This window comes from Hoylesella shahii (assembly GCF_937990675.1).
In the GTDB taxonomy this organism is placed as follows: domain Bacteria; phylum Bacteroidota; class Bacteroidia; order Bacteroidales; family Bacteroidaceae; genus Prevotella; species Prevotella shahii.
This window is the reverse complement of record NZ_CALKQY010000031.1, coordinates 1-57,671: the sequence shown is the minus strand read 5'-3', so window position 1 is coordinate 57,671 and position 57,671 is coordinate 1. Positions and strand designations below refer to the sequence as shown.

The 57,671-nt window shown below is 43.8% G+C and carries 42 protein-coding genes and 2 pseudogenes (1 of these 44 running past the window's edge); 23 read left to right on the top strand and 21 right to left on the bottom strand.

Going from position 1 to position 57,671, the window contains the following annotated elements:
- A protein-coding gene (locus QME03_RS05320) for a thiol protease/hemagglutinin PrtT (RefSeq protein ID WP_281723695.1) crosses the window boundary here: on the top strand, positions 1 to 853 show its 3' end. Its footprint begins 1,346 nt before the window's first position; only the last 853 of its 2,199 coding nucleotides appear in the window; the start codon falls outside the window, past its left edge; it ends in the stop codon at positions 851 to 853.
- Positions 854 to 979: 126 nt separating this feature from the next.
- Positions 980 to 1,417 (top strand): hypothetical protein, encoded by a 438-nt coding sequence (locus QME03_RS05315; protein ID WP_025817222.1) that lies wholly within the window; start codon positions 980 to 982, stop codon positions 1,415 to 1,417.
- A 350-nt stretch (positions 1,418 to 1,767) separates the two neighbouring features.
- Here the strand turns inward: QME03_RS05315 and alaS are convergent, their stop codons facing one another.
- Entirely contained in the window at positions 1,768 to 4,389 is a 2,622-nt protein-coding gene (alaS, locus tag QME03_RS05310) for an alanine--tRNA ligase (RefSeq protein WP_281723694.1), read from the bottom strand.
- Positions 4,390 to 4,800: 411 nt separating this feature from the next.
- On the opposite strand from alaS, the gene QME03_RS05305 reads away from it, so the two are divergent.
- Complete coding sequence (locus tag QME03_RS05305; RefSeq protein ID WP_025817219.1) at positions 4,801 to 5,151, top strand: MerR family transcriptional regulator; 351 nt, start codon at positions 4,801 to 4,803, stop codon at positions 5,149 to 5,151.
- A 198-nt stretch (positions 5,152 to 5,349) separates the two neighbouring features.
- Here the strand turns inward: QME03_RS05305 and trxB are convergent, their stop codons facing one another.
- Entirely contained in the window at positions 5,350 to 6,303 is a 954-nt protein-coding gene (trxB, locus tag QME03_RS05300) for a thioredoxin-disulfide reductase (protein ID WP_110370501.1), read from the bottom strand.
- Positions 6,304 to 6,583: 280 nt separating this feature from the next.
- Positions 6,584 to 7,132, bottom strand: a complete 549-nt coding sequence (locus tag QME03_RS05295) for a glutathione peroxidase (RefSeq protein WP_281723693.1) — start codon at positions 7,130 to 7,132, stop codon at positions 6,584 to 6,586.
- A 287-nt stretch (positions 7,133 to 7,419) separates the two neighbouring features.
- Between QME03_RS05295 and QME03_RS05290 the strand changes: the two genes are divergently transcribed.
- Positions 7,420 to 7,998, top strand: a complete 579-nt coding sequence (locus QME03_RS05290; RefSeq protein ID WP_281723692.1) for a hypothetical protein — start codon at positions 7,420 to 7,422, stop codon at positions 7,996 to 7,998.
- A gap of 1,628 nt (positions 7,999 to 9,626) precedes the next feature.
- On the opposite strand, the gene QME03_RS05285 is transcribed toward QME03_RS05290, so the two are convergent.
- From QME03_RS05285 to QME03_RS05235, 11 genes are all read right to left on the bottom strand, one after another.
- Positions 9,627 to 10,523 (bottom strand): DNA/RNA non-specific endonuclease, encoded by an 897-nt coding sequence (locus QME03_RS05285; protein ID WP_025816843.1) that lies wholly within the window; start codon positions 10,521 to 10,523, stop codon positions 9,627 to 9,629.
- A gap of 206 nt (positions 10,524 to 10,729) precedes the next feature.
- Positions 10,730 to 10,981: a type B 50S ribosomal protein L31 gene (locus QME03_RS05280; RefSeq protein WP_009229215.1), complete on the bottom strand. Its 252-nt coding sequence runs from the start codon at positions 10,979 to 10,981 to the stop codon at positions 10,730 to 10,732.
- Positions 10,982 to 11,274: 293 nt separating this feature from the next.
- Positions 11,275 to 12,654, bottom strand: a complete 1,380-nt coding sequence (locus tag QME03_RS05275) for a hypothetical protein (protein WP_273146921.1) — start codon at positions 12,652 to 12,654, stop codon at positions 11,275 to 11,277.
- A 135-nt stretch (positions 12,655 to 12,789) separates the two neighbouring features.
- Complete coding sequence (locus tag QME03_RS05270; RefSeq protein WP_273146924.1) at positions 12,790 to 13,632, bottom strand: DUF5689 domain-containing protein; 843 nt, start codon at positions 13,630 to 13,632, stop codon at positions 12,790 to 12,792.
- Positions 13,633 to 13,762: 130 nt separating this feature from the next.
- Complete coding sequence (locus QME03_RS05265; RefSeq protein WP_273146926.1) at positions 13,763 to 16,303, bottom strand: TonB-dependent receptor; 2,541 nt, start codon at positions 16,301 to 16,303, stop codon at positions 13,763 to 13,765.
- A 370-nt stretch (positions 16,304 to 16,673) separates the two neighbouring features.
- Positions 16,674 to 17,456: a creatininase family protein gene (locus QME03_RS05260; protein ID WP_273146928.1), complete on the bottom strand. Its 783-nt coding sequence runs from the start codon at positions 17,454 to 17,456 to the stop codon at positions 16,674 to 16,676.
- Positions 17,457 to 17,464: 8 nt separating this feature from the next.
- Positions 17,465 to 18,652, bottom strand: a complete 1,188-nt coding sequence (locus QME03_RS05255; protein WP_025816849.1) for an AGE family epimerase/isomerase — start codon at positions 18,650 to 18,652, stop codon at positions 17,465 to 17,467.
- 26 nt (positions 18,653 to 18,678) lie between these two features.
- Positions 18,679 to 19,599, bottom strand: coding sequence for a dihydrodipicolinate synthase family protein (locus QME03_RS05250; protein ID WP_025816850.1), 921 nt, complete (start codon positions 19,597 to 19,599; stop codon positions 18,679 to 18,681).
- A 201-nt stretch (positions 19,600 to 19,800) separates the two neighbouring features.
- Positions 19,801 to 21,036 (bottom strand): MFS transporter, encoded by a 1,236-nt coding sequence (locus QME03_RS05245; RefSeq protein WP_281723691.1) that lies wholly within the window; start codon positions 21,034 to 21,036, stop codon positions 19,801 to 19,803.
- 222 nt (positions 21,037 to 21,258) lie between these two features.
- On the bottom strand, positions 21,259 to 22,305 hold the full coding sequence (locus tag QME03_RS05240; protein WP_281723690.1) for a cyclically-permuted mutarotase family protein: 1,047 nt from the start codon (positions 22,303 to 22,305) through the stop codon (positions 21,259 to 21,261).
- A 398-nt stretch (positions 22,306 to 22,703) separates the two neighbouring features.
- Positions 22,704 to 23,432, bottom strand: a complete 729-nt coding sequence (locus QME03_RS05235) for an HdeD family acid-resistance protein (protein WP_273113996.1) — start codon at positions 23,430 to 23,432, stop codon at positions 22,704 to 22,706.
- A gap of 366 nt (positions 23,433 to 23,798) precedes the next feature.
- Here QME03_RS05235 and QME03_RS05230 point away from each other — a divergent pair, with 366 nt between their 5' ends.
- Complete coding sequence (locus tag QME03_RS05230) at positions 23,799 to 24,338, top strand: histidine phosphatase family protein (RefSeq protein WP_281723689.1); 540 nt, start codon at positions 23,799 to 23,801, stop codon at positions 24,336 to 24,338.
- 246 nt (positions 24,339 to 24,584) lie between these two features.
- Here QME03_RS05230 and QME03_RS05225 read toward each other — a convergent pair whose 3' ends face one another.
- Positions 24,585 to 26,009, bottom strand: a complete 1,425-nt coding sequence (locus tag QME03_RS05225; RefSeq protein ID WP_273262548.1) for an ATP-dependent DNA helicase — start codon at positions 26,007 to 26,009, stop codon at positions 24,585 to 24,587.
- A 238-nt stretch (positions 26,010 to 26,247) separates the two neighbouring features.
- Between QME03_RS05225 and QME03_RS05220 the strand changes: the two genes are divergently transcribed.
- The 3 genes from QME03_RS05220 (at position 26,248) to QME03_RS05210 (ending at position 29,287) form a co-directional block, all read left to right on the top strand.
- On the top strand, positions 26,248 to 27,081 hold the full coding sequence (locus QME03_RS05220) for a DUF3822 family protein (protein ID WP_281723702.1): 834 nt from the start codon (positions 26,248 to 26,250) through the stop codon (positions 27,079 to 27,081).
- 45 nt (positions 27,082 to 27,126) lie between these two features.
- Positions 27,127 to 27,681 carry a 16S rRNA (guanine(966)-N(2))-methyltransferase RsmD gene (gene rsmD / locus QME03_RS05215; RefSeq protein WP_281723701.1) on the top strand — a complete coding sequence of 185 codons (555 nt, stop codon included), beginning with the start codon at positions 27,127 to 27,129 and terminating at the stop codon, positions 27,679 to 27,681.
- A gap of 202 nt (positions 27,682 to 27,883) precedes the next feature.
- Positions 27,884 to 29,287, top strand: coding sequence for a C1 family peptidase (locus tag QME03_RS05210; RefSeq protein WP_281723688.1), 1,404 nt, complete (start codon positions 27,884 to 27,886; stop codon positions 29,285 to 29,287).
- A 74-nt stretch (positions 29,288 to 29,361) separates the two neighbouring features.
- On the opposite strand, the gene cysK is transcribed toward QME03_RS05210, so the two are convergent.
- Positions 29,362 to 30,309, bottom strand: coding sequence for a cysteine synthase A (gene cysK / locus QME03_RS05205; protein WP_110370448.1), 948 nt, complete (start codon positions 30,307 to 30,309; stop codon positions 29,362 to 29,364).
- Between the two features lie 342 nt (positions 30,310 to 30,651).
- On the opposite strand from cysK, the gene QME03_RS05200 reads away from it, so the two are divergent.
- The gene (locus tag QME03_RS05200) at positions 30,652 to 31,617 is read left to right on the top strand and encodes an ADP-ribosylglycohydrolase family protein (RefSeq protein WP_281723687.1); all 966 of its coding nucleotides are present in this window, start codon (positions 30,652 to 30,654) and stop codon (positions 31,615 to 31,617) included.
- Positions 31,618 to 31,707: 90 nt separating this feature from the next.
- Here the strand turns inward: QME03_RS05200 and QME03_RS05195 are convergent, their stop codons facing one another.
- Positions 31,708 to 32,586, bottom strand: a complete 879-nt coding sequence (locus QME03_RS05195; RefSeq protein ID WP_044075955.1) for a DMT family transporter — start codon at positions 32,584 to 32,586, stop codon at positions 31,708 to 31,710.
- Positions 32,587 to 32,940: 354 nt separating this feature from the next.
- Between QME03_RS05195 and QME03_RS05190 the strand changes: the two genes are divergently transcribed.
- Positions 32,941 to 33,759 carry an AAA family ATPase gene (locus QME03_RS05190; RefSeq protein ID WP_281723686.1) on the top strand — a complete coding sequence of 273 codons (819 nt, stop codon included), beginning with the start codon at positions 32,941 to 32,943 and terminating at the stop codon, positions 33,757 to 33,759.
- Positions 33,760 to 34,055: 296 nt separating this feature from the next.
- Positions 34,056 to 35,111 (top strand): DUF4435 domain-containing protein, encoded by a 1,056-nt coding sequence (locus QME03_RS05185; RefSeq protein ID WP_281723685.1) that lies wholly within the window; start codon positions 34,056 to 34,058, stop codon positions 35,109 to 35,111.
- 966 nt (positions 35,112 to 36,077) lie between these two features.
- On the opposite strand, the pseudogene QME03_RS05180 reads toward QME03_RS05185, so the two are convergent.
- Together QME03_RS05180 and nhaD are read right to left on the bottom strand one after the other, a co-directional pair.
- Positions 36,078 to 36,668, bottom strand: a pseudogene (locus QME03_RS05180) (GNAT family N-acetyltransferase).
- Positions 36,669 to 36,805: 137 nt separating this feature from the next.
- Positions 36,806 to 38,161 (bottom strand): sodium:proton antiporter NhaD, encoded by a 1,356-nt coding sequence (gene nhaD / locus QME03_RS05175; protein WP_281723684.1) that lies wholly within the window; start codon positions 38,159 to 38,161, stop codon positions 36,806 to 36,808.
- Positions 38,162 to 38,579: 418 nt separating this feature from the next.
- Here nhaD and QME03_RS05170 point away from each other — a divergent pair, with 418 nt between their 5' ends.
- The 6 genes and pseudogenes from QME03_RS05170 to QME03_RS05145 all read left to right on the top strand — a co-directional run bounded on the left by QME03_RS05170 (position 38,580) and on the right by QME03_RS05145 (position 47,089).
- Positions 38,580 to 40,211 (top strand): malolactic enzyme, encoded by a 1,632-nt coding sequence (locus tag QME03_RS05170; RefSeq protein WP_025816869.1) that lies wholly within the window; start codon positions 38,580 to 38,582, stop codon positions 40,209 to 40,211.
- A gap of 287 nt (positions 40,212 to 40,498) precedes the next feature.
- A complete protein-coding gene (gene dnaK, locus QME03_RS05165) occupies positions 40,499 to 42,415 on the top strand; it encodes a molecular chaperone DnaK (RefSeq protein ID WP_281723683.1) in 1,917 nt (638 codons plus the stop codon).
- A 210-nt stretch (positions 42,416 to 42,625) separates the two neighbouring features.
- Positions 42,626 to 42,751: pseudogene (locus QME03_RS05160) on the top strand (transcriptional regulator); the annotation flags it as partial.
- A gap of 10 nt (positions 42,752 to 42,761) precedes the next feature.
- Complete coding sequence (locus tag QME03_RS05155; protein WP_281723682.1) at positions 42,762 to 43,721, top strand: Fic family protein; 960 nt, start codon at positions 42,762 to 42,764, stop codon at positions 43,719 to 43,721.
- A 60-nt stretch (positions 43,722 to 43,781) separates the two neighbouring features.
- Entirely contained in the window at positions 43,782 to 46,046 is a 2,265-nt protein-coding gene (locus QME03_RS05150) for a hypothetical protein (RefSeq protein WP_281723681.1), read from the top strand.
- Positions 46,047 to 46,060: 14 nt separating this feature from the next.
- Entirely contained in the window at positions 46,061 to 47,089 is a 1,029-nt protein-coding gene (locus tag QME03_RS05145) for a hypothetical protein (protein ID WP_155949697.1), read from the top strand.
- 414 nt (positions 47,090 to 47,503) lie between these two features.
- Here the strand turns inward: QME03_RS05145 and QME03_RS05140 are convergent, their stop codons facing one another.
- Complete coding sequence (locus QME03_RS05140) at positions 47,504 to 49,354, bottom strand: hypothetical protein (RefSeq protein WP_281723680.1); 1,851 nt, start codon at positions 49,352 to 49,354, stop codon at positions 47,504 to 47,506.
- A 24-nt stretch (positions 49,355 to 49,378) separates the two neighbouring features.
- Positions 49,379 to 49,609 (bottom strand): aminotransferase, encoded by a 231-nt coding sequence (locus QME03_RS05135; RefSeq protein WP_273146620.1) that lies wholly within the window; start codon positions 49,607 to 49,609, stop codon positions 49,379 to 49,381.
- Positions 49,610 to 50,270: 661 nt separating this feature from the next.
- Between QME03_RS05135 and QME03_RS05130 the strand changes: the two genes are divergently transcribed.
- From QME03_RS05130 to recA, 6 genes are all read left to right on the top strand, one after another.
- Entirely contained in the window at positions 50,271 to 51,617 is a 1,347-nt protein-coding gene (locus QME03_RS05130) for an anaerobic C4-dicarboxylate transporter family protein (RefSeq protein WP_273146617.1), read from the top strand.
- Between the two features lie 67 nt (positions 51,618 to 51,684).
- Complete coding sequence (locus QME03_RS05125; RefSeq protein WP_281723679.1) at positions 51,685 to 52,737, top strand: type II asparaginase; 1,053 nt, start codon at positions 51,685 to 51,687, stop codon at positions 52,735 to 52,737.
- Positions 52,738 to 52,828: 91 nt separating this feature from the next.
- Positions 52,829 to 54,043 (top strand): porin, encoded by a 1,215-nt coding sequence (locus QME03_RS05120; RefSeq protein WP_273114512.1) that lies wholly within the window; start codon positions 52,829 to 52,831, stop codon positions 54,041 to 54,043.
- 333 nt (positions 54,044 to 54,376) lie between these two features.
- A complete protein-coding gene (locus QME03_RS05115; protein WP_273146612.1) occupies positions 54,377 to 54,982 on the top strand; it encodes a DUF6621 family protein in 606 nt (201 codons plus the stop codon).
- An 80-nt stretch (positions 54,983 to 55,062) separates the two neighbouring features.
- Complete coding sequence (locus tag QME03_RS05110; protein WP_273146610.1) at positions 55,063 to 56,301, top strand: saccharopine dehydrogenase family protein; 1,239 nt, start codon at positions 55,063 to 55,065, stop codon at positions 56,299 to 56,301.
- 38 nt (positions 56,302 to 56,339) lie between these two features.
- Positions 56,340 to 57,365: a recombinase RecA gene (recA, locus tag QME03_RS05105; RefSeq protein ID WP_110370524.1), complete on the top strand. Its 1,026-nt coding sequence runs from the start codon at positions 56,340 to 56,342 to the stop codon at positions 57,363 to 57,365.
- Positions 57,366 to 57,671: the final 306 nt, after the last annotated feature.

The window sequence follows — 57,671 nt, the reverse complement described above, 5'->3', positions numbered from 1 at the left end:
TGGCGAATATACTAATGGGGTTATGGGGCGCGATTACAGCATTGTGCAAGCACAAAAAATAAAGGTAAACCTTAATAATCTTGCCGATGGCTACTACCAACTGCTACCCATCTGCGCACCACTTAAAGAAGATGGTAGCTGGGATAAATGGATTAACATGCGCCAAGCACCTCGAATGGTGATTGAAATTGGAAAAGGTAAGGTGCGTATATTGGAAGAAGACTCTATCACTGCTGGATTTCAATTAACAGAACAGCCCTCTAAACTATGGCTAAAACCAGGAAAAGAAGAGACCGTATATGTGCCTGTAAGGAATAAAGGCGGACTGGGCTTTGGCTATTTTGCTAAATTGCAACTTCTAGATGATAAGGGCAACGTGGCCTTTGAAGCGCAACGCACCAGCGCAATGGAGCTAGAAGGATTTAGAACTACATGGATGCCCTTTAATATCAATGTACCCAACAACTTAAAAGAAGGCAACTACAAAATGAAGTTGATGCTGATTAAGGAAACGGGAACAGGCATCGACGACCCTGAAGCCGAACGTTTTATTGTGGAAAAGCTTTATAACAAAGACGAAACAGTGTTCTTTGTATCAGCACAACCCACTGGTATTGATACTCAAAACGCAATCAATTACAGCCTAACTCACAACCAACAGCTGGTAACTGTACATGGCAAAGGTTTGCAACGCGTTAGATTATACACCATTAACGGCCTATTAATTAACGAACAAGCTGCAACGCACCTCGATGAAGTAAACCTATCGCTCGCTCATCTTGTGCCAGGCGTATATATTGTGCAGGTAATGGCCAACAATCAAGTGCATACTCACCGCCTCTTTAAACGCTAACGAGCTGCACGCAGCACATATCCCTGTGTCATTAGGCATCAAATAGCCCATTGCTAAAAGCTAAACGCTGACTACACACTCGTACTTGGGAATGTTGTTTACACCTCTTCTAAAACATTAATGCTTATGCTTTCAGAAAAAATAATCGCTTTTTGTAAGGAGAAAGGCTGGTGGTACGACGAGCTTCTGCCTGAATATGCCGAAGCACTAAAGAGTTTGGACATAGATTTGAACAGTGATTTTGCAACATTCTATTTGCATGTTGAAGACAGTCCCACCTTTTATAGCAGGCATCAAGCGTTGTATCAAATATGCTGGTTTGTAATAAACACGCCCTACGACATAAGTCTTTCATTTACTCACGCGGCTTTAGAACTGCCCGAAGAATATATCCCGCTAGACAGCTTTGAAGCAGAAGGGGGATTTTTCTACAATCGAAAAACTGGCGAAGTGCTAGAAATAGAAGTGGGACAAAAGCTCATTGACTTTCGTAATGGTAAACTTAGTCCGCAATGGAGCAACTTCAACGCATTTATTGAATGGTTTTTTGAGTTGGACACTTAAGCCTTAAATGGTCAAACCATCTAAAATATCAGTAGAGTTTGATGAATTTGGACTTACAGAGTAACACTGCATGCAACATCATTAGGACTCAATAAAAGAGCAGTGTTTTCGCTCATACGAGTGAATCATCTAGTAGGAGGTAAATACTTTTCGTAGGTGTTTACCTCCTACATGTGTATTTACCAGTCTCTTACACCACCATACATACCATAAAGTACAGAGCATCACAAATTATCGCCGATTAATAACATAGCAATGATGCACCATGCCCAACAGCAATGGCTGCATATAGCTAGTAAAAGACAAAAAAACAACCCCTCTCATCATGGAGAGGGGTTGAATATAGAGGTTTATTGACACGCTAGTTCCACAGCTTTGTCTACGGCAACCGATAAACCATCGAGGTTTTTACCACCAGCCGACGCATAATGAGGCTGTCCGCCACCGCCACCTTGAATGAATTTGGCAGCTTCGCGAATAATTTGGCCTGCGTTCAACCCGTGTTCGCTCACCACATCGTCGCTGAACATGATGCTAAGCAAAGGTTTGTCGTTGGCTGTTGAGCCGACAACGCACACCAAGTGTTGAGGTATCGCCTCACGAACTTTAAATACCAGGTTCTTAGCTTGCTCGGCATTGATGGGCAAGATTGCCTTAACCACCGTTAATCCGTTCACTTCTTTGGCATTTGCCACAAGCTTATCTTTTAGTCTTTCAACGGCTTGAGCCGAGAATTTCTCAATTTCCTTGCGCATCACATCGTGCTCTTCCATGAACTTAGTGATAACCCCCTGCAGGTCTTTAGCATTGTTAAAGAGATTGCGAATGCCACGAAGCGTATCTTCCAACACGTACATAGCCTCCTCACAACGTTTACCAGTGAAGGCTTCTACACGGCGTATACCTGCTGCAACACTGCTTTCGCTAACAATTTTGAACATACCAATACGCCCTGTGCTACGTGCATGGATGCCACCACAGAACTCACAGCTGGGTCCGAAGCGCACAACGCGCACCGTGTCGCCATATTTCTCACCAAACAAGGCCACAGCTCCCATGGCTTTAGCCTCTTCAAGTGGAGTATTGCGGTGTTCGTCGAGTGGTAAGTCTTGGCGAATAAGGTCGTTTACAAGGCGTTCCACCTCGCGAAGTTCCTCATCCGTAACCTTTTGGAAGTGCGAAAAGTCAAAGCGTAGCGTGTCGGAAGCCACCAACGAGCCTTTTTGTTCAACGTGTTCGCCAAGCACTGCCTTCAAAGCATAGTCAAGAAGGTGGGTTGCAGTGTGGTTAGCAGCACTTGCTTCGCGCTTATCCGTATCCACACAAGCCATAAAGTCGGCCTCAGGAGCTTTGGGCAACTCCTTCACAATATGTATGCTTTGGTTGTTTTCGCGTTTTGTATCAATGATTTCTACTGTCTCTTCGCCATTAACAAGCACGCCACAATCGCCCACTTGTCCGCCCATTTCGCCATAGAAAGGCGTGTAATCGAGCACCAACTCAAAGTATGTATTCTTCTTTTGTGTAACTTGTCGATAACGAAGAATATGGCATTCGTACTCTGTATAGTCGTAACCCACAAAGGTTTGTTCGCCTTCGCGCAACACAACCCAATCAGAATTTTCCACAACAGCCGCATTACGAGCGCGTTCTTTTTGCTTTTGCATCTCCACATCAAACTGGGCAGCGTCTACTTGCAGCCCGTTTTCACGGCAGATAAGCTCGGTAAGGTCGAGAGGGAAACCATAAGTATCGAACAAGCGGAAAGCATGCGACCCATCAAGCGTGTCTTTGCCTTCAGCTTTAAGGCTTTCCATCTCATCGTTAAGCATCGAAATACCCTTTTCAAGCGTACGCAAGAAAGAGTCTTCCTCTTCTTTCATCACGCGTCCGATGAGTTCGCGTTGGGCTTTCAGCTCAGGATAAGCATCGCCCATTTCGTTAATAAATGTGGGCAACAGCTTAAACATAAATGCAGAACGCTGCCCCAAGAAGGTGTAAGCATAACGAACGGCACGGCGAAGAATGCGGCGAATAACATATCCAGCCTTAGCATTACCAGGCAACTGTCCGTCGGCGATGGAGAAAGCCACAGCTCTAAGGTGGTCGGCAATAACGCGCATGGCCACATCCACTTTCTCATCGGCACCATATTGCATGCCCGAGAGACGAGAAATCTCTTGTATTACAGGTTGGAACACATCGGTATCATAGTTCGAGGTCTTACCTTGCAGCGAGCGCACAAGGCGCTCGAAGCCCATACCCGTATCAATTACGTGCATTGGCAGAGGCTGCAACGACCCGTCGGCCTTGCGATTAAACTGCATAAACACGATGTTCCATATTTCAATAACCTGTGGGTTGTCTTGGTTAACAAGACTAGCGCCAGGTACTTTTGCTTTTTCTTCGGCCGAACGCGAATCGAGATGAATTTCCGAACAAGGGCCACAAGGTCCAGTTTCGCCCATCTCCCAGAAGTTGTCGTGTTTGTTTCCGTTGATGATATGGTCGGCAGGCAGGTGTTTAGACCAATATTCTGCGGCTTCGTCGTCGCGTGCAATACCCTCTTCGTCACTACCTTCAAACACCGTAACATATAAGTCTTGCGGGTTAAGGTGCAGCACATCCACGAGGTATTCCCAAGCGTAATCAATGGCTTCGCGTTTAAAATAATCGCCAAAGCTCCAGTTTCCCAGCATTTCGAACATGGTGTGATGATAGGTATCGTGGCCCACTTCTTCCAAATCGTTATGCTTTCCGCTTACGCGAAGACACTTCTGCGAGTCGGCTCTGCGACGAGGTTCGGGGTCGCGTGTACCCAAAATAATGTCTTTCCATTGGTTCATGCCGGCATTAGTGAACATCAATGTTGGGTCGTCTTTAATCACCATAGGGGCCGAAGCCTCTATCTTATGCCCTTTACCCTCAAAAAACTGTTTGAAGGACTCGCGTATTTCGTTCGCTGTCATCATCGTTTATTATCTTGAATTTTTATTTTATTCCTGTTAATCAGCACCAAACAAATGCACTTCTACAAAGCATTAAAATGACGCTTGGTAAAGAGTCCTTTGGTTTAAGTTGCAAATTTACAACATTTTTTTCAAACATGCGTAGCCAAGGGGTTATATTATGCCGTGGTGTTAATCTTGGTTTAAGCAAAGATTTTATTTTTTCCAAAGATTGGAAAAATCAAAGAAATGTAGTAATTTTGCATCACGAGAGTACTTAAATGTAGCTTCGCTCAGGATAACTTAGTTGCCATAATAGGCATAAAATGTGCACAAGAAAGTTTGTGGCACGTTGTTCCGCACTTGGAACGGTGTAAAACGAACGAAGGACCATTCCCAAATTATCCCCTAAAAAGGGCCAAAAGCTAACCCAACATGGTATTGAAGACTGACAGAAACCTAAAGTTGTACTACTCCATTAAGGAAGTAAGCGACATTATAGGTGTAAACGAGAGTACGTTGCGGTATTGGGAAACCGAACTACCGCAGCTTAAACCGCGCACCGCTACTGGGTCGAAGGTGCGCCAGTACACAGACAGAGACATCGACCTGCTAAAAAACATCTACACGCTGGTTAAGGTAAGAGGATTTAAAATTGCTGCCGCACGTAAGATGATTAACGAAAATCGCGAAGGCGCCAACAGAAGTACACATGTGCTTAATACGCTTCTCGCGGTTAGGGACGATTTGCGCGCACTCAAAAAAGAGCTCGATGGACTGGTGTGATACGATTTGGCGAGTTGATTAAAAACTCGACAAACTGTGTAAACAAACATTAGGGCATACATGCGCCAAGCATAGACCAAGCAAAAGAACACGATGAGAGGCGATTGCACTAAAGAATTAAAAAGGCTTCCTGCTTAAAGCAAGAAGCCTTTTTATTTGTTTGCCCATCATGGAGCCATCATTTTCGAGAAAAACGCATTATTTTTTGGCTTCTAATTCGCCCAGATAGCGTTCGGCTTCCAATGCAGCCTTGCATCCAGAACCTGCTGCAACAACAGCCTGACGATATACAGGGTCGGCACAATCGCCTGCAGCGAACACCCCCTCTACATTGGTCTTACATGTTGCACCTTGCGTTTTGATATAACCAATTTCATCCAATTCGAGCCACTCTTTAAACACATCGGTGTTAGGTTTGTGTCCGATAGCAAGGAAAAAGCCATCAAGAGGCAAATCATAACGTTCTTCGTCGGCCTCGCCCATGCGCTTTACAAGGTGCGCGCCTTGCAATCCGCCTTCACCATAAAGGCCAAGCGTATTGTGTTCGTAAAGGATTTCTATTTTAGGATTGCTCTCCACACGCTTTTTCATCACGTCAGAAGCGCGCAAGAAAGGCTTGCGTACAATCATGTAGACCTTAGAACAAAGCCCGGCAAGGTAGCTAGCTTCTTCGCAAGCAGTGTCGCCACCACCCACAACAGCCACCACTTTTTTGCGATAAAAGAAGCCATCACAAGTGGCACAGGCACTGACACCTTGTCCGTTATATTTCTCTTCGTCGGATAATCCAAGGTATTTGGCAGATGCACCTGTAGAAATAATCACCGTTTCGGCCTCAATTTCCACACCTCGGTCTGTGGTAAGCACATAAGGTTTACTACTAAAATCGGCCTTAACAATCACTCCATCGCGAATATCAGCACCAAAACGCGCAGCTTGCTCGCGAAATTCGAGCATCATTTGATTACCGTCCACTCCCTTTGGATAACCTGGGAAGTTTTCTATCTCTGTGGTTTGGGTAAGCTGTCCACCTGTTTGCATTCCGCAATATAGCACTGGGCTAAGGTTAGCTCTTCCCGCATAGATGGCCGCAGTGTATCCGGCCGGACCGCTACCCACGATAAGGCAGCGTGTATATTCTCTTTTGTCCATAACTGATTTGTTTATAATAAGGGGCGAACCCATTCTGAATATTTTCGTACAAACAATGTGCCAAAAGGTGTTTAAGGGCTTGCCAAATGGTTAAAATTGCGAAAAGGAATTAAAGAGGATGCCTGCTGTGTAATCGTTACTACGAAAACAACTTTTTAAAACCAGCTTCGTGTGTTTGTGTAAACATTAAATCACAAATAAACGCTTATTATATATAAGGTGTGACGACAGCTGCTAAGGCGACTCTCTTTAACTCCTCCACTCGCTCGGATATGAAGATTTAGAGCAATTCTTCAATTTTTTTGCTTACGTTTTCAAGGCTTTCCGTGGGTTCGAAACGAGCAACCACCAAGCCAAGCTTGTTAACCAGAAACTTTGTGAAGTTCCATTTGATGTCGGCTTTATCCTTATAGTCGGGGTCTTCTTTAGAAAGCATCTCCTCAAGGATGGATGTTAACTTGTGATTGGGGTCCCAACCAGCAAAACCCTTTTGTTCTTTAAGATACTTATACAGTGGTTCGGCATCATCGCCATTAACCTTTATTTTCTTGAAACGTGGGAATTCGGTGCCATAAGTAAGTTTGCAAAACTCGTGAATACTCTCGTCGGTACCTGGTGCTTGCTGTCCAAACTGGTTGCAAGGGAAGTCTAGAATGGTGAAACCCTTTGCGTGGTATTTTTCGTAGATAGCCTCCAATTCTTCGTACTGCGGTGTAAAGCCACACTTAGTTGCCGTGTTTACGATGAGGATAACCTCATTGGCATACTCCCTCAAAGATACTTCTCCGCCTTTTCTGTCTTTAACAGCGAAATCGTATACTGTTTTCATTTCCAATATTATGTTTAATGTTATTCTAGTTAGCGCATTTTGCGCGTCTACAAAGATAACAAATATTATTGAAAACGCCATTTTAATGCTTGTAGATTAACATTATTGGGTTTGTAGCTTATTCTCTTTGCCATCGAAAACAACGTGCTAGTCAACGATTTCCAACACACCTAGGGGGATTTTCCTCCCAACAATAGGCGAAGCCCTACATTGAAATAGATTATCCTCCCATGCTAAATAGCATACTTATAACTATCTTTGCATCAGAAATAAATAACATCACGATTATGAAGAGTTTAAAGACAATAGGTATGATGGCCTTTATAGCCATTGCCACGATATTCGTTTCGAGTTGCCAAGTGGATACCAACTATTACGAAGACAACTACTACCAACGCTATAGTTGGTGGGACGATAGTTATAACTACCCCTCTTCCGACCTCGTTTTAATGGCTCAAACACTTCGCGGACACTGGGATGGGCAGCTAGTTGCTAGAGGAGTGGACGCCAATGGCTATGCAGGCGTAAAATCATATTATACAGATATTGAATTCGACCAATACAATTCGAATGCCATTTACGGACGTGGTAGACAGAGAGACTTCGAAGGACGTAACGACCGCAACCCGTTTACCCGCAGCTTTTCATGGCATATAGACAACCGCACACGTGCCATCGTTATCACCTACGATAACAATTACACAATGACCATCGCGTATAGCGAGCTTAGCCTCAACGATAACCAATTCATTGGAACAATGCGAGGAACAAACGAAACAGATGAATTTAACTTCAGAAGATATACATTGGCGAAGAAAGGTTTGGTAGACCTGTCGGAGCTTACAGATACCACAACCACAAAATAACCCTCAGCCAGAAACAGTTAGACAATAGGTAACAATCAGGTAAGGGCGTAAAAGCCTGATTGAGCAAATAAGATTAACAAGTTATATGCCATGCAGTTTGTAAATAAGTTGTGAAAAAGAGTGCGGACGAGCCAAATGCTCGTCCGCTTTTTGTTGATTTGCTTGGAAAACGCAGGCTAATAATTCTGTTGAACCACACACTGATGTCGCCTTAAAGCTCAATAAACCACAGCTTGAAGCGTGCATCGGCAATGAAACAACAAGCCAACTACTCTCTGGAAGGCCTAAGAAAGCTAAAGAAAGCTCCTGATACAAATGAGTACTTACATGAACTAAACGGATGTACGCGTAGCCTCTCACAACTAAGGATAGCACAAATATCGTGAACAAATGCACAGGCTATTGGGGTAATACGTAAATCAAATATTAGGCCACAGCATTGTTTTTGCAAAATCCCTTACAACGTTTTGCGTGTTAAATTAAGTAATATTATTTTACAAAACACACCCTTCTAAACAACCCCTTCTAGCGAAAACGCATACTAAAAAACATGTATTTTGGTCTATTTTTTCGGTCTTGCGCACTTTATTTTACACCTAATCTAAGTGCAATAGCGCCATTTTGCACCATTTAGCCTTTCTATTTGTTCGCCAACTCAAGATTTTAATCAGCCCCAAAAGCCGCTTTTTGTACCTAAAAAGCCCATTTTTAGGCTATTTTTCACCAATAAAAGGCAGCATTATTTATCTTTTCTAAGGTGATAACCAGCGCCATAATCTACCATTTTCACCATTCAGTCTTGCGTTTTGCACCATTTAGCCTTGCGTTTTGCATGAGTTAGCACTGCGTTTTGTAGGAGTTAGCACTGCGTTTTGCATGAGTTAGCACTGCGTTTTGTAGGAGATAGCAGTGCGTTTTGCTGCATTTAGCACTTTATTTTGCTACAATTAGCCCAAAATATAGTATAAAACGCGGTTTATTTCATCAAAAACACCTTTGAAAACATCACCAAAGCAGTGCCGCTTTTCATCCGAACAAACCTCAGCGAGAATCGATTATTTGGGAGCGAGTGAACTGTTGGTGAAAAATAAAGCGCTCACAATGTTAAATTTTACACCGAATATTTTACATCATACACAAACAAAATATAAGAACACCTATCATTACCTAATTAAGGAAAGCGCCGAGCACACGCGCTAGTAGTGCAATCGTTGTTAGAAAGTCAAACAACAGAGCAAGAATAATTCAGCCCATCGCTTTTGTATTTCCTCCAAATAATCGCTTGAGGTACACAGAAAACGAATGCCTTTACTCTCCTTCAAACCAAGATAAGCATAAATAAATCCACACTAGCAAACAACACTAAAACCAATATCTGCCACTAAAGGTTAAACGCAACACCATCAAACACACGTTGTTTCTACCCAATTAACGATTCAGCTACTTAGCACCTGCAACAACAACCTAGGCAAAGCAGCACACAAAGAGCAGCAGTCGTCTTTGAAACGCATGCCTAAAGCTTGTTCACTGGGACACTATGCATGCGACATCGATAACTGCGTGAATGAAGAGGCCGTTAGTTGTGGGCGAAAATTATCCCATACATGCACACACTTACGGCTCTAGACTTAGTTCAAGCCCCACAACGTGTTGTTAACAGCAGCTTCTTCCACCACATTCTCTATATCATCAGGCAAATTACAGAAAAAGTCGATACCTGTTTTTCTCTCTAATTCCTTAATAGAGACTGCGTATTTAGCTAAACGTTTGTCATTGCTAGGTTTATGTTCAATCCAAAAGCCCATGGCATTATACACACCATTTTTCACCCTTAACAAAGCCATAAAGAAAAATTTGGGTACAATTAGTCCCTTTCCAATAGTTGCCAACACCTGTTCAGACTTGTCTATCGTGCCTCCTTTGCAAATATAAAGTGTATCGCAGAACGAATAACCATTGCGACTAGCAATCTCGCGCACCTTTGTTTCCATGGTTTCCCATACAGCTCGGTTAAATCCAGGCAACTGGGGCTGCATGTTGGTGAGATAAAAAGTTTGATAATTGGCTTCATCCGAATTAAGTCTGTCTGCCGACGGACATATATGCCCATGATCGTAACCAGTACTCCGGTAGGGATCAGAGGTAAACCATAGCGACTTGGGCAACAAAGGGTCCACAGGGTATTGGTTTGTGTCCGACTTATAACGGTTTGCGTTCTTCACCATGTTACTTCTAAAAAGCTGGTAGCAAGACCACCTTTGCGCTTTTTTCGCCTCATTCCATTCCACAGCGAAGTTCAAAACGCCATCTTTGGTTTTATGCAACAGCACCCTATTGGCCCCTGTTTTAAGTTGCGGAAACTCCAAACGCCTATACTCTTTATACGTACTGGCATTGTTGGCATTGCGATTTTCGCCTGTAGCCACATTGCCATTACCGCCCGTTTTGTCCACTTTACTAAGGTCTTCTCCTTCACAAGCCACTAATACAAAGGCAACGGCGAACATCATTAACTTCTTTATCATTTGGCAAAGAAAATTGTTTTGAGGTCATAAAAAAAAATCTGTGGGCTGCATTACATCCTTCAACACATACCACATATATTTGCGAAATGCGCCCTTAACGTATATGCAACTACGTTGAGGGCGCATTTCTAAAGTGTTCGAAGCGTAATAGTGAACAAATGCTACTTCATACGCTCGTTTAAATATATACTTATAAAAAAGATATATTATTTTTTGATCTTACCATAGCGGTTCATGAAGCGGTCTACGCGACCAGCTGTATCAACAAGCTTGCTCTTACCAGTATAGAAGGGGTGAGAAGTGCTTGAGATTTCAATCTTTACCACAGGGTAAGTTTCGCCTTCAAACTCTACAGTGTCATTGGTTTTGCACGTAGATTGTGAAAGGAACATATCGCCGTTGGACATATCTTTGAATACGACGGGGCGATAGTTTTCGGGATGAATACCTTTTTTCATTTTACTTTTTTATATATATGTTATGTAATACGTATACTATACGGGCTGCAAATTTACGAATAAATTCGCAGCCCGCCAAAGCTTTCTATGCTTTTTTAGTGAAATAGTGGGGTGAAGGAATGAGGACCCCGTTGACAAGTTAACCAGTTAACGTGTCGAAAAACGTGGGAGGGCAGTTGACAAGTTGCCAAGTTAATGAGTTAACAAGAAACTGCGCCAACCGCTGGCTTAGCCGTTATCCAACGCTGCATTGTGTGTTGCCGCCTGAGAGTTGTCTGCAAGCCAAAGAGCCGTTACTTGACGTACACAACAGTGACTTTAAGTATGCGCAATTGCACACCACCGCCCTTGGGCTCCGAGAACACGTTCTTGTAAGTTACCGAGTTGCCATTGAAAGACACGGTAGCAGTGGTGTTGCCAACATAAACGTCTTTCTTGAACTTGTCGCAGTCAAGGACAACCTTGGCAATCTTCTTGTTCCCTGTTATTGTGAAAACGTTATTGGCATAAATACGCAAGTTCTTAAACTTGCCGACATAGGTTGGAGCAGCCTTTCCGTCCGATTGTTCAACCGTCAGCGTTAGTCCATCCCCCAAATTAATTGGGTCAACTTTGGCTATATCGTCATTTCCTAACTTGCTCATTTCATAGGTTATGGTTTCCGTTCCTACCTCTGCGTTGGTATTGGTCAACGTTACCACTTGCCCCTCAATAGAAAGTCCTTTACCCGTTTGGGGCGTTTCAGGTTCTTCGGGAGTAGTTCCGCCAGTCTCTTTCTTGCCGTTAAGCATATAGAGATGTGTTTTCCCACCAGCAGCTCCAGGGGTGTTCCCCTTAAAGTTTACGAATGAGCCGACAACAACAACCTCATCACCTACCTTAATTTGGTCTTTTGTTTTGAACTTTTCATTATTTAGGAATTTGCTACCAAAAATGTACAAGCTGTCCATTTTCTTCGTGTTGTCATCGGAAATATAATAAGTGGCACTACCATATTTCTCCAAGTTTACCTCTTTAATGTATCTGATCTTTCCTTTTACATATAGGTTTTTAAGCGTATCTTTTCCCCCCAAGGTCTTAATCTTAGCTAAAGCAGCCGTTACGTTGTAAGGCTCGGCCTCCGTTCCAGCACCTTTAGGTTCGCCAGGAACTAGCGTTTCGGCCTCAACGGTCTTACCGTTAAGCGAGTGAATCCACGATTTGTTGGGTTCGCTCTCAGGCGTGTTGCCCTTGAAGTTGACGAAAATCCCACGGATAACAACCTCGTCACCCGCTTTAATTTGGTCTTTCGCAGTGAACTTGGCGTTACCTAAATACTTGCTACGGTATATCTGCAAACTATCCATCTTTTTGGTAATGTCGTCGGAAATAAAGTAAGTTGCGTTGCCAAAATTACCTGTATCCACTTCCTTAACACTTCTAATCTTTCCTTTCACAAAGATTTCGCCTGTATTCTCTCCGCCTTTCAGGGTCTTAATCTTCGCCAAGGCGGCAGTAATGTTATAAGGATCGGCTTCCGTTCCTGTGCCAGTAGGTGTGCCGGGGTCAAGCACTTCTTGGTTGCCACCCTTGTTTTCGTTCGGGTTGTTGTATGGTTCGGGCACGTCTTGGCAACCCCCTAGCATGGCGGTAGCAAGAGCCGCTATTAATATTGCATAGATTACTTTTTTCATAATGACTGCTTATTATATGTGTTAATGTTTCTTTTATCAAGTTTCTGCCTTACTCTCCGCCGTTGTATTATCCGCATAATTCTAGCTGTGTAGACAAACAAACGCGCATGGAGAGAGCCGAAAACTCAGCGTGTTTCACTTCTTTACGTCGCTCTCGGTACGTATCAGTATTTGCCACGTGTTGCGAAAGCGAGTGAAGATGCCTGTTATGTCTACCGTTCCTTGTGGAAGTGGCTGGGCGGCAAAGTCGGCGTAGGTGCTGGTGCGCACCACAATTTGTTTGCTTGTAAAGCCTTCCAACTCGCGGTTAACGCTGTTGGCTGCATCTTTTTCGGCTGCCGATGCAAACACCTTTTTACCATCTGCGTCTTTAAACTTAACGCCTTTGATGGTCATCAGTCGGCCACTGTGGGTGCGAAGATATTCTGCATCGGATATTTTCGACACGTCGAACACTTCGGGTTGCACTTTCGATACATCAACAGAGCCCGCATAATTGAAATGCTCGTTCCACAAATAGCGGTTCATCCTGCTAACCGAAGTCTGTCCCTTGCCATTGGTAAAGGGTGTGCCGATGGCCGCTTGCTGTCCGTAACTGCCCACAAAGAGGTCTTTGAGGTTAACGATGATTTCTTGTCCAACGGGCAAATAACCGAAAAGACCGCCTTGCGCGATGTTGATAAGTATGCCGCCTGTTGCATCTTCTAGGCAAATGCTATTATAAATGTTGCCTTGAATGTCGTTGCCTGTTATGCGACCTTTTATCTGTATGTTGTTTTCTACCTGCTTATATGGGTCTGTTTGCGAGGCGATGACATTGGCGTAGTTGTTCTTCAACTCGCTAATGGTAATTACGTTTGTTTCTTTTATGCTCGGATTGCCGTACGCCTCACTGTTGTTGGGGTCGTTCCAATCCTTGTCCATGCAGCCAACAAGGGCCGCACAAGCTATGGCAATGAGCGAATATCTTATTTTCATGTCACTGTTGATATTTTGTTTGCGCTGCCCAGTTCGTGACTTTGGCCAACCGAACTGTGGCTATGCGCATTTGGGTTATGAACTTATCAATTGTTAGATGATATGCCTAGGGGCATGAATGCCTACCGCACTAAAAGCGATAAGTTACATTGAGCATCGCATTAGTGCCCCAAGCATAGAATTTCTTGGGATTACGCGAGAACTTATAAGCACGTGCATTACCCGAAGCGGTATAGTCTGAACGACTTTGTTCGTAGCCACCTGTCACAATACGGCTATTATTGAGCAGATTGGTGAACATCAAGTTCACAGACATCTGTCCGCGTTTCAGATAGATGCTCTTACCAATCGAGCCATCTAGCATAAATCCGCCATTCCCTTTATCTTGCGGAGTGCGCATCACATTGCCTTCGGCATCAACGTTTCCGCGTTTCTCGCCCACGCTCTTATAGCGATGATAAAGCGAATAACCCAGGTAAATGCGGTCGTAGTAGTTGCCACACAAGTCTACAAACCAGCCTCCTTTGTGGTAGCTAAGAATCAAGCTACCAGCCGTAAGGGGCGTTCCAGCCTCGCGCATATCTTTATTAAGCACCACATCATTCTCGTAAGTACCTTGAGTTGAGTTTACATAGGTTACGTAAGCATCGTTAATATTCTTGGCTTCGCTCATTGTGCCCAAGAGTTTTACGTCAAATGCAGAGTTTATTTTATATTTCAACGCTGCTTCCAACCCATAGTGCACCTTCTTTTGGTTCTTAACTGCCACGTAAGAGAACGAGTTGATATCGTCGAAATAGAAGCAATGCCAATCGGCAACATTGCTTAAGTGAGTGAAATATCCGTTAAGGTTAAGGTGAATACGGCCAGATTGATGTTGAAAACCTAATTCAGCGCTATACACACGCTCGTTTTTCAGGCCTAGCACAAAGTCGTTGTTCAATTCAGGAGCTACAAACGACACGTAAGGCGTGGGTGCATTAAACTGATAACCTTGACCCAACTGCAACGTATTGCCGCCGCCCATGCTCCAAATTAGGCTTGCTTTACCGCCACCTTCAAGAAAATGCGCGGTACCGCTTTTGCCAAACGAGCTTTCTGCGAACAATCCGTTGCGCATTTTGCCGTCGCGTTGCATGCTAACGCCTCCCACTTTACCAGCAAACATTAAGTTTACACGACCAAGAAGCACATTATAACTGCTCCAAGCCATGGCCTTATTCACCAGCAGATGATAGTCGTAACCAAACACATCGCCCTTTCCCACCAGTGCATTAGGATTGTTCAAGTCGTATTGCACTTGCGAAGAATTGGGTGCATAGGTACCAATGGCATAAGTGTTAACGTTGTGATAGGAGTTAGCACCCAGCAAATCGTCCATAGTTTGATAGTTACGGGCATTGTTAGTGCTACCGATAAAACCTAAGTTCCATGTAGCGTTCTTTGTAACCTGCATGTTAAGTGTAGAAGCCAACGCCAATGTTAGTGCATCGTTGCGACGAGCTTGCAAGTAATACATAGCATCTACGCCCTGTGCTGCCACACTTTTATTGGCAGCATAGAGTCTATCCCAGTTCACTTGTCGGTTGGCTTTGCTTGCCGTTAGATAATTATAGGCTGTATACCAGTCGGCAAGTGATTGTCTTGTTCTAGCCAATTTGTTGGTTTCATCCCAAACATCATAATAGCTACTGGGCAACATTTTCCAATAATCTGGCTGCGGATTATCGCTATTATTATAGTTTAGCTTCGTGCTTTTGTACATACTGTATCGTCCAAAGAGCGAAGTAGAAAGCTTCAAGCCATCGTCAATCTTCCAATCCCAGGTCATTACGGCCGATGGTGCGAAGTCGTTTACCACGCGCGAGTTTCTCACTTTGCCGTTTTGGTATCCCCAATAGGGGTTGTATTGGTTATCGTTAGCAATCCAATAGCTTTCGTCTGTTGCTGCACCTTGCGAGCCTCGCTCTGTGGGATTGCCCCAAGTGGTGAAGGCCATCGAATGCTGTGTGCGCGAACCAAACACCTTTTGCACGCCCAAGAAATAAGATAAAGAGTTATAGAAGGTGCCTTCCACATATCCGCGGTTAGCCCAACGATAAGTTAAGCTAGCCGAAAAGGCCCATCCTTTCTCGTTTAGTCCGCTATTATATGTGTACATACCACGCAAAGTGTAGTTTCGGTTGGCGCCACCAATTGAGAGGCGGTGACCGGTGGGTTGATTAGCGGGTCGGAAATCGTAGTTATTAGAACCTCCCAATGCAGGCATGGCAAAGAGATTATCCTCGAAAGGCAATGCAAAGTCGGCATTTCGAGTTTGTTGGTTCAGTCCTCCTACATTTGAAAAGCGGAATTGTCCGCTCACGGCATCGTTTAATGGCACACCGTTTACATGCACCTCGTTGTACTTTTGGTTAAGTGCACGATACCTAAACCTCATTGGTGAGAATAAGAATCCCACTTGCGAGGCATATAGATTAGATGCCGAATTAATGATGGTTACGTTCTGCGACATATTTTCGTTATCACCAAGTTGTGCCTCGGTGAATGTAAATGCCGACTCGTCTACCGTTGTTGGCTGTTGCTGTTTGTTGTCCTTGGGTGTTTGTGCAAATGTCACTGGGGCATAACACAAGGCAACCAATGCTAGTTTCAGCTTTGCTTTCGTCATAGTCTTATCTTTATTGCTAATGAGTATAATCGGTTGCAAAGTAACAAAATAAAATTGAAAAAAAGTTGTTTTTACCCAAAAGAATATGTTCGTTTCATCCCTATTGTTGTCCCTTTGCACATTAATATGTTGGTAAACATTTTTTACAGACTATTCTTTAGCGGTAAGCCAATGGTGAAATGCTTGTATTAGCGAAATTAAAAACAGCAATCCCAAACCAGCCAACAGCATAAGGATAACTCATTTAGCATGGGTAGGCCTTGCGCTATTGGCAGGTTCGGGATTGAAAATAAAGCAATGTGCAAGGCGGTGCGCACATTTTGCACATAATATAAAAGCTTGTTAGCAAGCTAGCTGGCAAGTTTGTTGCTCACCAAGCATCTTCCGTATAAAGGTCGTCTTCGTTATTCACCGCTATGAAATCGGCAAAAAAACTGGCGTAGGCATCGCAAACAGCACTAGCAAAACGTTTTCCCTTCTCGGCTGTAGACAGCGAAGGCGAGCCAATACCTGTGTCTTTCGACACCTTTTTCCAATTGCGTGGCATCCACACACGTCCATCTTGCAAGGCTTCTATAGTGAAAGCGTTGCTCTTAGCTTCGCCCGCATCTGCGAGATTCACCAATTCTGAATGGTAATGCATCATCACCGAGGTTTCAATTTCGTCGGCATGGTCGCCTGGATTGTCGAAAAAGTCCTTTGCACGGCACATTTTAAACCACTCGCTAGCAGCGATAAGGAAGTCGGGATATTGTGTAAGCAGGTCGCGAATCATGCTTTTAAACGTGTTGCCGTCATGACCATTAACTATAACCAACTTGCGAAATCCTTGATGATAAAGCGAATCTACGATATCTGTCAGTATGGCCTTTTGTGTTTCATATCGTGTATGCACACAGAAAGGCAATGTTCTTTGCCCCGGATTTTGCGAACCCATCGTAATTGGTGGCATCACCATGGCATGCAAGCCATGCACATCTAGCAAGCGTTGGGCTGCATCTACGCCAATATCATGCGACAAAATGCAGTCTGTGATATAAGGCAAATGGTAGTTGTGTGGCTCGGTTGCTCCCCAAGGCAGCACCACCAGTTGGTAGTTATTGTGCCTTGTGATGCCGTAGTTGCTCACCGAGAGGTCGACCGTTTTATTCATCTACAGTGTTAGAATTTCGTTTTCAGAATTTCGTTGCACAGCAAGAACGAATTGATGAGCATACGTGGGATGTGGAACGGACCTTTAAAGAGGTTGCCTTTGGCAGGTTGTGCCACGGTGCCATCACGATGTAAGTAGCCATACCACTCGCCAAACTCTGGGTCGGGCAAGTGTTTGTAGGTCCAATCGTTAATTAGTTGGTGGCGTTCCAAGTATTTTTCGTCACCTGTAGCCAAGTAAGCATAGAGCATAGCGATAACCGTTTCGGTTTGTGGCCACCAGAATTTCATGTCTTGCGCATAGTCTTGCGAGGGCAATCCCTTGCAATCGCGGAAGTTGATGATGCCTCCGTAGGTTTCATCCCATCCCCAATCCCACGACCAATCAAGGATTTCTAGGCCCATTTGTTTTAAGTCAGCATCCCATTTACGATGGCGCGACTCTTCCAAAACAAACCAAGCCGTCTCTATGCAGTGGCCTGGGTTGATGGTTCGGCCGTTGATGGTGTCGATAAATTCGCCATTAGGTCCAACTGTTTCAAGCAAAGCCTTATATTCGGGATGCATAAAATAGTTTTTAATGGCATGCAACGAAGTGTCTATTTGCTCTGTTAGGATGGGGTCGTCGATGGCCATACGCAAACGCGAAGCCGTGTTGATAAGTATCATCGTGAGCGAATGACCCTGGCATTGCACGCTTGGCAGATACTTGGCAGGCAACAATCCTGGTGTATTGGCATAGCGTTGCACCAGTTTGAAGAGGTCTAATGCGCGCTGAGCATAGCTCTTATCACCCGAAGCGATGGCATATTCGGCCATGGCGATAATGGCAAAGCACTCTGAAAAGAGGTAACGACGCATGCGAAGTGGTGTTCCCTCGGCCGTAACCTCAAAGTACATGCGACCATCAGGCGCGGTGCAATGGTTGATAATAAAGTCGATACAGCTTTTAGAAGCAGCAAGCCATTCGGGGTTTTGTTCGATATTGTTGTACGCGGCAGCAGCAACAAAGCCAAACCTACCTTGAAACCACACACTCTTAGTTGAATCGATGAGCGTTCCGTCGCGGTCAACACAGGTGTACACGCCCCCATTTTGGCGATCCAATCCGTATTTCATCCAGAACGGCATCACATTGTTTACAAAGTCTTCTTTATAACGCTGCGCCCAATGTTGCAAATATTGTTTTGTATCCATTTAGTTATTAGTGCTTAATCGTTTAGTTATTTGCACACGTTGCACCTTTCAAAAAATCCTATCTCTTCTAATTCTCTACGCATTTGCGCCTCTTCTTCGTCGGTCATATTTCGGAAAGGCGTGCGATTAGGTCCGAGGTCGAAGCCCAAGAACTTCATGATACGCTTTCCACCAACGATGTTTCCGCGGAAATGGCATATCACATTGATTACCGCTTGCGAGAAGTTTTGCTTTTCGCGAGCCGTTTCGATGTCGCCATTGTTCCATGCTTCGATGATGCCCACTAGTTCACGACCATTATAATTGGTTGTTCCGCCAATGCCACCTTTTGCTCCTCCTTGTGCCAAAGAAGGCAGAATGGTTTCGTCTTGTCCGTGCAGCATATCGTATTTGCCATCCTTATATAGTCGGCATTGGTTGTATTCGTACAAACTTTCATAGGTGTACTTAATGCCTGCGAAGTTAGGGATACGTCCATCAACAGCCTTAAGCAAATCTATCATCGGCAAGAAGGCACCATTGAAGGCGGGAATGTGATAATAATAGAAAGGCAGTGATGGTGCAGCCTCGGCAATAGCAGCGCAATAGTCTACCAATTCTTCGACGCGACCAATCTTTGGGAATGGTGGAGCCATAGCGCCAACGCCCCAAGCACCAATCTTTTCGGCATGACGAGCCAAGGCAACACTTTCTTTTAGGCAGCAACTACCAACGTGTACAATAACTTTGAAGCCTTCAGGAGCAACGCTAACCCAGCGTTCGGCCAACAACATTCGCTCCTCGGTGGTAAGCATATAGCCCTCGCCCGACGAGCCATTGATAAACACTCCCTTCAATCCGTTGTGCTGCAACATTTGCGCATAGCGTTCGATGGGTTCGAGATTTACTTCGCCGTTAGCGTGAAACGGTGTAAACGGCGCATCAATCAGTCCGATAATCTTTTCCATTATATGTATGTTATTTATTTAAGTTCGTGAGTTATTGAGCTTGTAAGTTGGTGAGTTTGTGAGTTCGTAAGTTTGTGAGATGGGTGTTCCTAGTTATAACTTCGTAAACATCTAGTGGGTAAATGTAGCCGAAAAGACTAAGAAAGTAAAACATAATAGAACCCGAAAACTCAAAAACTTATGAACTCAAGAACTAACACCTTAGGGTACGTTATCTGTTTGTGGGCGCAAGAACGCGAGTTGCATAATAAGCGCCAAGGCCACAATGCCACCTAGAAGGGCGAAACCTAAGCCTAGATTACCGCCATCGGTCCACGAACCCAGCACTTGTGTAACTGCAGCGCCTGCAAAAACACCCGTCATATTCATAATGCCATAGGCTGTTGCACGATATCTGGCCGACACAAACTGGCAAAGTATGGGCATATTGTTGGCATCGAAAATACCAAAGCCTACACCAAAGAGCAAGCCTGCACCAACAACCCCCACAACACTATGACCAAATCCTAGCAACAAAAGCGCAGGAATGGTTAGACTAAGCCCAATGGCACTAGTGTAGATACGACCACGAACGTTGCGTTGTGCCCAACGGTCGGAAAGAATACCACCACAGATAACACCAATGAACGACGAAACAGAAATGGTAATGGTAGACATCGGACCAGCTGCTGTCATATCTAACGACAGATTTTCAGAGAAAAGTGTGGGTAACCAGTTCTTTGTTGCCCAACCAGGAAGACTGGGAACGGCGAAATAAAACAGGATAATCCAAAATGCCCAGTTACCTAATACCACGCCAAGTCCTCGCCAAATGCTCTCGCTTTTTTGACCAGGTGCCACCGTATTGCGACTCTTAACGCTGCATTTGGGGTTCTCATAGAGCAAAAACATCAACACAAACGAATAAACAACGCCTATCAAACCTAGAGCAAAGAAGGTGTAATGCCACGAGAAATAATGAGCAAGATTGGCACCAAAGCCTCCCAAACCTTGACCAACATACAAACCTGTCATGTGCACACCGATAGCCAACGAGCGCGATTTACCCGAATGCCAGTCGGTTATTAGTGCTAAGGCCGATGGTATATAGAGCGCTTCACTAACACCCATCAGGGCACGAAGCACGTAAAGCGTTTCGAATTTGGTGGCAAAGCCCATAGAAAGCGTAACGGCCGACCACACGAAGAGACTGCCCACCACGAGCCACTTTCGGCTAAGTTTATCGGCTATAACGCCCGCAAAGGGACTGAAACAACCATAAACCCACATAAACACTGCCATTAATGCACCGAATACTTCAGCTTTGTTCAATTCTACAATATCGGCCTTGATGGCTCCTTGCATTGTGGAAAGCATCTGGCGGTCCATATAATTAAGTAAGGCCACCACCCATAACAATCCAACCACAATCCAGGGGTAGTTTTTATTCGCTATCATTTATCTGTATTTTGTGTTTAATATGTCGTGCGCATGACTCAAAATGTACGCCAATCTCGCACGCAAAAATTGTCTTTACTTATTACTTACTTGTTTCGTGCGTCTATCATCTATCGCACATGCCTTCGCCATTTGCCAGTAATCTAGCACCTTCAAACCAGTAAACTGAAAATGTTTAAACAGGCATACTACTAGCCATAGACTCAACCCGTGCACAAAAACTTAGTCCACACGAAACCTAACTATCTCGCTTGTGCGTATGCCTGGCTTCAATTCGCCACCCACAACATACACCCAACCATCCCAATAGGCCAAGGCACAACCAGCACGAGCCACCGAAGAGTGTTGAAGCAGTTGCGTCCACGCACCTTGGCGATAGCACAACACCTTGTTGTTAAAACGATACCATTCGGGTTCGTGCAACAAATAGCCCTCAGGCAACTTATTGATGGCTGCCAAAAACACATCTTTATTAACACCACCCACCACAACAACACCTTTCTGGGGCACAGCAATAGCCGCGGCTCCACCTGTAAACACCTCTTCGCCAACAGCATCTGTTGGCACTGGTAAGGAAGTCCAAGTGCCACAACCAGCATTATAACTTGCGCCATTCATAGCCAACTGGGCGGGCTTTGTCTCTGTTTTGGGTGCAAAACCACCCCAAACGCCCAGCAAACCACCCTCAAGGGGAGCAGCAATGGGCTGAACTCTAGCAATACCAGGTATAGCAGCATGCTCTTTCCAACCCTCTTTTTCAGCGTTCTTTAGATTTAACGACCACACTTTTTGCGTGGCCACGCCCTCGCAATTGCCACCAGCCACATATAGAATGTGGCCAACCACTGCGCCAGACATATTGTCTAAGGCATGAGGCAAACTGGGTAACGCTTCTTGTTTCACGCCCTCGGCCGTGGGATACAATCTAATGGCCGTGGTAAGTGCGCCCACTTCGTTATTTCCACCAACAAAAATCAAGGAGTTTTCGTAACTAACACTCACGCCATAAGCAGCCTCTTGAGGCATCTGCCCAACGGTTTTCCAAACCAGTTGGTCGCTGTTGGCTTGCAGTTCGGCAGCATAAATAGTTTTATAAAACCGTTTTTTGCCACCCTCGGCCACTGGTTTCTCGGGGAAGTTGCACCCTCCTGCTATATATAAGCGACCGTTAATAACGCCATAGAAACAAGCTGACACGCCTTTATCGAAACCAGGTTCTTCGGTGGGAAACCCCATCATGCGTTGAATAGAGTTAGAATTTTGCGCCATAACATTTGTTATAAACAAAGCCATCAACACAAATATTATCTTAAGTCTTTTTATGTTGATAAACTCTTTATTGGAAAATATTTTATTATCTAAAAGCAATATTATAGTAATTTTTAGTTGTATTGACCGCAAAGTTAATTTAAAAACAGCAAAACACAAAAAATATTGATGCCTTTTTGCCATTAGAAACAAGTTAATTATTGATTATAAGTAATACAACACCAAAGTTATAATCTTCAATCTAGGTGTTATATGTTAAACTTCTTCCCAAAGCTGTCACAATAAAGGCCGACCCAAGACGCGGATTATGCACCACTTCTTGGGTCGGCCTCTGTTATATCTAAGTTCCTAATAGCCCTTTTGTCTAGGTTTTATCGCTTAGCAAATGGGCTACCTGTTTATATTCCTGCCCCAACGTTAGGATTTTCGGGTTCTTCGGGTGCGCTGTTGGCGGGTGTTGCATCCACAGCAGGGAGTCCAGAAGCAACGTCTTGCGCACCAACTTCCTCAGCTTCGGCATCCACAACTTCTGCTTCGGTCTGCTGTTGTCTCTCAAGTCGGGCCACTTGCCTTCGTATATTCATCACCTTAAAGGCATTAATGCATTCCACAATCCCATAATACAGCATGGCCCAACCTAAGAAAAGCAAGGGAGCAGAGGCTATCCATTGGGGACGGAAAATAGCTATTAGCCCCACAACAAACACAATGGAGGGCATGAGCCAAAAGAAAAGTCCCAGACGAGAGAGTTTAACTACACTGGCCAAGGTGATATATTGTCCCACAGCACCTAAAATAAGGATGGCACCAAAGATGTAAACCATCCAGTTAACCACTATTGTGGGGAATGCAGCCAAGGCCACTCCTAGCACTAAACTACCAATACCCACCACTGGAAACGTAGGCTTGTCTATCGAAATGGGGTTGCCATTTACATCCAAAGTGGCCGTGGTCTTGGCGTTTCGATTAACTAAATAAACGATACACGATATCAAACCAGAGATAAAGAACAACACACCGATGATGATGGTTATCCACGTCACCGTTTGTTCACGGTATTTTATCAACAAAAAACCCACCACAACGGCGATGATAGCACGGAGAAATGCTGCTTGAACTGTTTTCATACTCATTATTATATATACATCAGATTTTTTTAGGCGTGTTTTGTAATTTCCTCGTTCCGTTTATGGAGACTCCTCATGAGGCCTTTCCTCTTTCGCAAGATACGGACTGGATGTGCCTTAATCTACCTACAAAAATACAAACTATCTTTTGTCGGTGCAATTTTTTTGGTTACTTTTGTGAAATGTTTATAACTAAAGGTATCCTAAATTCAACATCTAAAGAATTTTCTCGTCTCTAACATTCAACATAAAGATGAATGTTATGCTCAAACTGATAAGCAATGCGTTGGTATAAAATTATAACCTCGCGTTCGAAACCTCAGCAACTCATAAACTCAAGAACTCATAAACTCATCACCCCCATATATGACAACGCTTTTATTGGTGCGCCATGGCGAAACCGTGGACAATATAAACCAAATACTGCAAGGCCAAACTCAAGGCGAACTAAACGAAACAGGCGTGGAACAGGCAGAGAAATTGGCGCGCAAACTTAGCAATACGCATATCGACGCCTTTATTAGCAGCGACCTACAGCGAGCCGAACACACCTGCAAAATTATCGCTGAAGCTCACAACAAGTCGTTTGTTACAACACCTTTATTGCGCGAACGCGACTGGGGTGGCTTCACCGGCGAATTTATTCCTAGTCTTAAAGACAAAGTTTGGCCCGATGATGTGGAGACTTTGCCACAAATTAAGCAACGTGCTAACCTATTTCTCAACTTGATTGCTCAACAATATCCCAACCAAACGGTGCTAGCCGTGGGCCATGGCATTATTAATAAAGCTATTCAAAGTGTGCTTTACGATAAGGAAATGCACGAAGTGGAAAAGATGGGAAATGCGGAAGTGAGAGTATTAATGGTGAAAGGGGATTGGAAAGGGGAAAAAGTGAAAGACTGAAAAGAGGAAAAGGGGATAAAAAGGTGAGAATGTGGCTAAGCCTTCTACTTCACAACTCTTTAAATCCCTACTTCATAACCCCTTAACTCCGACTTAATACCCCCTTGTCAACAACATACCCTCGCTACAAGAGCCTTGTAGTGGGCTACAAGCAACTTGTAGTCGCAGTACAAGATAGCTTGTACTGCAAAGAATACTACAAACCGAGCGATGTAGAGAGGCTACTCTTCATAACGTAGAAACAAATTATTCCATTTGTTGCTTAGGCCAATTCACCAAGAAAAGTTTACTCTTAGCACGTGTAAAGGCCGTGTAAAGCCAATGCAGATAATCAGAACGCGACGCGTCTTCTGGCACATAACCCTGGTCAAGATACACATGTTCCCACTGTCCACCCTGCGCTTTATGACAAGTTACGGCGTAAGCAAACTTCACTTGCAAAGCATTAAAAAACACATCACCCTTCACCATCTTCATTCTATCGGCCTTCAAAGGCACGTCGGCATAATCGTTTAACACATTATTATATAGTTCCTCGTTTTGTTGAGCCGTGAGCGCAGGTGCTTCAGAGAGCAAACTATCCAGCACAATGGTTACTTTTAGTTCCTCATTCTCGTAGTCGCTTAGCTGCAACCACACATCGGCGAAGCGCAATCCGTGGGCTGTTTGTTCGTTTCTTACTCGCATCACACGCGCTCGGTCACCATTAGCCAAGAAGCCTATAGAACTTTTTTCCTTCTCCGTCCAATAATAATTGTTCTTCACCACCATGAGCAAGTCGCCCGTGGTGAGCAATTCTTCTCGTCCTAATACTGTGTTTCTGATGCCTTGATTAAAAACATTTGCCCGCTTATTGCTACGTGTCACCACGATGGTTTCGTCCATCCCCACCTCTGTATAACTAGTGTTGAGTGTCTCGATAAGTTCATCGCCAGGCACAACCAGCACATCAGCAAACCCCTGAAACCTAACTTTGGGCAACAGCGTATCATCGTCGCGACCCATTAACTGGCGCAAGCAAGTGGCATTAAACAGGATACCACTTTGCGATTGCTGCCTCACCACCTCGTTGAGGTTACAGGCAAATACTTCCATGCCATAGCCTTCCATAAACTGCGTGTCGAGAGCAGGGCTCAACTCTTCGCCAACAGGCGGAAGCTGCGCTTGGTCGCCTATGAGCACAAGACGGCAATTGCGCCCCGAATAAACATAACGCACAAGGTCGTCAAGCAGTCTACCACTACCAAAGCCTGCCTCTACCCCACCCCCATTAGCCACCATTGAGGCCTCGTCCACCATAAAAAGCGTGTCGGCATGCAAATTATCATTAAGGTTATACTCACCCCCGATGCCAGCAAATGCCCTTAGTCTATAAATCTTACGATGAATGGTAAAGGCCGCATGCCCACCACTATTGAGCGAAAACACCTTAGCGGCGCGACCAGTGGGAGCCATCAGCACCGTTTTTTGTCCTAATAGCGCCATCGCTCGCACGAAAGCGCCAGCCAAAGAACTTTTTCCCGTTCCCGCACTTCCACGCATCAGCATCATCGAATGCGGGTTGCGACACACCAAAAATTCTGTAAAAACACGCATAGCCGATTCTTGTTCTGTCGTAGGCGCATGCCCAAAACATTGCTCAAGGCGAAGATATATCTCGTGGGTTATCATTGTTTTTGATTTCTAAAACACCAAGTTTGCAAACATTTTTGTAATTTTGCAAAAGCGTTGTGCAGGATTACGTCCTGTCACGATGCGCCCAACACAACGGAATGCAAAGTTAGAAAAAGTATCCCGAACACCGAATGAAAGTAAACATTAATTACATCTTGGCGTTATGCGTGGCAATATTGCTGGCCTTATGTGTGCTCAGCATCTTGCGCGGCGCCGCTTAAACCCCACCCAAGCCATGCAGGAGACTGCTCCCGACCTTCATATACAACAAACGCGACTGGTGATTCGCGCCACCCGCAACACGCTTTCCTTCGCCGCAGTTGACCCTACGGTGCAGACAAACTTGTTTTTCGAACCCTACACCGTTCGCAGTGGCATATCGGTAGCAGCCAACTTACGCGAGGCTTTTAAAACATCCACCTTGCTACTTCGGGACTACAAACGCGCCAACCTGCTGGTTGACACGCCTGTGATGCTTGTGCCCATAGACGAGTTTCAAGAAGAAGATGTGCGACAACTATACCATCGCACCATGGTTTTGGCAGATGCCGACACCATGATGCACCATGTGCTGCCCGACCTCAATGCTGTGGCGGTGTTTGCTGTGAACAAAGACTTGAAACTTGTGGTTGACGACCATTTTGTAGATGTGAGAATAACGCCTCTAATGAAAGGTGTGTGGACACATCTGCACCGTCGTAGTTTTACAGGTAGCCGCAGAAAACTGTACGCTTACTTCCACGACAAGCGCCTAGAGGTGTTCTCCTTTGGCAAAAACAGATTTAAATTTAGTAACGCTTTCGACACCAATAGCTCGCGCGATGCCATGTATTTCATCCTTTATGTTTGGAAACAGATGGGCTTCGATAGTGTGCAAGACGAGCTACACCTATCGGGCGACATCCCTGATAAAGACTGGACGAAGAATGCTTTGCTGGAATTTGTGAAGAAAACCTACGTTGCCAACCCCGTGGCCGACTTCAACCGAGCGCCCATCACTGCTATCGAGGGCTTGCCTTACGACCTCATGACCATCTTTGTGAGAGGCATAAAAGACAGCAACCGATAAGCTTTAGCTTACATTTTTGCCACAAATCACCACAAACTAACACTCATCATGCGCATTATCACCGGCATATATAAAGGTAGACACTTCGACATCCCACGCACGTTTAAGGCTCGACCTACAACCGATTTCGCTAAAGAGAATATCTTTAACGTGCTTAACGCATATATAGACTTTGAAGATGCCACTGCACTCGACCTCTTTGCTGGCACGGGTAGCATTTCGCTTGAATTGCTTTCAAGGGGATGCAACAGCGTGGTGAGCGTGGAAGCCGACCGCGAGCACGCCAACTTTATTCGCCAATGCACCACAAAACTTGGCACCGACAAATGTTTGCTTATCCGTGGAGACGTCTTCAGGTTTGTTAAAAGCTGCCATCAACAGTTTGATTTCGTCTTTGCCGACCCACCATACGCCCTACCCGATTTGGAGAAAATCCCCAATTTGATTTTCCAACACCAACTGCTTAAACCCAATGGCGTGTTGGTTTTCGAACACGGAAGGGGCAACGACTTCTCCCAACATCCACATTTTGTGGATCATCGAGCATACGGAAGCGTTAATTTTAGCCTATTCAAAGCAGCCGAGAATAAGGAAGTTTAAGTTTTTCTTAGCGCACACACCTGCCTAAAGTTTTTTTAAGACTGCTAGGTTTGCATCGCCAACCAATTGCGCCATCATAACAATGCCCGTAAGAACAACCACTCTTTATAGGTGATGCCCTACAAACAAATTGCCTATTAGGGGCTTGCTTATGACGTTTTTTATGACTATCTTTGTAGAAAAATAAAAAACCAAACAATTTATGAACAATAAAATGCTGATTGTAGGGGCTCTCTTGGCCATATCAGGAAGCCTCAACGCCCAAAACAAGGACGGCGGAATATCTTCGCAAATGTTGCAACAGATACAGCAACACAGTAAACAAACAACGGCCGAGAAGGCTATTTCTAACGCCATCGCCACTAATTCTATCGACGAATTGGCACGAACACCTCAAAGCCGAGCTGAAATAGACCCCTATTTCAGTGTGGAAACACCCAAGCAAAACATTCATAACCAAAAGAGTTCGGGCAGATGTTGGATGTTTACAGGCCTTAATGTTCTGAGGGGCGACTTTGCTTTGAAAAGCGATTCGCTAACAGTGGAGTATTCGCATGCTTACCTATTTTTCTACGATCAGCTTGAAAAAGCCAACCTCATGCTGCAAAGCGTGGTAGACTGTGCCAAGAAACCTATCAACGACCCCGAAGTGCAATTCTTCTTTAAGCACCCTCTAAACGATGGTGGTACATTCACTGGCGTGGCCGACTTGGCCGAAAAATATGGTCTAGTACCCAAAAGCGTAATGCCTGAAACCTACTCTAGCGAAAACAGTAGCCGGATGTCGAAACTTATTTCGTCGAAACTTCGCGAGTATGGACTTGAATTGCGCAAGATGGTTGCCGCTAAAGCCAAACCCACACAAATACAAGAACGCAAGACACAGATGCTTGCCACCGTCTATAAGATGCTTGCACTAACACTAGGCGAGCCTGTTAAGTCGTTCGAATATGCCTTTAAAAACAAAGCAGGCAAAGCCATCACCCCTGTTGAAACCTATACTCCAAAGCAATTTTTCGACAAAACGGTGGGCCGTTCACTTAACAACAACATCATCATGGTGATGAACGACCCACGTAATGCCTATTATAAAGTGTACGAAGTGAAACACGACCGCCACACCTACGACGGTCATAACTGGCGCTACTTGAACCTTCCAATGGAAGATATTCACAAATTGGCCATCGCATCACTTAAGGCTGGACACAAGATGTACACCTCTTACGATGTAGGCAAACAACTAGACCGTAGCAAAGGTTATTTGGATTTGAACAATTTTGATTACGGATCACTCTTCGGTACAACGTTCCCCATGAACAAAGCCGACCGCATTGCCACCTTCGACAGCGGCTCTACGCACGCTATGACCTTAACAGCTGTTGACCTCGACGCACAAGGTAAGCCTCTTAAATGGAAGGTTGAAAACAGCTGGGGAGCAGACAATGGATACAAAGGCTATCTCATTATGTCGAACGACTGGTTCAATGAGTTCTTCTTCCGCCTAGTTGTAGACAAGCAGTTTGTACCTGCCGACATCCTAAAGATGACCGAACAAACACCCATCATGCTACCCTACGACGACCCCGTGTTTGCAGATGACTTGTAAAAGAGAATTTAAGGAGTTAAGGAGTTAAGCCCCCTTAACTCCTTAACTTCTTTATTCCTCATAACGAATACGCATTATAAAGGATATTCTTCAAAAGCATAAAGCACCGTTGAAAGATATCGCTCACCCGTATCGGGCAACAAAGTAACGATGCGTTTGCTTGCATTCTCGGGACGTTTAGCCAATTGCATGGCTGCAAATACAGCAGCACCCGACGAGATTCCAGCCAAAACACCCTCTTGTTGAGCCAATTCCCTACCCGTGCGAATAGCATCATCATTGCCAACCTGTACCACTTCGTCTACCACGCTGCCATTATAGGTTTTGGGAACAAAGCCTGCACCAATGCCTTGTATCTTGTGCGGACCAGGCTTACCGCCACTCAAAACAGGAGAATCGGCAGGTTCTACAGCCACAATGCGCACATTGGGATTTTTCTCTTTCAAATATTTCCCAACTCCCGACACCGTTCCGCCTGTTCCAACACCAGCCACAAAAATATCTATTTCACCACTCGTATCAGCCCAAATCTCACGCCCTGTAACCTCGTAATGACGTTCGGGGTTGGCCAAATTCTCAAACTGCTGCAGAATAACAGCCCCAGGAATAGCAGCTCTTAGCTGCATGGCCATTTCTATTGCGCCTTTCATACCTTCTTTTCCAGGCGTAAGTTTCACCTGCGCACCATATGCTTTCACCAAATTTCGTCGTTCTACGCTCATTGTTTCGGGCATGGTGAGTATCAACTTATATCCTTTCACGGCAGCCACAAGTGCCAACCCCACACCAGTATTGCCACTAGTGGGTTCGATAATGGTAGCACCTGGTTTCAGCAAGCCCTTGCGTTCGGCGTCCTCAATCATAGCCAGCGCAATGCGATCTTTCACACTTCCGCCAGGATTAAAACTCTCTATCTTTGCCACGATGGGCGTTTGAAGGTTGTTAGAAGCCGAAAACTTACTAAGTTCCAACAACGGGGTGCCTCCGATTAATTCGGTCAGCTGCTTTGCTATACGTGCCATACCTTATTCTCTTTTTATTTTATTATCTTTTTGACGATGCAAAGTTACGAAGAAATGCAAAGGCGTGCAATCGCATAAGTGTGGTATATTTGTGCCTATACAAACATATTAGAAACAAAGTTATCGGCAACCAATAGACAACAAAATATTTTCATCAACACTAAAAACGCTAAACTCTTCGCAATTCACCTCAACTTTCGTATATTTGCAGTATTCTGTCGCACAAGGTCTGCACTCGCATGATAAGCAAGTTGAATGGAACAAAGAGCAAAAGCATGTGGCGGTGATGAAATGAAATTCGACAATAGTAGCATTCATAGTTTATAAAACTCGAAAAGCATAATGATAAATCATGGTTTTGAACAAGCCAATAATAATGATACGCTTGTTGATAGAATAAAAGGAACCATCTATGGCCAAGCCATTGGCGACGCACTAGGCTTGGGTACAGAAGGAATGACAGACGAAGAAATGGCCTTGAACTATCCCAATGGCATCACCCATTATAATGACATCTTTCAAGACCATCATCGCAAAAGGTGGAAAATAGGTGATTGGACCGACGACACCGACATGATGCTGTGCATTGCCAATGCCGTTATCAAGGACAAAGGAGTGAACCTAACTTCTATTGCCCAAAACTTCAAGCATTGGGCGGATGGCTGTCCGATGGGCATTGGCGAAACCACACATAAGGTTTTACTCTTTGGAGACTACGTAGAAAAACCTTTTGAGGTGTCTAAGAAAATTTGGGAGATGAGCCATTGCAGAGCGGCAGCTAACGGAGGACTGATGCGTACATCGGTTGTTGGCTTGTTTCCCAAAGCAGTAGAAGTGTGTGCAGCAAACATTTGCAAACTAACCCACTACGACCCGCGTTGCGTTGGTTCGTGCGTTATCGTGTCTTTGCTGATACATAGCTTGGTTTACGAAGGCAAAGATCTGTCTTATCACCAAATAATAGACTTGGCCAGAAAATACGACGATAGGATTATCGAGTACGTAGACCTATCAATCGACACCGACATTCGAGCGTTAGAACTACAAGATAAAAACTCTGTTGGGTACACCTTACGCTGTTTAGCCGCAGGCCTATGGGCCTATTGGCACGCCAAATCGTTTGCAGATGGACTTTTAGCCATCGTAAGGGCAGGCGGAGATGCCGACACTAACGCGGCTGTGGCTTGCGCCATTCTGGGTGCTAAGTTCGGATATGGCACTATTCCCACGGAATATGTTGACGGACTGATTTATAAAAAACAGCTTGACAACATCATTAAAGAAATAAGTTCTTTGGTGCTACATTAAAGGCAGCAATGTAATATGTGTCTAATCTGTTTTCAATCAGCCAAATATTCCACTCTGTTGTTCTCTTAGATTGAGACTGAGGCTAGTACGTTACTTTCTTTTCTCAAGGTCGCGCTTGCTCTTCGACTTAGTTACAAGCCAGACACCACCAAACACCAAGATGATGGCAAGACCCTGCGCCCACTTCAACACGCCGATACCCATCAGCACACTAACCGTTACCGACACAATGGGCTGCACATAATTGTAGATGCTAACCACCGTGGGGCGAAGTGTTTTCTGGCCCACCATGATGAGACAATAACAAACAAAGGTGCAAATCACCACCACATAGGCCGTTTCGAGCCACGTAATAGCCCCTATTTGTGCCCAAGGCAAGGCCGCGACATGCACTCCTGTGAAAGGCAAGAGTATCAAAGTGGCCCAAAAAAACATCCACTTGCTAACCGTTATCACCGAATAGCGACGCACAAGGGGATTGAAAAGCGAGAGATAAAAAGCATAAGAAAACTGCGCGCAAAGGCAAAGCAGGTCGCCACGTATATCTCCTTGCACCTTGTTGGTGGCCGCAGCACTTGTAAGAATAAGTATTAATGCACCACTACAACCCATCAACACGCCCGTGGCTTTCTTTCCCGTTATGGGTTCTTTAAGGATGATAGCCGAGAAAACCATCGCAAAAATAGGCATCGAAGTGGTTACAATACTGGCATTGATAGGCGAAGTGAGGCTCAACCCGATAGTAAAACAGCACTGATTGCACACCAATCCGAAGACGGCTGCACCTGCAAAGCGAAACACATCCTTGCGTGGCACATGCTCTTTACTAGCAAAAAGCGATGCTAACCAAAACAACAAAGCACCACCTACCACTCTAAACGTAACCATCGAGATGCCATCTAGCCCGTGGGTCATGGCGTCTTTACCCAAGGGTGCCATCAATCCCCAAAACATACAAGCCAAAAACATGGCCGCATGGGCCTGCAATGGCGGTGTGCCTTGAGGCTTATTGGGCGGTGTTGTTGGCGCTTGTTGGGCTGCATTTGGTGCTATTTGGTTGACCTCTTCGCAGAACGAAGAGGCATTATCATCGCTGATGTGCATATTGTCCATATCTTCTTTAAGTTTTTTATGGTGCAAAGTTAGTCAAATTAGAATAAAATGCGTATTTTTGTAAGGAGCGTTCATGCCATTTAATTCGTGGTCTTCATAGGCAGCGGAGTTAGATGCAGGCGCGAACAACGAACAAACGTTTGATTTTAACAGGCCCTAACCTCTGCTTAACACCAACAGCACGAGCACAGGCCACAACAATAAGCCCACATGGAGAAATATGCTGACTACATCAAGGAGATTGAAATAGACTCGCTATGGAGCGGAACGCGACACATTGTGTGGCGACTGCATAAGCAGGTAAACGTGTTGAGTGGCGTTAACGGTATGGGTAAGAGCACCATTCTTAACCGGGTGGTGAAATGTTTGCCTAAAGGTGGCGACACCAATCAGGCGCATGTAAAGGGTGTGCACATTACGATGGCGCCCGAAGATGCTACATGCGTGCGATACGACATCATTCGTTCGTTCGATCGCCCGCTGCTCAATGCTGAGATTATTGCAAAACTAGGATTGAACATTGCCACCGAACTAGATTTCCAACTCTACCAACTGCAACGCCGATACCTAGACTATCAGGTTGATATTGGCAACCGCATTATTAGCACTTTGCAAAGTGGCACCCCAGATGCTGCACGCTTGGCGCAGGCGCACAACGAACCCAAGCAACTGTTTCAAGACATGATTGACCGCCTGTTTGCCGAAACGGGCAAGACTATTATTCGCAGCGAGAACGAAGTGCGCTTTGCGCAGATAGGCGAAACGCTGCAGCCTTATCAACTGTCTAGTGGAGAAAAGCAATTGCTGGTGGTGCTGCTTACAGTGCTGGTTGAAGATCAACGCCCTTATGTTCTCTTTATGGACGAACCCGAAGTAAGTATGCACATCGAATGGCAAAAACAACTTATCGACCTTATTTTGCAACTTAATCCTAACGTACAAATTATTCTCACCACCCATAGCCCCGCTGTTATCATGGACGGATGGCTAGACAGAGTGACTGAAGTGAGTGATATCATGGTGGAATAGAAAACTGATGAATGAATAAACAAACAGACAAGTTCACTAGTTAAAGAGGTGATATGATGAGTTTATAAGTTGATGAGTTTATAAGTTGATGAGTTTATAAGTTGATGAGTTTATAAGTTGATATGTTGATGTATAAATGAGTTAACAAGCAGAAGGCGAAGCCATATTTTCACCTTTCCAACCTTTCACCTTTTCACCATTACATCCCCCCTTTTCACCCTTTCACCTTTTCACCCTTTCACCTTTAAAAGCCCTTTCGCCATTAAAGCCCTTTCCCCCTTAAAAAAAATCGCCCTATGTCCAGAGGTTTAAAAGAACATCTTTCGTCGTCTTACTTCGAAGCAGCCAACAGAATGACGCCCAAAAAGGCGCGAAGGCGCATCGTGGCTTATGTAGAAAGCTACGACGATATTTTTTTTTGGCGCACAGTGCTGGGCAGTTTCGAAAACACAAACCTATATTTCGAGGTAATGTTGCCTTCGAAAGAAAATAAATTAGAACGGGGAAAAAAAGCAGCTCTGATGAGTCTTATTGGCGAGAAGGTGGGAAACGACATGATTGCCTGTGTGGATGCCGACTACGATTATCTGCTGCAAGGGGCCACACTGCTATCTAAAACCATCCTTAACAACCCCTTTGTGTTTCACACCTACGCCTATGCCATTGAAAACTTACAATGCTTTGCTGGTGGATTGCACGAGGTGTGCGTGGCTGCAACCCTCAACGACCACTTTGTGTTCGACTTCACCGACTTCTTTTCGCGTTATTCGCGCATTGTGTTTCCCCTCTTTGTGTGGAATATTTGGCACTATCGCACAGGCTGTTATAGTGAGTTTACACTCACCGACTTTAACCGAATGATAGACCTAGGCAGGTTTTCGATTCATCGAACGGATGAACTTCTGGAGAAACTTCGAAACAGAATAGACCACAAACTGCGCCAATTGCGCCAACGCCATACCAACGCTAAAACGAGTTGGAACGAGGTGAAAGCCGACTTATTGCGCCTGGGCGTTACGCCAGATACAACTTATCTCTATATTCAAGGCCACCACTTGGCCGACACACTGGTTATACCAATGCTTATGAGAGTGTGCGAACAGCTGATACACGAACGCGAAATAGAGATAAGACAACAAAGCGTGCATGCTACACAGATGCGAAACGAATTGGCTTCTTACGCACATAGCGTGGCCGACATGGCGCCAATGCTCAAAAAAAGTAAGATATATGTAGACGCTGCCCCTTTTTTGAAAATTAAAAAAGATATTCAGTCCTTTTTAAATCGCGACGCTAATATCGACACAAAACCCATCAACGGCACGCCCGACAACGCTGGTTATGCTAAGTAATGTATTGCCCAGTGGGCCATCAGTTACTATTACATGCGTGCTTAATGCTTCGTGGTGAATTTGTGGCCAACCAACAAGGGGCTATTGCCATTAACCATTATAGAAATAATGTAGCCCGATAGAACTTCGCCTAAAGCAAAAGTAGGTCGTTCGGATGGATTGAGCAAACACATAGAGCTTAGCTCCGTGTTAAATACAGTGATATTATTTTACAAAACACACTCCCAACAATCACCCCTTCTAGAGAAAAATCACACTAAAAGCATGCTTTTTGCCCTATTTTCAGACCTGCGACCTTTATTTTTACATCCATTTTGAGCACTAATTCGCCATTTTGCACCTTTTTGCCTTTCTATTTGCGCGCCAACTCACCATTTTTCACCACCCCAAAAGCAACTTTTAGAAGACAAAAAATACCTTTTTGAATAGTTTTTCAGCAAAAAAACTAGTATTTTTTCAGCATTTATAAGGTCAAAAACTTCTTCTTAAGCTGCAATATGCACCATTTTGCTTTGCGTTTTGCAGCATTTAGCCTTGCGTTTAGCACGAGTTAGCACTGCATTTTGCACGAGTTAGCACTGCGTTTAGTAGGAGTTAGCAACGCGTTTTGCTGCATTTTGCAAGCCATTTTGCTACAAATAACCTATTTTCTAGTGAAATATACGGTTTATTTCTCTCAAAACACGAATTATCAACATTCACCAACGAAGTGTGTTTTTCATCAAACCAAACCTTCGCGAGAATCGATTATTTGCAGGCGAGCGGATAGTTTGTGAGCAAATAACGCACTCATAATGTTAAAAAATACACCGAATATTTTACAATAAATCCAAAAGTGGTTGTGATAATTTCACCCCGAATAAAGCAAGAATAAAAAGATAAGTCCCACAATCAAAACAAAACGAAAAAGCCTTAACGCCAAGTGGGAATTAAGCGTTAAGGCATAGAATTTCTGTTGGCGAGCATTTACGCTTCGTGCTCATCACCAAACACATACTGCAGATGTTTCATGGCATGCCCACCCCATTGGTTATCGCCCACATAACGAAATCCCACATCATGATAAAGCTTTTCGGCCTTGGGGTTTCCTTTATCTACTAGCAAACCAACAGCCGGCAAACTCAGTCTGCTGGCACGCAAAATAGTGGCCTTAAGCAATGCCTTGGCAATGCCTTGGCCCCGATGATGCGCATCAACCGCCAAACTGCCTACATACACTTAGCCTGCAGCAGTTTCGTCGTCCATATCACTGAAATCGCGTCCAAACCATTCTAAACAACTTTGCACAAAGGCAGTGCGCAGTCGACGAAGCTCAGCACCATCGTAAGATGTGCAAATGCCAATAACCTTACCCGCTGCATCCAAAGCCACAAGCGTGTTGAGATAACTATATTGACTATCGGTGCGCCCTACCAAATGGGTCATCAACTGATGAAAACCCATTAACCCATGTGTTTCGCCTGCGAAATAAAGGCAACAATCGTGATTCATTGCCTCCATGATAAGCCTAGCAATGTCGGCCGCTTGACTCGGTTGAGCCTGCTCTATTGTTAGCATAAAACAATCATCTGCTATGTGTTTGAAAATAATTGGTTGGTAAAGCTTGCCTAATGAGCTTTGCCAGAAATACAAATCTAGTCAAAGCCGTGCAGCCTTACCAACCAACACTTATGTTATTATAGACTAAACGTCCATTAGCTGAAGAACAGCATGCGCTCTACCCAATAAGTTAGGATACCAGCAACATAACCCACGAAGGCCACCCACGTGATACGTTTCATGTACCAGCCAAAGGTTATCTTCTCCAAGCCCATCACCACAACGCCTGCTGCACTACCAATGATAAGCATTGAACCACCAACACCAGCACAATAGGCCAAGAGTTGCCAGAAAATTCCATCAACAGCCATATCGCCAGTGGGCGCAATGGGATACATACCCATACATCCAGCAACAAGCGGAACATTATCTACGATACTTGAAAGCACACCGATAATACCCGTAACTAGGTAATGGTTGCCATCGCTGATGCTTTCCAACCCACGACCCATAGCCGTAAGCACACCAATTTCTGACAAGCAAGCCACAGCCATCAATATACCCAGGAAGAAAAGGATGGTACCCATATCAATTTTACGCAGCAAGGCAATAACGCGAGCCGACATAGAATCTTCGCCCAAGTTCGTTCCACGATAGAAAATCTCGGTGGCAGTCCACAAAACGCCCAACACAAGCAAGATACCCATGTAAGGAGGCAGGTCGGTGAAATAACGGAAGATGGGTACAAACATCAATCCGCCTACACCAAGAAAGAAAATGATGCGACGTTGCGAACGAGTAAAGACCAGTGCGCTGTCTTCGGCCGATATAACCTTTGTTGGCAAATTGCCCTTCAACATATATTGCATGATGAAAGCTGGAACAAGCATAGACACCAGCGAAGGAACAAAAATCTCACTGAGAACACCAGCCGTGGTGATAGAACCAGCAATCCAAAGCATAATGGTGGTTACATCGCCAATGGGCGAGAATGCACCACCCGAGTTGGCCGAGATAACCACAAGAGCAGCATAAACCAGTCGGTCGTTTTTATCAGCCACGAGTTTTCTCAACACCATAATCATCACAATACTCGTGGTGAGGTTGTCGAGGATGGCCGAAAGGAAGAATGTCATAAAGGCAATACGCCACAACAATCCGCGTTTGCTTTGTGTTTTCAAGGCATCGCGCACAAAGTTGAAGCCGCCATTGGTGTCTACAATCTCAACAATGGTCATCGCACCCATGAGGAAGAAGAGCGTTTCGGCCGTTTCGCCCAAATGTTCTTTCAAGCTTTCGCCCACATGTGTCACAATTCCAGCAGCATTACCTGCCAGTTCGGGGATGATGGGCACAATATAATCTGCTGGATTAATCATAAAGAGCGTCCAGCAAGCCACACACATCAAGAGCGCCACTGGCGCCTTGTTCACCTTCGTCAAACTTTCGAGAGCAATGCAAAGATAACCCATAACGAAAACAATGACGATTGCCATAGTTAATGAAGTCATTTTCCCTATTTTGTTTTTTAGTTATAACAATTTGAGTTGCAAAGTTAGTAATTATATTGATAATAAAAAATGTACACCACTTTTTGTAGCATTTATTTCAAAGAGAGTGAGAAAATCGGATGCGCTCGCAAAATTAAATATTGCAAAAGCAATATCCACATTGCAAATTATCACTATATTTGCAACTATGTTTCGGTTCACATGCCACAACTAACAACAGGACTTATAGTATCCTCAATACACATTCGCTCTAAAACTAAGAATCAGTTTCAATAATCAGCAATACAAAAAGCTTGCAATAAAGAGATGAGAGTTAAAAGAATAGATGCAGTATAAAGTCATCAATGCTATATAGTGATAATTGTTATTAGCAGTACGTGTACCCACACTTTATTAACAACTTAACAAACAAAGTTTTATGAAGACAGCCCAAGAAATTCTGAACAACCCTTTTATGAACAAAGGTACAGCGTTCACTATGGAAGAACGCAAGGCATTAAACCTCATTGGGGCACTTCCTCCAACCGTGCAAACCCTAGAAGAACAAGTAGAACGCACGTATAAGCAATTCTGCAAAAAAGCAAACAACCAGGAAAAGCGCATCTACTTGATGACACTTTTCAACACCAACCGCATTCTTTTCTACGCCCTAATGGCTCAACATGTGGTTGAATTCATGCCCATCGTCTACGATCCCGTTGTGGCAGATGCCATTCGCCAATACGACGAACTATTCATGAAACCACAAGATGCAGGCTTTTTGTCTATAGACCATCCTGAAGATATCGAGACATCCCTAATAAATGCTGCTGGTGGGCGCGACATCCGATTAATAGTGGTTACAGATGCCGAAGCAATCTTAGGTATTGGAGACTGGGGTGTAAATGGCGTTGCCATATCTATAGGCAAACTAATGGTATACACGGCCGCCGCTGGTATTAACCCAGACAACGTGCTGCCATTGGTTCTCGATGTTGGAACAAATAACAAACAACTGCTGGACAACCCACTCTACCTTGGCAATAGGCACGAGCGCGTTAGAGGACAAGCCTATTACGACTTCGTTGACAAATTCGTAACAACAGCCGAAAAACTATTCCCACACCTATACTTACACTGGGAAGACTTTGGCCGACCTAACGCTGCAGCCATACTAAAGAAGTATCAAGAAAAGATTACCACCTTTAACGACGACATTCAAGGGACGGGCATTGTGGCATTAGCTGGTATATTAGGTGCTCTGAACATCTCTAAGGAGAAATATACTGACCAAAAAGTAATGATATTCGGAGCTGGGACTGCTGGTGCTGGCATTGCTCATCAAATCTTCGAAGAATTTATGCAACAAGGCCTTTCGGAAGAAGAAGCTCGTAAACATATCTACCTAGTAGACAAACAAGGTTTGCTATTTGAAGATACAAACGACTTAACAGAGGCTCAGAAACCTTTCGTAAGACAACGCTCTGAATTTGAAAACAGCGCATCGCTTGCAACTCTTTACAACGCTGTTAAGGCCATTCATCCATCAGTTCTCATCGGAACATCTACCCAACCAGGAAAATTCAGTGAGGAGGTGGTAAAAGAAATGGCAACGGCAGTAAAACGGCCCATCATATTTCCACTGTCTAACCCCACCGAACTAGCTGAAGCTAAAGCCGAAGATCTTATACGATGGACTGACGGACATGCGCTTGTTGCTACTGGTATACCAAGCGCACCAGTTGAATATAAGGGCGTAACCTACAATATCGGACAAGCCAACAATGCACTAATGTACCCAGGACTAGGACTAGGCGTTATCGCTTCAACAGCTAAAGTGGTGAACCAGACACTGCTTTCGGCAGCGGCTCACGCCTTGGGTGGCATTGTAAACTCCGACCAACCTGGAGCTGCTGTACTTCCACCTGTAGATAAACTAACAGAATTTTCGGAGCACCTAGCTATCGTTGTGGCTCAAAACGCCATACAGCAAGGCATCACGAAAAAGAAAATAAACAACGCACAAGAGGCCGTAAGGCAAATGAAATGGTTGCCTAAATACACCGAATAACACAGAAACCGCAGACTAAACCAACCCGTCTTGACTACACTATGCTGTCAAGACGGGTTTTTGCATATAAAAACGACAAGACAGAATGACAAAATGTCGCATTAGTGACAGAGAATTGTCTTTTTGTCGCTGTGGCATAGGCTTTGTTAATAAGTAAGCGAGTTGGGCAAGCAAAAACAAACACTGCAAACCCGACACAACTTATTATATATAGGAAACAGGCAAACCACAAAAGGGATGCCGCAAACAACATAACATCGAATAAAAAAATAAAACAAAATATTCTTATGGGAAAAATTATTGGAATAGACTTAGGAACAACTAACAGCTGCGTTGCCGTTTTTGAAGGCAACGAGCCAGTAGTAATCGCAAATAGCGAAGGCAAACGCACCACGCCTTCTGTGGTGGGTTTCGTTAAAGACGGCGAACGCAAGGTGGGCGACCCCGCCAAACGTCAGGCCATCACCAACCCCAAGAACACCGTTTACTCGATTAAACGATTTATGGGAGAGACCTACGAGCAGAGCCGCAAAGAGGCTGAGGCCATGCCTTACACCGTTGTAAACGAAAACGGACTGCCTCGCGTTGACATCGAAGGACGCAAATATACACCCCAAGAAATATCGGCGATGATACTTCAAAAGATGAAGAAGACCGCCGAAGACTACCTTGGACAGGAAGTAACCGATGCCGTTATTACGGTTCCTGCGTACTTCTCCGACTCGCAACGTCAAGCAACCAAAGAAGCCGGACAAATTGCAGGACTCAACGTTCAACGTATCGTTAACGAGCCAACAGCTGCAGCTTTGGCTTACGGTGTTGACAAAGGCAACAAGGATATGAAGATTGCCGTGTTCGACCTTGGTGGCGGTACATTCGATATCTCTATCCTTGAGTTCGGCGGTGGCGTATTCGAAGTGCTTTCAACCAATGGCGATACCCACTTGGGTGGCGACGACTTCGACCAAGTGATTATTAAATGGCTGGCCGATGGCTTTAAAGCCGACGAGGGAATCGACCTTACGAAGGACCCCATGGCTATGCAACGCCTGAAAGAGGCAGCCGAAAAGGCTAAGATTGAACTGTCGAGCACCACGTCGACCGAAATTAACCTGCCTTATATCTCGGCAGAGGGTGGCGTACCCAAGCACTTGGTGAAGACCTTGACTCGCGCTCAGTTTGAACAATTGGCACACGACTTGATTCAAGCTTGTCTCATCCCTTGCCAAAACGCTATTAAGGATGCCAAGCTGTCTACATCAGATATCGACGAAGTTATCCTCGTAGGAGGTTCGAGCCGCATCCCCGCCGTGCAGACATTGGTGAAGAACTACTTCGGCAAAGAGCCTTCGAAGGGCGTTAACCCCGACGAAGTGGTAGCCGTGGGTGCAGCCATTCAGGGTGCTATCCTCAACAAGGAGAGCGGTGTGGGCGACATCGTATTGCTCGATGTTACGCCTCTGACACTGGGTATCGAGACAATGGGTGGCGTAATGACCAAGCTTATCGACGCCAACACCACCATCCCGCACAAGAAGAGCGAAACGTTCTCTACAGCAGTAGACAACCAAACGGCTGTTACCATCCACGTTTTGCAGGGCGAACGTCCTATGGCTTCGCAAAACAAGAGCATCGGACAGTTCAACCTCGAAGGTATCGCACCAGCTCGTCGCGGTGTTCCACAGATTGAAGTAACATTCGACATCGATGCCAACGGTATTCTTAACGTGTCGGCCAAAGATAAAGCCACAGGTAAGGAACAAAAAATACGTATCGAGGCTAACAGCGGATTGAGCAAAGAAGAGATTGAGCGCATGAAAGCCGAAGCTGAACAAAACGCTGCAGCCGATAAGGCCGAACGTGAGAAGATAGATAAACTGAACCAAGCCGACTCGATGATATTTACCACCGAAAACTTCTTAAAAGATAACGGTGATAAAATCCCTGCCGACCAAAAGCCGGGCATCGAAAGCGCACTGCAACAGCTTAAAGATGCTCACAAGGCTGCCGATGTTGTCGCAATAGACGCAGCCATCAACAACCTTAACAGCGTGATGCAAGCTGCTAGCGCACAAATGTACCAAGGTGCAGGCGGTGCTCAACCCGACCCCAACGCAGGTTTCCAAGGCGCAGGCGGTGAGCAAGCACAAGACGGTAGCACTGGTGACAACGTGCAAGACGCAGATTTTGAGGAAGTGAAGTAAAGAAGTCACAACAAATAACATAAAGAGGAAGTGCCAATATAGGTACTTCCTCTTTTTCTTTGCACAAAACATTTCTTTCTTAACCTCTTACTCAAAAATATTTATTATATTTGCACATAGCTACATAATACGCATAAAGTGCTTCATAAGTAGAACAAAATGGGGCGTAACCAAGAACGAGAATATGCAGGCTTAACTTGCAAAAACAGGAAAAGCTACACTATCGTGAACTCATACGTTTACAATCGTTGCCAACCAAGTCTTAAATTGTTATTCCAAATAGCAGAGGTTTTATTGGCGAGTCCAAAGCATTTGGTTAACATTCCAGATGAATAACTTTTTCATTATGGCAGAACATAAAGAACAAAATAAAAAATCTATCCCTTTTTTCAACGACCGTGAAGTGAGGGCTGTATGGGATGAGAAACAAAACTGTTGGTGGTTTTCAGCAACAGACATTGTTCGTGCCATCAATAACGAGCCAGACTATACTAAAGCTGGTAACTATTGGCGATGGTTGAAAAAAAAGTTAAAGCAAGAAGATATTGAACTCGTGAGTGCCACTCACGGCTTCAAATTTGAAGCACCTGATGGAAAACTACGTGTGGCAGATGTTCTCAATAGCGAAGGTGTTGTATTATTGGCGAAGAACTATCCCAACAATCGGGCTAATGAGTTTCTTGATTGGTTTACCTACAGCGACAACACCATTGATGGACAGAGCCAGAAAAAAGCCTACCAACTCTTTGAAAGTGGCATCTTGCAAACGGCAGAGCCTGGTAGTATCAAGTGTCTGCAACAGCTACATGCTTATCTCTTTGGAGGATTGTACGACTTTGCAGGACAAATCCGTACCAAGAATATTTCAAAAGGTGGTTTCACCTTTGCTAATTGTATGCACTTCCCCGAAACATTGCAAACAATAGAGCGAATGCCCGAAACTACTTTTGATGAGATGATGGATAAGTATGTAGAGATGAAAATTCGTGCCAATGAGTACCATGTGAACTCGTTCACTAATGGTCGAGTGCAGCCGAATTTATGCAACGTTGCACATCTTTTTATGGAGGGTAATGGTCGTAGCACTCGCATTTGGCTCGACCTCATACTGAAGCGTTCTCTCAAACGGTGTGTAGATTGGAGTCAGATAGATAAAAATGAATATCTGACCGCCATGCGTGAGAGTGTTTCTGATAGCACGTACATCAAAGCCTTGGCACTGCCTGCACTCACTACCAAGATTAATGACCAAGAAATGTTTATGAAAGGTATCGACTATTCATATTATTATGAGCAGAATAAGTAAGCAGGTAGGAGTTTATAGACCATTTTATCCTATGAATAAATTTATAAAAAAAATATAATTATGTCGCAGAAAAAGAGTTTAATACATCTTCTTGGTTCATGTGAAAAACATGAGTTTGATAGAGTTGTGAAATCGTATTTAAAGGAGGTGTATTCTTATAATAGAGTAATAAATACGGATGGTAAGGATGATATTGGATTAGATATGAAAGTCTTAGATGCTAGTGGTTGTACGTATCAGTATCAGCTAACTGTTCAGAAATCTAGTACTGCAAAAGAAAAGAATGCATTGAAGGACAAAATATTTAAGGATGTACAGAAAGCAAAGGAAAATTGCAACGATGGGTATAAAAATATTTTGTTTTTCTTTTACTCTTATCCTTTGACTAATAAATTGAAGCGGGATTATAAGCGAGAGGCCTTGAAAGATTATGAAATACAGCTGGAAATTATAGATGCTAATCAAATAGCAGAAGAAGCAGAAGATCTGGCTAACCTTAAAAAGAGCATTTACTCTTTATCAGATATAAGTGAATTTAAAACAAGTTCTTTTGAAGATGGTAAAATAAATCATTTGATTTATGACCTTGTTAGTTTCGGCAAGACCTCTGAAATTAAATTGGAAATTGTAAAAGCGTACATTTTACAGGAACTTTATATACGCACAAGTTTGACGAGCAAAGATATAGAGCAATCTTGTACTACTAATTTTAAATCGAGTGAGAATAATGTGTTTTACAATAAACTGTTACAAAATCTATATAATGTAGAACAGAAAATATTGTATGATAAGAAAAGTAAAATGTATTCTCTAACAGAAACGACCCGAAAGGAAATTTCTAACACAAATGAGCAAATTAATATTGAGGAGAGTCACTTTGTAAATCAAATAGGAGCGATACTAAAAGAAAACAATATAGAATTTTTACTTGATGATGTTCTTAAGTTATTAAAAGAATTTTATATCGCGACATTTGATAAACGAATAAAATCTTTAGATACCAGGGATTGGGAAGATTATAATGTCCCTTTGTCTTTATTGACAAATAAAGGAAAACTTTCTTCTCCAAAAGCAAAAGGTATTTTAAAATCATTATTCAGTATATGTGACGAAAATAAGTATATGCAGAAAATATGTGCAGAATGCGTATTTTCTTCAAAAGTAAATATAGATGACTTAGAGAAGTATGCGCGTGAGAAGAAAAAGGTATATATTGATACGACAATAGCCTTATATCTTTTATGTTACTATTATCAAGACACAGATGACTATAAAAGCTATTATTATAAATTGTCTAAAGTTTTTTGTCAATTTTGCAAGAAAAATAAGATTAAATTGCATATTACAAATCGCTATTTATTTGAGATAAATTCGCATATTCGTGAGGCATTTAATTTTATACCATTCTCGAAGTTGCAGTCATTTTCAAGTTTGGGAACCTCCCGCAATGTTTTATATAATTTTTATTTGCATCTTTATAGTCATGAACTGATAGATTATTCTTATGAAGAATATTTGTCTAAATTTAAATTTGGCATATATGATGATAATACAAAGTTAAATCAAACAATATCTCTTTTTTTAGAGAATTTAGGAATAGAGGTTATTGATATCCCAAAAGAATACAAAATAGAAAGCTCATCTAAGCTAATAACTAATACTCTTGCATATAATAATAAAACTAAGACCAATTTTGCATTGACAAATGATGCTATTATGTTAGATTTTTTAGGTGACAAAGATATTGATGTGCATCCAATAGAACCCGTGTTTGTGACTTGGGATAAAATTATGTTTAAAGTTCTTAAAGACTATTTTAATGAAAACCCTAATGCTCAAAAATGGATGCAATTTACCCCAAGCCAACTTATTGATAGATATTCCTTATTATCTTTTTCTATAAATGAGGAAACTATAACTAAAGAAATGTTAGCATTACTTTCTGGAGATTTTATACAACAGACTTATTCATTAATAGATGCCTTGACTCTTATAATTAATCCAGATGAAAAAGTTGGTAGAGAATATGTTAATGCATTTGTTGAAATGAAAAATGATAATATATATACAATCTCTAAAGATCCTGACGAGGAATCTGACATCCAAGAAACTAATATAATAGATTATATTGTGCATGAGATAACTTTACATTTCAAAGAAAATCGTGCAGCATTAAAAAATCTATTTTCAATAGAGGAACTTTTTCCTATAGTATTAGACACTATAAGGGGATTAATAGAACATTACTCAAAATATAAACAATTGGAGAGCAAAGACTTCATCCCTTTCGACAATTTGATAAGTAAGTATAATCAAAATATATAGCCGATTCTTAAATTATGAGATTTATAGAAGTTAGTACATGTCTTAAACGGATGCATATCGGAAAGATTGTATCATGTAAGATTGGAGAAAGTAAGGGAGTGATATTAGGTTTATCACAAGTTAAGGTTTTTGATGGAGAAGGTATATATAAAAAAAAGTATTTTTTATTTGATAAAAATGAAAAATTCACCTTCGCTGAAGGTTGTATGGTTACATTTTTAGTAGATGTACATAAGAAAGAAGATAATGCAACTAACATAATTGATTTAAGAGAATTAGAAACTTTATATGATCATAGAGGAATATATCGTGAAGGATTAGGCTATCATGATGATGTTGTTTGGGAGCATCTTGTAGGAGGAATACCTTATATTGATTTTGAAAAAGGAAGACATGCTTGTATTGTATTGCCCATAAAACAAAATGATACAATATATATCCATGAAGGTGTATTGAGTGGTCAAGAACATATTGCGTATGAGCTATTTTATGAGTTACAACACAAATCAGACAAGAGATGGACTGACTATACTAATATGGCTCAATTCATTAAACAAGCATTAGAATATATTGATAAAATGAAAGTAGATAAGCTTATATCTGAGTATACAATCTGTCGCGAGGAATATCTAAAAAGGCGTCCAGGCCATGATGACCACTATATTATTACTAAGATTTGTAATTTGAAAACAGTAGATCCTTATTTAAATTATTTATTACCATCTAAAAATGAAATAATCTTTTTTGATGATAATTGGAGTAGCAATGTTGATGAAGACAATTCAGGAACATATTACCTTGAAGAGGAAACTCTTGCTGCACAAAGGAGAGCAAGGGAAAACTATACAAAGTTTAATCATCTTTCATTTCTAATCATGGATGAGATGAAAAAAAATAATGAGGAGTATGAACAAATATGCTTGCTAGAAAAGAGATTAGAGGAGATTTTTGATCTTGGAGATTTACAAAAGCAAGTAAATTGGAATAATAAATTACCTGATAATATTATAGATATTGTTCAACAAATTAATAAAATGGTATAGTTATTTCAAGAAGGGGTAAAATAGAACATATGTATCACACTTTATGATGCTTATATCAATAGTTAAAATGAATACGGATAAGATATGGTGCCAACATACAAGATGTTTTCTAATCAATACTACTTAAATTGAGGAAACATTTTTGTACCATAAGAATGTAACACACTGATAATCAGCGTAGGATATATTTGAGGAAGTGAAGTAAAAGTACTAACAAACGCTCTTCAAGACCAAGGATAAACACAGACATCTTTAAAACAAGATTAACTCCCCTATTATAAAAGAGGCACACTAGCCAATAGCTAGCATGCCTCCATATTAAAATCCCTCTAAATTGCCATGCAGCACACCTAAAGTCTTGTTAAGTCTTTGGTACACCAACACCTTTGGGCGCTACACAGCTATTAAAATCCATTAATGGATATTTCTAAAATCAGGATGAGTGGTATCGCTTTGGCCATCACCCGATATCCATACTGGGCGAATGGCTCTAGCCTGTGTCTTATCATTGTCAGCAAGGTTCCACTCTGCCAAGCCAAAGAATATATCCGTCGAGTTATTGCCGGATGAAAAAGAGGTCATATACTGTCCATATCCATTCTGGTTATTAGAAATGTCTCTATACCCTATAATGTCTTTTCCTGGCATTCGTCTACCAGTGTAAGGCAGGAACAAACCTTTGTTTGCCTTTACTAGCGCAGTAACATTGGTGTAATTAGAAATACTCTTCACGCTCCTTTTCGATGGATATTTTAAAATCCTATTTCCTCCTGTATTGGTTGTAAAGAAGGCACCATAAACAATTGTACCCTTATCTGTATAGCAATAGCCAGGAATAACATTTGCCTTAGTATACAATTCATTTATCTCGTCTTTGCGGGGAATGCGATACTTTTGATGATTAAGCATGGTGTGATACCACACAATATCTCCGCGTTCCGCCTCACTTCTATTATCAGTGGGCCTATCATGAATACCCATTTTTTTGTAGAATTGCCAATACTCAGAGAGGTTACCAACAAAGTATTTGCTATTCGTAAAGTTTAGTGCCTCCTTAATATGACCGAATTGGAAAAGGTCTACATCATTAGCGGTTTGCTTAGGAGAGTTCTCAAACTGCGATGACTGTAGCGTTCCGCCCGTTTTAACCTCCTTGCGTTGTGCGTTTAGACTAACAGCACGGCGAGAAATCCACCATTGTGCGGGCGCAATACCCCAATAACCTCCATTGGGATCGCCGTAATGTATGAAGTTACCTGTAGCCCATTTCACGCCTTGTACTTCTACATAAGGTTGTTGTTTCGCCTCTTGTAGTTGCAACACATCTGTGAAATAAGTATTATCGGCTTCGAGATTGATGCTAGCGTATTGGCGTACATAACATTTGTCTCCCACAAAAACGCTTATATACACGTCGGTATAGTTACCAGGAAGCGCAGCCAGATAAGTGTACTTTCCACCAGCCGACGAAAGTTTTTCGCCTGCATTGGGTACGATGGCGATGTTCATATTCTCATCCGAAGCATTATTATCTACGAGATTACCTGTGCCAAGATCAAACACGTCTGTCGATTTCACGTTTGAGATATACACCGAATCAATGTTGGTAAGTATCTGATTATTCGAGTCGGCAAAACGAAGTCCCCATATCGACACCACACGTTTAACTACACCAATGGTAACTTTCACGTTTTGTCCCTGCACTTTTGTAGGCTTTGCTTTAGCCCACTGATAATCGAAACGCTTACCAATGGTTTCCACTTTTCCATCTTGACGGGTGAGATTTAGTTCTACACGTTGTGCAATTGTTTTACTTGGTTCGTGACGTACACCACCCTCTTTTGCAATCACTGGGCTAATGGTTTTGTTTGCGCCTTTCGATGCTGCGCCCGGATAAAGAAAACATATATCATCGCTTGTGCTTAATTGCTTTTTGTTAGATACAATTGTGCCCTGAAACTTGGTTATTTTCCCCTCGCCCATACTGCTCAAGAGTCCATATTCTGTGCGTTTGCTCTTATTTTGATCACTCAGCACATAGGCAATAATCTCTTCTCCCTCAAGCCATGTCGAATTAATTTCCTTGCCATTACCACCTAAGCTCAGCGCTCTTGTTGACACCTGGTTGGCATCGGCGCTGATATTATAAGTGTATTCGTTTGCTCCTTCGTCTCCAGCTAGTTCAATCGCGTCTGATTGACAACCTACAAACATCGAAGCTATTGCGCCACTAAGGGCCACAAACAGATATTTTTTGTTGCTCATTCTATTGTATTGTTTTTAAAGTTCTTAAAACATTTCGTCCTCTACTTCATCAGCAAACCATGATTGGCCTTTTGCTCCAGTCATTGATTCAAACGGATTGGGCGTTGTTCCATTACCTCCAGTGGGGTCGCCTCCTTTTTTGGGGTCTGAAGTTGACGCACTGAAAACTAGCAAAGCACTTTCCATTTTTAGACAAACTACTGTGGCGAGAGGTTTTGTATAATCCCTTTTCGCCATAAATACTTCTTTAATCATCTCGTTTTTATTAATGAAAATCCTGAATGAATGTTTAATTTTGTATATTAAATTCTAAGTTAAGAATCTGTATATAATACATCATAGGCTCTCTTGTATTGGCAAAGATACGTATATTTCACCGAAAAATAGACCAATTACAATGAAAAACATCGCTATTTATACCCATTTTCTTGATTTAAATTAATATTTATAACCTTTATATGCATATAAAACTGCATAGAAAAGAGAATATAACAAGATTATGCGTTAACACTTTTTGGGGTTTATGCAACTCAAAACGCCATATTTCTCCCTTAGGTTCTAGCGAAGTTAAAAATACACTACAAAATTGTATTTACTCTCCCTCTATCGAAAACTCTATTAACTCTTCAAACATTCAAGAATTGATGATATTGTTTTACGCACTGTTTTTATAATCAATAGACGAATGTTATGCTTTAACCTTTGCGCGCACACAAAATAATAACGCACACAACGACAGCTATTTAAAGCCATACAAACGCATAACTGCCTACTTTTTGCATCCGCTTAAGCAAAAAAACACCGCCCCAATGCCCCAAACTAGCGCAAACTTTCATATATTTGCATGTTAATTGGCAGACTGCAATTGGGCCATTCATCTCGGCTTAACCTGTCACCAAAATCAAACAAATGTGTTATGGCTACAGCAATTATCCTTTTTCAACTGGCCATTGTGCTCTCGCTCATCTTCATTGGCGCCCGCGTGGGTGGCATTGGCTTGGGCATTTATGGCATGGTGGGGGTATTTATTCTTGTTTTTGGCTTCTCTCTACCACCAGGGAAGCTACCCATCGACGTGATGCTCATCATCGTGTCGGTGATAACAGCCGCCGCATCGCTGCAAGCAGCAGGCGGACTTGACTATCTTGTGGGACAGGCGGCTAAGTTTTTGCGCCGACATCCTCACCACATCACTTTCTACGGACCGCTTGTTACGTGGCTCTTTTGCCTCGTTGCAGGTACGGCTCACACAGCCTATTCACTGCTTCCAATCATTTCAGAGATTGCCACTAGTTCTAAAATACGACCCGAACGTCCGCTTAGCGTTGCCACCATTGCCGCATCGCTGGGCATAACGGGCAGTCCCGTATCGGCTGCCACGGCCGCCATCATCAGCAACAACCTACTTGGTGCGCAGAGCATTGGTCTCAAAGATGTGATGCTGGTGTGCATTCCGGCCTCGTTTGTGGCCATCTTGGTGGCTGCTTTTGTGCAAAACTTCGTGGGTAAGAACCTTGAAGACGACCCCGAATATCAACGTCGTGTGCGCGAAGGCATTATCAATCCCAATGAAGATGCCATGAAAATGCAGGTGGCCGAGTCTGCTCCCAACCCTCATGCCAAGCGCGCTGTGTGGGCTTTTCTGTTAGGAGTGGCGCTCGTTGTCACGTTTGGACTATTCCCACAATTACGCCCCCAGTTCACCATTGCCAACCAAACGCGAACTTTAAGCATGCCCGAGACCATCGAAATAATCATGATGGCCAGTGCTGCTCTCATTCTTTTAGTGGGCAAGGCAAATGTGGAGCATGCTGTTAAGGGCAGTGTGTTTGGTGCTGGCATGAATGCCATGGTGGCCATCTTTGGTATTGCTTGGATGGGCGACACCTTTTTCAGTGGCAATCTGCCTTTCTTCCAAACGCATATTGCCACAGTGGTTACACAATTTCCATTTCTCTTTGCTGTGGCTTTATTCTTCATGTCTATCATGCTCTTCTCTCAAGCGGCCACCGTCACCACGCTTTATCCTCTTGGCATTGGCCTTGGCATCAGTCCGCTGGCTTTATTGGCGATGTTCCCGGCTGTTAACGGCTACTTTTTCATCCCCAACTATCCCACCGAAGTGGCTGCAATCAACTTCGACCGAACAGGTTCCACACGCATCGGCAAGTACGTTCTTAACCACTCTTTCCAGCTTGCGGGCTTCATCACCACCTTTGTTTCCATCGGCGTGGGCTATGTCATCATTGCCTTTGCTTATTAATTACCTTCGCTTCAACGTCTCTTTCTTATAACCAAGCACATTGTAAATAACTAAAAACCACATAGATATGACCATACGCAACATTTCCCTAACCCTACTTCTAACCCTCGTTGTCGCCCTATCTGCCATGGCAAAACCTCGCATTCGCATCATCGCCACAGGCGGAACGATAGCAGGCGTAAGCGCATCGGCCACGTCGTCGGCTTATAATGCGGGCCAAGTGGGCGTAGAATCTTTATTAATGGCTGTGCCACAGGTTAATCAACTGGCCGATGTTAGTGGCGAACAGCTGGTTAATATTCCTTCGCAAGACATGAACGATGCTGTTTGGCTGCTTCTGGCTAAACGCATCAACCAGTTGCTCAATCAAGAAAACTACGATGGCGTGGTGGTAACTCACGGCACCGACACAATGGAAGAAACGGCCTATTTTCTTAATCTCACCGTGCACAGCGACAAGCCCGTGGTACTTGTGGGTGCAATGCGACCCTCTACGGCCATCAGTGCCGATGGTCCGGCCAACATCTTTGCAGGCGTGGCCACTGCTGCCAGCAGCAAATCTGTGGGTAGGGGCGTGCTTGTTTGCATGAACAACAAACTGTTCGACGCCAAAGATGTAATGAAAATGCATACCACCGACGTTGCTGCTTTTCGTGCTGCCAACGCTGGCGAGGTGGGTTATGTCTACAATGCGCAACCATTTTTTCAACGCCAAACCACCAATCTGCACACCACGCGCAGCCCTTTCCATGTTGACAACATGCAATCCTTACCCCGCGTAGGTATTGTTTACGGTTATGCCAACTGCTCTACTCTGCCCATGCAGGCCTTTATGGATGCTGCATTTGATGGTATTGTGCTAGCTGGTGTGGGCGATGGCAATTTCTATAAAGATGTGTTCGAGATGGCTTTGAAGGCTCGCGCCAAGGGCATCAACATCGTTAGAGCCTCAAGAGTGCCGTTCGGACCTACGTGTCTTAACGGAGAAGTTGACGATGAGAAACACCATTTTGTGGCTGCCCTCTGCCTTAGCCCGCAAAAGGCGCGCGTGTTGCTGATGCTGGCCTTAACCCAAACACACGACTGGAAGAAGATACAACAATATTTTAATGAATACTAATCGCACCATAACTTACTAATGGGCTTGGGCTGTGTGGCCTGCATGGCCTTTGTTTGCGCTATCCCTTGTCCCCAAATACGCATAACTCTTTATGAAAACTAACCAATTACTTGCCACTATAGCCTTGTTGCTCTGCCTTCCTTTTACGGCTTTGGCTCAAGGTAACAACACGGGTATGGGTGGCGAAGACGACGACACGCCCTCGATTGCCGAAAGGGTGCTGAAACTGGAAAAGAAAACCGACGCTTTTAACCTCTATCTAAACTTCGCTGCTGCTGCACGCGCCACCGAAAACAACACCACCTGGAGAGGCGCTTTTGTAAACCGCCAGTTGCGTCTAGAAATTAAAGGCCATGTAACGGATAAACTTTTCTATCGGCTAAGGCAACATCTCAACACGGGATACGAACCGCAAGGCGAAGACAATTTTGCACGAGCCACCGACATTATGATGGTGGGCTACACCTTTAACCCTAAATGGGAGGTGCAAGCAGGTAAGATAGGACAGATTTGGGGAGGCTACGAATACGACGAAAATCCACTCTTCATGTACCAATATTGCGACTTCGTGGGCCACATGGAGTGCTTCGTTGCTGGCGCACAAGTGGTATTTAAGCCTGTTGCTTCGCAAGAATTTGGTTTGCAAATCACCGACTCGCACACCGGGAGTTTCGAACAAGAATATGCCAAAAATGCCAAAATGGCTGGCGCAAACCCAGCTGTCGACCGACAACTACTTTCGGCTAGCAACCTGCCACTCACTTATATCTTTAACTGGAACGGAAATTTCTTCAACGAACACTTACAAACCCGATGGGCATGGGGATGGCAAACTCAGGCTAAAGGCAAATACTCGCGTATGATTAGCCTTGGACAACGACTCAACTTACCCAAACTGCAATGGTATATCGACTATTATGGAGCTGTTGACGAGCTAGACCGACTGCGTATTGCTTCGGCCGAACTGGCTCCACTCACCAACAACGAGCATGGCGTTTTCTTTGGCAATGTACACTACAACTCGTTTGTTACCGAGGCTAATTGGCAGTTTGCACCTCGATGCAACCTCAAACTTCGAGGCAGCTACGAAACCACTAGCATCCCACAATACGAGGCTTTAAAAAACTATCGCCATTACTACAGCTACGTGGCTAGCCTAGAATATTTCCCTATCAAGGGACAAAACCTTCGACTCTTTCTCGCCTACATGGGCCAGAAAGTTAACTATAACCGCGCCTGTGGCCTGTCTGATTATCACACCAATAAGTTAGAACTGGGCCTAATGTATCGCATAAAATGCTATTGAGAGAGGAGTTAAGGAGTTAAGGAGTTAAGGAGTTAAGCCAAATGCCTTGCGATTAACGGCAGGCTTTCCCGCTCATTATCAACTTACACATTAAATATGTTAACTTGTCAACCGAGATTAGCCAAACATCAGTTAACGAGTTGCCAAGCACACGAGTGTACAAGGAGAACTACCACTCCGCAACAAAGCATTTGGCTTAACTCCTGAACTCCTGAACTCCTGAACTCCTGAAAACAACTCCTTAATTCCTCTAAAACAACTTCACCTCCTCAAACATAAAAATAATCGCCTCGCCATGCCTTTATTACGCAAGTTCTTGCTATCTTTGCAACAATGGAGAAACAAGTTGTAAATAACAATTGGAGCGAAAACGTCATCATAGTTGATGCCGACTATGTAGACAATGTGGCGTTTAACCTCATCGTTAACTTCGAACGCATCATCGGAAGGCGCATCCCGCAAGCCGACCTAGCACGATGGCTAGTGTGCATTGCACTCGATGGAGGCCTGCGCAATAACGACAACAACGTGCAAGTGGTGATTATTCACGGCAAGAACAAAACAAAAATGGAGAATTTTGCACCTGCAAACTTCGACAACGAACTCAATGGCAAAGCCTTTAAAGACAACTTGGGCGAGTTTGTCATTGGCACATATGCCGTGGAACACCTCGTCAACGCCACCGACTTTTACCTCGACGTGGTGCAAACGGTTTGCGCACAGCCCGAGGTTAAACGCGTAATGATTGTGCCAAATGCCGAAAATGCCGAACTTTACGAAACGCTGCGCCGACAAATGCATCATCTCGACGACGACAATAAGCGCATAACCGTCTTTGCCATGCAGCCACTTCCTGGCGGTAACTTCCGACAAGAAATATTGGGCTACTCGCTCATGAACGCTCTAGGCATTAAAAGCGAAGAAATAAAAACACAATAAACAATCGCTCCACACCAAAACAATAAACCGCAACAACATGCGGAAACACTAAAAAAATAAACAAAAACAAATATAACAACATGGGAAAAGTTCTTATGATTGGCGCAGGTGGCGTTGCTACTGTGGCCGCATTTAAAATCGCACAAAACAAAACGCACTTCGGCGAATTTATGATTGCTAGCCGCCGAAAAGAAAAATGCGACGAAATTGTGAATGCCATACATGCCAAAGGCTACGACATGAACATCAAAACGGCTCAAGTAGACGCCGACGACGTTGAACAACTCAAAGCCTTGTTCAACGACTTTAAACCCGAACTGGTTATCAACCTGGCCCTACCCTATCAAGACCTCACCATCATGGAGGCTTGCTTGGCCTGCGGTTGCAACTATCTCGACACAGCCAACTACGAACCTAAAGACGAGGCACACTTTGAATACTCATGGCAATGGGCCTACAAACAACGCTTTGAAGAGGCAGGACTCACCGCTATTCTTGGCTGCGGATTCGACCCGGGCGTTAGTGGCATCTACACGGCATACGCTGCTAAACACCATTTCGACGAAATTCATTACCTCGACATCGTTGATTGCAACGCTGGCAATCACCATAAAGCCTTCGCAACCAACTTTAATCCCGAAATCAATATACGCGAAATTACCCAAAAAGGCTTGTACTACAAAGATGGCGAATGGCTCGAAACCGAACCACTTGCAGTGCATCAGCCCATCACTTACCCCAATATCGGTCCGCGAGAAAGCTATCTCATGCACCACGAAGAGCTTGAAAGCTTGGTGAAAAACTATCCCACCATACGCCAAGCACGCTTCTGGATGACCTTCGGACAACAATATCTCACCTACCTCGATGTGATTCAAAACCTAGGTATGTCGCGTATCGACGAGATTGAATACGAAGCTCCGTTGGCCGATGGATCAGGAAAACAGGTAAAAGTGAACATCGTGCCCCTGCAATTCCTTAAAGCCGTGCTCCCCAACCCACAAGACCTGGGCGCTAACTACGACGGCGAAACTTCTATTGGCTGCCGTATTCGTGGCATAAAAGATGGTAAGGAACTTACTTACTACGTTTACAACAATTGCAAACACCAAGAGGCCTACAAAGAAACAGGTATGCAAGGCGTGAGCTACACCACTGGCGTACCTGCTATGATTGGCGCAATGATGTTCTTTAAAGGATTGTGGCGCAAACCCGGAGTGTGGAACGTGGAAGAGTTCGACCCAGACCCATTCATGGAACAACTCAACATTCAGGGCCTACCTTGGAACGAAGAGTTTGGAGGCGACCTTGAATTGTAATCCTTAAACCCAACACAGCATACCTAAAACAACCACAAATGGCAAAAGAAGAAGCAAAACAACTATCGCCCGAAGAAGCAAAGCTTAAGGCTCTTCAAGCGGCGATGAGCAAGATAGAAAAAGACTTTGGTAAGGGCTCTATTATGAAAATGGGCGACGAACAAATAGAAAACGTTGAGGTTATACCCACGGGTAGCATAGGCCTTGACGTGGCTCTGGGCGTGGGCGGATACCCTCGCGGTCGCATCATCGAGATTTATGGACCCGAATCGTCTGGAAAAACCACACTGGCTATTCACGCCATTGCCGAAGCGCAAAAAGCTGGTGGCATTGCTGCCTTTATTGATGCTGAACACGCATTCGACCGCTTTTATGCTGCTAAACTAGGGGTTGACGTGGCCAATCTCTGGATTTCGCAACCCGACAACGGCGAACAGGCACTCGAAATTGCCGACCAACTCATCCGCTCGTCGGCCATCGACATCCTTGTTATCGACTCGGTGGCTGCCCTCACACCCAAAAAAGAGATTGAAGGCGACATGGGCGACAACAACGTGGGCTTGCAAGCACGACTAATGAGTCAGGCACTGCGCAAGCTTACTTCCACCATCAGCAAAACCAACACCACCTGTATCTTCATCAATCAGCTGCGCGAGAAAATCGGCGTGATGTTTGGCAACCCCGAAACAACTACTGGTGGAAACGCCTTGAAATTCTATGCCAGCGTGCGCTTAGATATTCGCAAGGTTACAGGCATTAAAGATGGCGACAACATCGTGGGCAACCAAGTACGCGTAAAGGTGGTAAAAAATAAGGTTGCACCGCCTTTCCGCAAAACAGAGTTCGAAATAACCTTCGGCGAGGGCATCTCTAAGGTGGGCGAAATTCTCGACCTCGGTGTTGAATACGACATCATTAAGAAAAGTGGCTCATGGTTCTCGTACAATGATTCGAAACTAGGTCAGGGTCGCGACGCCACAAAGACTTTGCTTAAAGACAACCCCGAACTCTGCGAAGAGTTGGAAGCAAAAATTATGCAAGCCATCAAAGATAAACAAGAATAAGCCGTTTATCTCCCCCCTTGCACGCCCCTTTAGGGCAAAAGCTATAAAAGCGGAACACTCATCTGTGGTGTTCCGCTTTTTGTTTTTGCCTATGCCCCTATGGCTTGCACCTTGCTTGCGCTTGCACGCCGTAAAACCAAATCCTTTTTAGCATTACTATTATCTCCTAATTCTGCCGTAAGCGTCAAGCCTTACCAATCGTTAGATGGACAACACACACACTAGTTTCACTCAACAGCACCACCTTTAAGTAGGGATATTCAGTAAATATCTAACTAATTGTTTGTCAGTGTAATATATTATTTG

Excerpts from the sequence above, each read along its gene's own strand:
- QME03_RS05135 (WP_273146620.1), bottom strand. The coding sequence starts at position 49,609 with ATGATTAAAGAAGTATTTATGGCGAAAAGGGATTATACAAAACCTCTC.
- nhaD (WP_281723684.1), bottom strand. The coding sequence starts at position 38,161 with ATGACTTCATTAACTATGGCAATCGTCATTGTTTTCGTTATGGGTTAT.
- trxB (WP_110370501.1), bottom strand. The coding sequence starts at position 6,303 with ATGGACAAAAGAGAATATACACGCTGCCTTATCGTGGGTAGCGGTCCG.
- recA (WP_110370524.1), top strand. The coding sequence starts at position 56,340 with ATGGCAAAAGAAGAAGCAAAACAACTATCGCCCGAAGAAGCAAAGCTT.
- QME03_RS05220 (WP_281723702.1), top strand. The coding sequence starts at position 26,248 with ATGCAGGAGACTGCTCCCGACCTTCATATACAACAAACGCGACTGGTG.
- QME03_RS05280 (WP_009229215.1), bottom strand. The coding sequence starts at position 10,981 with ATGAAAAAAGGTATTCATCCCGAAAACTATCGCCCCGTCGTATTCAAA.
- QME03_RS05285 (WP_025816843.1), bottom strand. The coding sequence starts at position 10,523 with ATGATAAAGAAGTTAATGATGTTCGCCGTTGCCTTTGTATTAGTGGCT.
- QME03_RS05185 (WP_281723685.1), top strand. The coding sequence starts at position 34,056 with ATGTCCAGAGGTTTAAAAGAACATCTTTCGTCGTCTTACTTCGAAGCA.
- QME03_RS05225 (WP_273262548.1), bottom strand. The coding sequence starts at position 26,009 with ATGATAACCCACGAGATATATCTTCGCCTTGAGCAATGTTTTGGGCAT.
- QME03_RS05155 (WP_281723682.1), top strand. The coding sequence starts at position 42,762 with ATGGCAGAACATAAAGAACAAAATAAAAAATCTATCCCTTTTTTCAAC.
- QME03_RS05195 (WP_044075955.1), bottom strand. The coding sequence starts at position 32,586 with ATGTTTTTGGCTTGTATGTTTTGGGGATTGATGGCACCCTTGGGTAAA.
- QME03_RS05240 (WP_281723690.1), bottom strand. The coding sequence starts at position 22,305 with ATGGCGCAAAATTCTAACTCTATTCAACGCATGATGGGGTTTCCCACC.
- alaS (WP_281723694.1), bottom strand. The coding sequence starts at position 4,389 with ATGATGACAGCGAACGAAATACGCGAGTCCTTCAAACAGTTTTTTGAG.
- QME03_RS05245 (WP_281723691.1), bottom strand. The coding sequence starts at position 21,036 with ATGATAGCGAATAAAAACTACCCCTGGATTGTGGTTGGATTGTTATGG.
- dnaK (WP_281723683.1), top strand. The coding sequence starts at position 40,499 with ATGGGAAAAATTATTGGAATAGACTTAGGAACAACTAACAGCTGCGTT.
- QME03_RS05110 (WP_273146610.1), top strand. The coding sequence starts at position 55,063 with ATGGGAAAAGTTCTTATGATTGGCGCAGGTGGCGTTGCTACTGTGGCC.
- QME03_RS05315 (WP_025817222.1), top strand. The coding sequence starts at position 980 with ATGCTTTCAGAAAAAATAATCGCTTTTTGTAAGGAGAAAGGCTGGTGG.
- QME03_RS05170 (WP_025816869.1), top strand. The coding sequence starts at position 38,580 with ATGAAGACAGCCCAAGAAATTCTGAACAACCCTTTTATGAACAAAGGT.
- QME03_RS05190 (WP_281723686.1), top strand. The coding sequence starts at position 32,941 with ATGGAGAAATATGCTGACTACATCAAGGAGATTGAAATAGACTCGCTA.
- QME03_RS05150 (WP_281723681.1), top strand. The coding sequence starts at position 43,782 with ATGTCGCAGAAAAAGAGTTTAATACATCTTCTTGGTTCATGTGAAAAA.
- QME03_RS05115 (WP_273146612.1), top strand. The coding sequence starts at position 54,377 with ATGGAGAAACAAGTTGTAAATAACAATTGGAGCGAAAACGTCATCATA.
- QME03_RS05290 (WP_281723692.1), top strand. The coding sequence starts at position 7,420 with ATGAAGAGTTTAAAGACAATAGGTATGATGGCCTTTATAGCCATTGCC.
- QME03_RS05260 (WP_273146928.1), bottom strand. The coding sequence starts at position 17,456 with ATGAATAAAACGGTCGACCTCTCGGTGAGCAACTACGGCATCACAAGG.
- QME03_RS05305 (WP_025817219.1), top strand. The coding sequence starts at position 4,801 with ATGGTATTGAAGACTGACAGAAACCTAAAGTTGTACTACTCCATTAAG.
- QME03_RS05265 (WP_273146926.1), bottom strand. The coding sequence starts at position 16,303 with ATGACGAAAGCAAAGCTGAAACTAGCATTGGTTGCCTTGTGTTATGCC.
- QME03_RS05210 (WP_281723688.1), top strand. The coding sequence starts at position 27,884 with ATGAACAATAAAATGCTGATTGTAGGGGCTCTCTTGGCCATATCAGGA.
- QME03_RS05235 (WP_273113996.1), bottom strand. The coding sequence starts at position 23,432 with ATGAAAACAGTTCAAGCAGCATTTCTCCGTGCTATCATCGCCGTTGTG.
- QME03_RS05230 (WP_281723689.1), top strand. The coding sequence starts at position 23,799 with ATGACAACGCTTTTATTGGTGCGCCATGGCGAAACCGTGGACAATATA.
- QME03_RS05295 (WP_281723693.1), bottom strand. The coding sequence starts at position 7,132 with ATGAAAACAGTATACGATTTCGCTGTTAAAGACAGAAAAGGCGGAGAA.
- QME03_RS05130 (WP_273146617.1), top strand. The coding sequence starts at position 50,271 with ATGGCTACAGCAATTATCCTTTTTCAACTGGCCATTGTGCTCTCGCTC.
- QME03_RS05125 (WP_281723679.1), top strand. The coding sequence starts at position 51,685 with ATGACCATACGCAACATTTCCCTAACCCTACTTCTAACCCTCGTTGTC.
- cysK (WP_110370448.1), bottom strand. The coding sequence starts at position 30,309 with ATGGCACGTATAGCAAAGCAGCTGACCGAATTAATCGGAGGCACCCCG.
- QME03_RS05255 (WP_025816849.1), bottom strand. The coding sequence starts at position 18,652 with ATGGATACAAAACAATATTTGCAACATTGGGCGCAGCGTTATAAAGAA.
- QME03_RS05270 (WP_273146924.1), bottom strand. The coding sequence starts at position 13,632 with ATGAAAATAAGATATTCGCTCATTGCCATAGCTTGTGCGGCCCTTGTT.
- QME03_RS05200 (WP_281723687.1), top strand. The coding sequence starts at position 30,652 with ATGATAAATCATGGTTTTGAACAAGCCAATAATAATGATACGCTTGTT.
- QME03_RS05140 (WP_281723680.1), bottom strand. The coding sequence starts at position 49,354 with ATGAGCAACAAAAAATATCTGTTTGTGGCCCTTAGTGGCGCAATAGCT.
- QME03_RS05120 (WP_273114512.1), top strand. The coding sequence starts at position 52,829 with ATGAAAACTAACCAATTACTTGCCACTATAGCCTTGTTGCTCTGCCTT.
- QME03_RS05275 (WP_273146921.1), bottom strand. The coding sequence starts at position 12,654 with ATGAAAAAAGTAATCTATGCAATATTAATAGCGGCTCTTGCTACCGCC.
- QME03_RS05145 (WP_155949697.1), top strand. The coding sequence starts at position 46,061 with ATGAGATTTATAGAAGTTAGTACATGTCTTAAACGGATGCATATCGGA.
- QME03_RS05250 (WP_025816850.1), bottom strand. The coding sequence starts at position 19,599 with ATGGAAAAGATTATCGGACTGATTGATGCGCCGTTTACACCGTTTCAC.